29 protein-coding genes and 1 tRNA gene are annotated in these 49,169 nt (G+C 41.5%); 19 read left to right on the top strand and 11 right to left on the bottom strand.

Annotation, left to right across the window (positions count from 1 at the left end; translation table 11 throughout):
• Positions 1 to 249: 249 nt before the first annotated feature.
• The 4 genes from K1X82_03845 to K1X82_03830 form a co-directional block, all read right to left on the bottom strand.
• Positions 250 to 1,014, bottom strand: coding sequence for a uroporphyrinogen-III synthase (locus K1X82_03845; protein ID MBX7181223.1), 765 nt, complete (start codon positions 1,012 to 1,014; stop codon positions 250 to 252).
• Between the two features lie 17 nt (positions 1,015 to 1,031).
• Positions 1,032 to 1,886, bottom strand: coding sequence for a DUF4271 domain-containing protein (locus tag K1X82_03840; protein ID MBX7181222.1), 855 nt, complete (start codon positions 1,884 to 1,886; stop codon positions 1,032 to 1,034).
• Between the two features lie 82 nt (positions 1,887 to 1,968).
• Positions 1,969 to 3,795, bottom strand: a complete 1,827-nt coding sequence (locus K1X82_03835) for a T9SS type A sorting domain-containing protein (GenBank protein ID MBX7181221.1) — start codon at positions 3,793 to 3,795, stop codon at positions 1,969 to 1,971.
• Positions 3,796 to 3,827: 32 nt separating this feature from the next.
• Entirely contained in the window at positions 3,828 to 9,593 is a 5,766-nt protein-coding gene (locus K1X82_03830; GenBank protein ID MBX7181220.1) for a tail fiber domain-containing protein, read from the bottom strand.
• A 295-nt stretch (positions 9,594 to 9,888) separates the two neighbouring features.
• On the opposite strand from K1X82_03830, the gene K1X82_03825 reads away from it, so the two are divergent.
• Positions 9,889 to 10,332, top strand: a complete 444-nt coding sequence (locus tag K1X82_03825; GenBank protein ID MBX7181219.1) for a hypothetical protein — start codon at positions 9,889 to 9,891, stop codon at positions 10,330 to 10,332.
• Positions 10,333 to 10,599: 267 nt separating this feature from the next.
• On the opposite strand, the gene K1X82_03820 is transcribed toward K1X82_03825, so the two are convergent.
• The 3 genes from K1X82_03820 to K1X82_03810 all read right to left on the bottom strand — a co-directional run bounded on the left by K1X82_03820 (position 10,600) and on the right by K1X82_03810 (position 13,336).
• Positions 10,600 to 10,893, bottom strand: a complete 294-nt coding sequence (locus K1X82_03820; protein MBX7181218.1) for a hypothetical protein — start codon at positions 10,891 to 10,893, stop codon at positions 10,600 to 10,602.
• Between the two features lie 2 nt (positions 10,894 to 10,895).
• Entirely contained in the window at positions 10,896 to 12,737 is a 1,842-nt protein-coding gene (locus K1X82_03815; protein ID MBX7181217.1) for a hypothetical protein, read from the bottom strand.
• A gap of 95 nt (positions 12,738 to 12,832) precedes the next feature.
• Entirely contained in the window at positions 12,833 to 13,336 is a 504-nt protein-coding gene (locus K1X82_03810) for a metallophosphatase family protein (protein MBX7181216.1), read from the bottom strand.
• A gap of 3 nt (positions 13,337 to 13,339) precedes the next feature.
• Here K1X82_03810 and pyrF point away from each other — a divergent pair, with 3 nt between their 5' ends.
• Positions 13,340 to 14,161, top strand: coding sequence for an orotidine-5'-phosphate decarboxylase (gene pyrF / locus K1X82_03805; protein ID MBX7181215.1), 822 nt, complete (start codon positions 13,340 to 13,342; stop codon positions 14,159 to 14,161).
• Here the strand turns inward: pyrF and fabD are convergent.
• On the bottom strand, positions 14,158 to 15,054 hold the full coding sequence (gene fabD, locus K1X82_03800) for an ACP S-malonyltransferase (protein MBX7181214.1): 897 nt from the start codon (positions 15,052 to 15,054) through the stop codon (positions 14,158 to 14,160). The two genes, pyrF and fabD, sit on opposite strands and share 4 nt — an antisense overlap.
• Before the next feature lie 172 nt (positions 15,055 to 15,226).
• Positions 15,227 to 16,405 (bottom strand): FAD-dependent oxidoreductase, encoded by a 1,179-nt coding sequence (locus K1X82_03795; GenBank protein ID MBX7181213.1) that lies wholly within the window; start codon positions 16,403 to 16,405, stop codon positions 15,227 to 15,229.
• Between the two features lie 78 nt (positions 16,406 to 16,483).
• On the opposite strand from K1X82_03795, the gene K1X82_03790 reads away from it, so the two are divergent.
• The 10 genes from K1X82_03790 (at position 16,484) to K1X82_03745 (ending at position 30,553) form a co-directional block, all read left to right on the top strand.
• Positions 16,484 to 17,299, top strand: a complete 816-nt coding sequence (locus K1X82_03790; GenBank protein ID MBX7181212.1) for a hypothetical protein — start codon at positions 16,484 to 16,486, stop codon at positions 17,297 to 17,299.
• Positions 17,300 to 17,719: 420 nt separating this feature from the next.
• Complete coding sequence (locus K1X82_03785; protein ID MBX7181211.1) at positions 17,720 to 18,814, top strand: T9SS type A sorting domain-containing protein; 1,095 nt, start codon at positions 17,720 to 17,722, stop codon at positions 18,812 to 18,814.
• Between the two features lie 36 nt (positions 18,815 to 18,850).
• Positions 18,851 to 18,924, top strand: a tRNA-Cys gene (locus tag K1X82_03780).
• 559 nt (positions 18,925 to 19,483) lie between these two features.
• On the top strand, positions 19,484 to 20,386 hold the full coding sequence (locus K1X82_03775) for a lamin tail domain-containing protein (protein MBX7181210.1): 903 nt from the start codon (positions 19,484 to 19,486) through the stop codon (positions 20,384 to 20,386).
• 55 nt (positions 20,387 to 20,441) lie between these two features.
• Complete coding sequence (locus tag K1X82_03770; protein ID MBX7181209.1) at positions 20,442 to 23,249, top strand: TonB-dependent receptor; 2,808 nt, start codon at positions 20,442 to 20,444, stop codon at positions 23,247 to 23,249.
• Between the two features lie 17 nt (positions 23,250 to 23,266).
• The gene (locus K1X82_03765; GenBank protein ID MBX7181208.1) at positions 23,267 to 25,495 is read left to right on the top strand and encodes an endonuclease; all 2,229 of its coding nucleotides are present in this window, start codon (positions 23,267 to 23,269) and stop codon (positions 25,493 to 25,495) included.
• 107 nt (positions 25,496 to 25,602) lie between these two features.
• Positions 25,603 to 26,529: a glycosyltransferase gene (locus K1X82_03760; protein MBX7181207.1), complete on the top strand. Its 927-nt coding sequence runs from the start codon at positions 25,603 to 25,605 to the stop codon at positions 26,527 to 26,529.
• 3 nt (positions 26,530 to 26,532) lie between these two features.
• Complete coding sequence (locus K1X82_03755; GenBank protein MBX7181206.1) at positions 26,533 to 27,057, top strand: hypothetical protein; 525 nt, start codon at positions 26,533 to 26,535, stop codon at positions 27,055 to 27,057.
• On the top strand, positions 27,027 to 27,674 hold the full coding sequence (locus K1X82_03750) for a methyltransferase domain-containing protein (GenBank protein MBX7181205.1): 648 nt from the start codon (positions 27,027 to 27,029) through the stop codon (positions 27,672 to 27,674). The genes K1X82_03755 and K1X82_03750 overlap by 31 nt, the downstream gene beginning before the upstream one ends.
• 455 nt (positions 27,675 to 28,129) lie before the next feature.
• Positions 28,130 to 30,553 (top strand): CotH kinase family protein, encoded by a 2,424-nt coding sequence (locus tag K1X82_03745; GenBank protein ID MBX7181204.1) that lies wholly within the window; start codon positions 28,130 to 28,132, stop codon positions 30,551 to 30,553.
• A gap of 797 nt (positions 30,554 to 31,350) precedes the next feature.
• On the opposite strand, the gene scpA is transcribed toward K1X82_03745, so the two are convergent.
• Both scpA and K1X82_03735 read right to left on the bottom strand, forming a co-directional pair.
• A complete protein-coding gene (gene scpA, locus K1X82_03740) occupies positions 31,351 to 33,327 on the bottom strand; it encodes a methylmalonyl-CoA mutase (protein ID MBX7181203.1) in 1,977 nt (658 codons plus the stop codon).
• A gap of 300 nt (positions 33,328 to 33,627) precedes the next feature.
• Entirely contained in the window at positions 33,628 to 36,855 is a 3,228-nt protein-coding gene (locus tag K1X82_03735) for a PAS domain S-box protein (protein MBX7181202.1), read from the bottom strand.
• A 148-nt stretch (positions 36,856 to 37,003) separates the two neighbouring features.
• Here K1X82_03735 and K1X82_03730 point away from each other — a divergent pair, with 148 nt between their 5' ends.
• From K1X82_03730 to K1X82_03700, 7 genes are all read left to right on the top strand, one after another.
• On the top strand, positions 37,004 to 40,114 hold the full coding sequence (locus K1X82_03730) for a DUF2723 domain-containing protein (protein MBX7181201.1): 3,111 nt from the start codon (positions 37,004 to 37,006) through the stop codon (positions 40,112 to 40,114).
• A gap of 37 nt (positions 40,115 to 40,151) precedes the next feature.
• Positions 40,152 to 41,348, top strand: a complete 1,197-nt coding sequence (locus tag K1X82_03725; protein ID MBX7181200.1) for a cation:dicarboxylase symporter family transporter — start codon at positions 40,152 to 40,154, stop codon at positions 41,346 to 41,348.
• A gap of 702 nt (positions 41,349 to 42,050) precedes the next feature.
• Positions 42,051 to 43,646 carry a malate synthase A gene (gene aceB / locus K1X82_03720; GenBank protein MBX7181199.1) on the top strand — a complete coding sequence of 532 codons (1,596 nt, stop codon included), beginning with the start codon at positions 42,051 to 42,053 and terminating at the stop codon, positions 43,644 to 43,646.
• Between the two features lie 166 nt (positions 43,647 to 43,812).
• Positions 43,813 to 45,090 carry an isocitrate lyase gene (aceA, locus tag K1X82_03715; GenBank protein ID MBX7181198.1) on the top strand — a complete coding sequence of 426 codons (1,278 nt, stop codon included), beginning with the start codon at positions 43,813 to 43,815 and terminating at the stop codon, positions 45,088 to 45,090.
• Positions 45,091 to 45,645: 555 nt separating this feature from the next.
• Positions 45,646 to 46,635 (top strand): class A beta-lactamase-related serine hydrolase, encoded by a 990-nt coding sequence (locus K1X82_03710; protein MBX7181197.1) that lies wholly within the window; start codon positions 45,646 to 45,648, stop codon positions 46,633 to 46,635.
• Between the two features lie 313 nt (positions 46,636 to 46,948).
• Positions 46,949 to 48,097 (top strand): dTDP-4-amino-4,6-dideoxygalactose transaminase, encoded by a 1,149-nt coding sequence (gene rffA, locus K1X82_03705; GenBank protein ID MBX7181196.1) that lies wholly within the window; start codon positions 46,949 to 46,951, stop codon positions 48,095 to 48,097.
• A gap of 723 nt (positions 48,098 to 48,820) precedes the next feature.
• A partial coding sequence (locus K1X82_03700) for a hypothetical protein (protein ID MBX7181195.1) occupies positions 48,821 to 49,169 on the top strand: 349 nt, incomplete at its 3' end.

Here is a 49,169-nt window from a genome sequence, read left to right as displayed (position 1 = left end):
TCAAGAAAATTTAAGTATAAAATTGGACTATACATTTTGTCCATTCGGTATAAATGCCGAGTATACAGAATGTTAGGCCAATTTTCTCAATAAAAATTAATACCTAAAATTGGACTAAACATAATGTACATTCGGTATTAGAAGCCGTATTAGAATTGTATTGCAGATGTTTGGATCAATCAAAAACAGGTAAAAAAAAGCCTTCAGAACGCTAGGTGCTAAAGGCTTTGGAGTTAAAAGTTGGTCGAGTTATTTCTTATTTGACTCTTTTAGGTAGTTCTCTAATGCCATGGTCATGGAAGGTGCTTGTGGACTTGGAGCCATAATGTCTAATCGAAGTCCATGTTCCTGAATAGCTTTAGCGGTGGTATGACCAAAACATCCGATGCGAATATCACCTTGCTTAAAATCGGGGTAATTTTTGAACAAGGAACGAATGCCTGACGGACTAAAAAACAGAATCATGTCGTAATTTAGTTCGGGCAAATCACTAAAATCGCTGGCAACGGTGCGATAAATGATAGCTTGATTATAAGAAATTCCAAATTCTTCCAATGTTTGAGGAGTTTCCTCTTTGTAAATGTCGGTACTTGGAAGTAAGAATTTCTCTTCTTTATGTTTTTTAATAACCTCTGACAAATCTTTTAAGGTGGATTTGCCATAGAATATTTTGCGTTTACGGTAAACTACGTATTTCTGCAAGTAAAAGGCAGTGCTTTCAGAGATGCAAAAGTACTTCATGGATTCCGGAACTGTGATGCGAAGCTCATTGCATACACGAAAAAAATGGTCAACAGCATTGCGGCTGGTGAAAATAATTGCAGTATGATCCAGGATGTTGATCTTGTCTTTTCTGAAATCGGAACCAGGTATTCCCTCTACTTTAATAAAGGGTCGGAAGTCAATTTTTACATTGAACTTTTTTACCATGTCGAAATACGGACTTTTATCCGTTTCAGGTTTTGGCTGAGAAACCAGTATGGTTTTTACTTTTTGTTTGATTTCTTTCTCCATCCTTGTTTAAAATGTACTTAGCCCAATTGATTGCTCAGAAATTTTGCCACTAACACGAGAGGCAGAATTTCGAGGGTGCAAAAGTATAAAACTAAATGAACGATAGAAACACCCTTTTTAGATAATCCGATTAAAAATCCTCTAACAACTCTTGCTAAAAATGAAACACCAAGTATAGCAAGGCCTGTAAGAAAAAAAAACCTGGAAAAATCTTCGGGCATAAAGCGAATTAAAATTACAATGGGTAATAAAAGGAGTCCGGAAAGCTTGTTATAAAGAAAAACATTAAAGATATAGGCTTCAGTTTCTTTCTCTACCTTAAAAATACTACCTAATAAACGAATGGATGATACTTTCATCCCATACATGATTCCAACAAGAATTAACAGTAGTAAAAAAACAATCAGACCGGCATAGGGCCCGGAAAAATAGACCGGTACTCTGAAATATTTGATTATTTGTAACAGATAAATTGGCAACGCAACCCAAAAAATGGCTGTCAGAAAAATGGATACACGTTGTGTAAGTGCCGATTCTTCGCGAACAATTTGATTACTCAATTGAAAATCGAAGGAGGCCGAAATTAATTGGGTAAAGCGGCGGTAGTAACTAACTCGCAAATAGGCAATAATGGACAAAATAAGAACCAATAAGGCAATCAACCATTCTTCACGGGCCGTGTTGCGTATGAGTCCACTTGGGTGCAAGCGCTCTAATGCATGATTTTTAAAAATGGAAGTCGTGTATTCGATTTTTTTGGGAGCAGGAACAGGCTTTGTTACAGGCAAGGCCGGCTTAACTTGAACCAAAGCGGTATCACCTGCCTGATGAAGCGAATCGACCGAAAAAACTTTACCGGTATCTTGAACCACGTAGCAAAGCTAATCGACTACAGCCCTTGCCAAACATTCTGAAAATAATTTCGCTAAATGCCTTTTGTTAAAAAGTTTAGTCCTATTCCAATACCACTTTTCTGATTACCACCTTTTCGCCTTGCTGATACCTGGCCAGATATATTCCCTGGGACAAATTCTCGCATGAAATGGTATAATCAGGTTCGGAACCTACCCGATAGGAAGTCACCACTTGTCCGGATAAATTAACCAAATCTATGGTTGCAGGTTCTAGCCCTTGGCTTCGAATTAGGTGAAGTTGGTTTTGACTTAAGAACATTAACAAATCGGGCTGAGTAGAATTGTTTTCCGGATTTTCGGCATTGGAAAGACGAAGAAAAAAACGTCCGGTTTCTGCCTCATCTTTTCCTATCAAAACCTGGATAGGCTTTCCTGGTTCCAATACCACGGAATTCTTTTGAAGACGATCTTCCCAAATTATTTTCATTCCTCCTGTATTCAACAATTCGGTAGGTAAAAAGTTGTAAGCTCCGCTGGCTGTTACTTTAACACCTATGGGGATTGTTTTTTCCGTTTGAAAATGCTTCAAGGCATTCATGGTTAAAGGTGTTTCTTCTTCGAGTGTATAAATGGAAATTGCCGGAGATTGTTCAGAAAGGAACTTTGGTGCATCACCGTATTCGTCTAATTCGTCGGAGGAATGTAAATCCTGGTAAACCACCGTTTCGTCCCAATCGCCATCTTCATGCGATAGAGCCTGGTTTCTTCCTATGCCCAAACGAAGGAAAGGCCATTCAGGCTGTTCCTGTTTGAAGAAAGGGGCATTGGTACCGGTGATTCGGGTAGAACCGGGAATGGAAAAGCTGCCTGAACTATTGCATCGGATAAAAAAGCCCTGTGAAGATGCAATTTTGTCGCTTCCTCCATTGATGGAAACGCCGGTGAGAGCATTGTAGGAAACATATTGATTTACCTTCCATTGGTAAATAATTGCCGAGACAAGCGACGAGTTTTGGGAGTAAACCAAATCCCAATCCAGCATAGATGGATGAGGGTTGCCAACTAAATTCCATCCGTCAGATAATGGCTGGGTGGAGGTGGTATGTGTGATAGGTCGGGTTGGAGTGGTTTGACTTACCGTGCCTAAAACATCAACGGTTGTACCACTAAACATACAGGCATAACCCCTTACCCGATCGATGGGATTGGAGGCACCGGTGGTGGCTATCCAACCTACCATCATGTTGGCATTCGGATTAGATTCTTCATAGCGCCAAAGGGTTGGCCATGGAATGGTATTGGTAACACCGTCATTTACAAACCCATCTTGTCCCTGTATGGTAAAGTCGTCGGACCAGTCGCTAATAAACGTTCCGCTAACCGGAGTGCTTAAATAATGATAGGTTGTAGAACCGGGTACATAGCGCTGCACGGTAAGCAAGGAGCTGGGGTTATATACTCCGTTCATACCCGATGAAAAGTTGTCGAGGTAAGCAGTGCCATTGCTGTTTGATTGTAGAGTTACGGCTCCGGCTGGCGCAGTAAAGGTGCCAGATTTCAAGTTAAGTGAACCAACAGCGTTTGTGGGTACAATTCCAACGGTGGCTCCTGAATTTACCGAAACTCCATTGGAATTGTCAATTTCCAAAGTATGGAAGTTGGAATTTCCGGTCAAAGTTTGGGAGCCGGAAGTGCCATCAGCAATAACTTTACCTGCAACCAAGGAGGTGCCTGAATTGGAAAAGTTGGCTTTTAAATGCAGGGTTCCGGCATTTTGAATGGTTGCCCCGTTTTGGTTTTGTCCGTTTCCTTCCACATACAAATTCACACCCGATTGAATGGTCAGGGTTGTTTGATTAACCAATTGAGCCTTGCCTGTTAATACCAGGGTAGCAGAGGTTAAAAAGATTAAAATTCCTGCTTTCATGTTTGTTTTACAGTGATGAATGAACAACTGAATTAATTGGTAGTCATGGAAGCAGATTCATTGCCTGATTTCACTCCCTGTTGTAAGCCAATTTGAGCCTTAATTTGTTCTATATCGCTGGAGAATGTTGCCATTTGGTCTTTCAGAAGTTCGTTCTCACTGCTTAAGCGGGTAATCATTTTAAAGAGCTCCTGTGTGGCTGAAATGTTTAAGGTTGAAAGTGCTTCGTAATCAACGGTGTGGAAGTCATTTACTTCAACCCCATAAACAAACACTTTTCCGCATTTAGGACTTTCTACACGGAAAGAACCCGGGGTAGCCTCGGTTACCTGAAGTAGTTCAGTACCGCTTTCGAAGATAAGTTTCACTTTATCACCGGCTTTAAGGGTATTGTTTAAGTTGATTTTACCGTTTTGAATATCAGCCAATTGATAGATGTTGGGAATAACATCGGTCATGGTACTTACCGCCTGTGGGAATACTTGTTCTACTTGTTGGGCGATTACCTTTTTATAGGAGTTGTTTCCTTTTTCAATGGTATCTATTAAGGTATAATCGGTAATTTGGATACCTAATAGTCGTTGAAGATCTTCTTCATTGTTGGATAGCCCTTTTATCTTTTTGATTCGGGCATCGGAATAGGCATTGAATTCGGTTGCAGCAATTCGGGCAGAAGCATAAATGGAATAAAAGGTAGATTGGTTGGAAGCGGTACCTGTATTGGCACTGCTATTGAGGTAGCCATAGCTAAGGGTGGTAGTTTGGGAACCATTAACTTCTAATTTTGCTTTGGTGACATTGGTAGTTCCAATGCCCACATTATTACTGCTGCTAACAAACAAACCGGGCGATTCATCTGTTTCTGCTGCACTGTTACCCCAAAGTGCCAAACCTGCATCTGAACCACCAATACGAAACCAAGCTCCGTTTGATAAGCCTCGGATGGTTGGGTCGTTGTTTCTTCCGGAGAAAATACCAACTTTACCCAGTACATCCAGGGTTTTGGAAGGAGCCGAAGTTCCAATTCCAATATTTCCTGCTGCGGTAATCCGCATTTTTTCTGATGGGTTGCGGTTGGCAGTACCTGATGCACCAGGACTGGCGGTTCCAAATACAATGGAGCTGGCAGCACTGCCATTGCCGGTTGAAATACCACTGTTTAAAATTAAATTACCACCGCTGGCATTGGTAACTCCAACTGCCGCTCCTCCCGACTGAATAGTTAAGTCGTTTCCATCCGCTACTGTTGTATTACGTTCCATGGCAATTTTACGATCCGTTGTTCCATCTCCACCAAAAGAAAAATCGGAACTTGGTGAAGAAGTACCTACTGCCAGTTTTCCGAAAACAGTAATAAAATCACTGCTAAAATCTCCGTAAATTAATGGAGTAGTAGTTTGAGCATTGTCTATATGCAATTTATTGCTTCCATTTTCATAATAACCGGCATTGGTTCCCAGAAAAATGTTTCCGGTTCCTGTAGTGGTTGCATAACCTGCATTTCTACCCAATGCCACATTGTCTGATCCTCCCTGATTATTAAATAATGCATTATGACCAACTGCAGTAGAACCCGATCCTGTAGTTGAACGCATAGCATAAGTGCCTAATGCCGTATTGTAACTTCCGGTATTGTTAAAAGCTAAGGATTGGGCACCCATAGCTACGTTTTCAGCTCCGGTAGTGGCTGTAAATCCGGATTTGAAACCAAAATAGGAGTTGTATGTAGTAGAACCTACACTGAAGTTCTGACCGGATTGCTCTCCAAACCAGGTATTACCTGCTGTGTTGGAAGTATAAAAATGACCTTTGTCCATCACTAAATATTCAATTCCGGCCATTGAAAAACGAATTTTATCTTCATTGGAGTTTTTTTCTACTTCAATTTTGGTATTGGCATCAGCATCTTGTAATTTATTAGGTGCAATGGCCGTATTGGGATTAACCCAGGAAGCATTTCCCGATGCGTCGCTTTGCAGGATATAATTAGCTGCCGCGCCGGAAGTCAATTGCAAGTCAGTTGTTTTTGTCTTACCATTAATTTCTAATTTCTCAGAAGGGGAAACCGAGCCAATCCCAACATTCCCATCTTTATTAATGACCATTTTATCTGAGGCAGTAGTAGAGGAACTTGCAGTTCTGAAACGGATTTCGGTTCCATTTGGACCACCGGGCTGGCTTTCTGCTACGACATATAATTTATCTGAAAAGCCATCCAACCTAAAAGGAGGTGCACTTCCTGTACCACTGTTGTTTTCTAGGTAAATATTCCCGTTTACCTGAACATTATTTCCAAATGTAGCTCCTCCACTGGTTTTTAATGAACCGGCAACTTCCAATTTTTCAGATGGACTTACCGTTCCTATTCCCACATTTCCGTTATCGGTAATGGTTCCATCGGTGAGGGTGGTTCCGTTCCATTTAGGTACTGAATTGGAAGTGGTTGATGAAACCTGTGGATCGCTTTCCGTTACAGTCAATGTAGTTGGTGCAACCCAGGTAGCATTTCCGGACGCATCGGATTGCAATACATAGTTTGCCGCAGCACCGGAGGTTATTTGCAAGGTGGTGGTTTTGGTTTTTCCTGCCACATCCAATTTCTCGGAAGGTGTAGCTGAACCAATTCCCACATTGCCATTGTCGGTTATGGTTCCATCGGTGAGGGTGGTACCATTCCATTTGGGTACAGCATTGGAAGTGGTTGAGGAAACCTGTGGATCGCTTTCGGTAATTGTTAATGCAGTTGGTGCAACCCAGGTCGCATTTCCGGATGCATCGGATTGCAATACATAGTTAGCTGCTGCGCCGGAAGTGATTTGTAAATTGGTGGTTTTTGTTTTGCCTGTTACATCTAGTGTTGCAGTCGGAGCAGTAGTTCCAATTCCAATGTTTCCAGATGGCATTATATTTATAACATCGGTCATATTTGCCGCAGATCCGGAAGTTCCGGAAGTGGTGCTTGAACTGATAAAAATTCGTCCTGTTCCAGTTTCCATCCCTATTAAACCACCAAAATTGGTATTACTGTAGCGCCAGGCCGAATTGTTGTAATACGTATTGAATCCAACAACTGGATAGTTTGACATGATATACAACGGATTATTCCCTCCAAATCGGGCTTGGGTTCCTGAACTGTTACCTAATTGAATCTGAGCATTGGTTGGTGTCGAAGTTCCAACCCCAAGGCTTGATGCAAAATAAGCATTGCCGTCGGTTTGAGAAGTTCCATTCACATGCAATTGGGCTGCAGGTGCCGTAGTGCCAATTCCCACATTACCATTGTCGGTTATAGTTCCATCGGTGAGGGTGGTTCCGTTCCATTTGGGTACGGCATTGGAAGTTACTGAGGAAACCTGTGGATCGGTTTCGGTTACGGTCAATGCGGTTGGTGCAACCCAGGTCGCATTTCCGGATGCATCGGATTGCAATATATAGTTTGCCGCAGCACCGGAGGTCATTTGCAAGGTGGTGGTTTTGGTTTTGCCAGCTACATCCAATTTCTCGGAAGGAGTAGCAGAGCCAATTCCCACATTGCCATTGTCGGTTATAGTTCCATCGGTGAGGGTGGTTCCGTTCCATTTGGGCACAGCATTGGAAGTGGTTGAGGAAACCTGTGGATCGGTTTCGGTAACTGTTAATGCAGTTGGTGCAACCCAGGTAGCATTTCCGGATGCATCGGATTGCAATACATAGTTAGCTGCTGCGCCGGAAGTCATTTGCAAGGTGGTGGTTTTGGTTTTTCCTGAAACATCTAATTTCTCCGTAGGCGACATGTTTCCAACACCCACATTTCCATCTTTGTTAATTACCATCTTATCTGAAGCAGAAGCAGAGGAAGATGCGGTACGGAAACGAATCTCTGTTCCACTTGGTCCACCGGCCTGGCTTTCCGCAATTACATATAATTTATCTGAAAACCCATCCAGTCTAAAAGGAAGAACACTTCCTGTACCGTTGGTGTTTTCTAAATAAAAATTCCCATTAACTTGTATATTATTTCCAAAAGTGGCGCCTCCGGTTGCCTTTATTGCGCCTGCTACCTCTAGTTTTTCAGATGGAGTTACAGTACCTATACCCACATTGCCATTGTCGGTTATGGTTCCATCTGTCAAGGTTGTTCCATTCCATTTAGGAACGGTATTGGAGGTGGAAGAAGATACTTGTGGATCATTTTCGGTAACAGAAAGTGCAGTTGGTGCAACCCAGCTTGCATTTCCGGAGGCATCGCTTTGCAATACATAGTTGGCTGCGGCTCCGGAGGTCATTTGCAAGGTGGTGGTTTTGGTTTTACCTACCACATCCAATTTCTCAGATGGGGTAGTGGAACCTATTCCCACATTGCCATTGTCGGTAATGGTTCCATCTGTCAAGGTTGTTCCATTCCATTTAGGAACGGTATTGGAGGTGGAAGAAGATACTTGTGGATCATTTTCGGTAACTGTTAGTGCAGTTGGAGCAACCCAGCTTGCATTTCCGGAGGCATCACTTTGCAAAACATAGTTTGCGGCTGCTCCATTGGTCATTTGCAAAGTGGTGGTTTTGGTCTTACCAACCACATCCAACTTCTCAGATGGGGTAGTGGAACCTATTCCCACATTGCCATTGTCGGTAATGGTTCCATCTGTCAGGCTAGTTCCGTTCCATTTAGGCACAGCATTGGAAGTGGCTGATGAAACTTGTGGATCATTTTCAGTAACAGTCAGTGCAGTTGGTGCAACCCAGCTTGCATTTCCGGAGGCATCGCTTTGCAATACATAGTTGGCCGCCGCTCCGGAGGTCATTTGCAGAGTCGTTGTTTTAGTTTTACCCGCTACATCCAATTTTGCACCCGGGGTAAAATTTCCAACTCCCACATTTCCTCCATATCCGTTTAAAACCAAATCGGAATTTTGAATCAGACTATTACCGCTTCTTCCTTGAACATCATTACCGGCATAGCCCAACATCACTCCTTTATTGTTGGTTGTTTCTCCAATTAGGACTGGTATATTGCCTGTTGTGTTTACACTTAGTTGAGGGTTAACATTATTGGACATGGCCGCCCCAACTGTTAGCAATGCATTGGGAGAAGTTTCCCCTATTCCTACTTTTCCATTGTTCAAAATATTGATAACATCGGTCATAGTTGCCGTTCCGTCTGCAGCTCCGGAAACTGAACTGGTACTTATAAAAATACGACCATTGTTCGGACTCATACCAATTAATCCTCCATATCCGGTTGTTCCAAAATTCCAGGATGAACCTCCATAATAGGCATTAAACCCCAGAACCGGATAATTAGCCATTAAATAGGTAGGATTGCTTCCTCCAAAGCGAGCTATAGTAGATCGTCCGGGATTTTCCACATGTAATTTAGCATTGGTTGGACTGGTAGTTCCAATTCCAACATTCCCTCCGTTGTTAAAAATATTGCTGGTATTGGTTACCCAGGCCGAGCCGTTCCAATAGGGTGTATTTCCTGCCGCAGACCCATTCGTAAGATATCCGGTAGCCCCTGTAGCTCCGGTTGCTCCGGTTGCTCCTTGTGAACCAGTCGCCCCGGTAGGTCCTGTAGGTCCGGTAGCTCCACCTGAACCTGAGCCCAATGGCAACCAAGCTGTTCCGTTGTGTCCTTCAAAGGCCGAACCGGTCCAGCGAATACTTCCGGCTAAACCCACAGAGGTCATACCAATTCTTAGTCCGCCGGCTACATCAAGTTTTTGCTGTGGATTGGCTACATCAACGCCTACATTTTGAGAGTGCAGGTACGAAATAGAAGAAATGCTTAGAATAAAGAAGGCAAGTGTTTTTCTTATCATAATGGGATTTTTGATGACGCAAAAGTGTAACAACCAAAATCCATGGAGATTAACAAAAGTTAATTTCGAACAGGGGATAATTCCTTGATATCATTTTAATAGGTTTTTTCAAACTTGCCATTCCTCTTTCGTTCCTCCATGAAATCAATCTTAATTTGGAAAGCAATGAAAGAACAACTTTACTCATTCGATTTATCACTCCATCTGCTTATAAGGGTTAAAAGTGGTTAATATTACCTGGTTTTTAAGTTTACCTTGCCTTCCTCGTTTACATTTGGATTCTGATTAACAGTAAATGAAAAAATTTGCCTGTATTTCCTTGGTTGGAGGGTTTATAATTGGCTTTTCAGCTTGTAAAACTCCAAGTAAGACAACCGTCGATACGCCTGCTTCTCCGCCTCCGGTTCAGGAAGGCTCTGTTTCTAATCCCTGGATGGGTAGTGAAACCTCCGTTGAGTTGCCCAAAGGCGTTTATAGCCCGACTATGGCTGAGTTAAGTGCTATTTTGCCTCATTTTCAAGATGCCACCATGGACCAGTTAAATCAGGGTTTTCAGTTATACACTGCTGGCGCCTGCATCAATTGTCATAAAGCAAAAAATATTTCCAGGCATTCGGTTACGGAGTGGAAGCAAATTATGGACGATATGGCCCAAAAGGCCGAGTTTAATCAGGCCCAAAAGGACGCTGTTTACCGGTATGTATTGAGTATTAAGGCTACTGCCAATACCAGAAATTAGGTTTATTTTTACTAGGCGGGCCCCCTTCGCCCTAAACAAATGCAGTTGAACGCCAAAAACCTGCATCGGGCTTCGGGTCACGCTATCGGCTGTAATCCTCGTCACCCTCCGCCAAAAGGCTGCGGTTGCCTGTGGGTTACTTGCCTCTATCGTTGCCCGAGGTGCAAGCCCAAAGTCTATTGCATGTTCCTAACAATTTAATACTATGCCCGGTTTTGAGCACTACCTTAACCTATTTCCTTAAGATTTTTTTACAGAAATAGTTGGTTATCGTCCGTTGCCGGGCTTGGTAGTTCTAATCTTGTCCAAATCAACCCTTCTGGTGTTTTTAAGTTTGGTAACGGAAGGGTCTTGTCTTGGATTCGTTGGTTTAGCAGCCGGAACGGATTCTTCTTTCTTTCCGGAAGTACTATCCGGTTTGGTTGAATTGGTTTTAGGTTTTAACTCCTGCTTGCCTTGTTCTTTACTTGGTTCCTGTTTTTGCCCGGTTACTTTTTTATTCTCCGTTTGCCGGATCAAAAAGGTAGCCCACAAAATCAAGGGTAACCACATTGGTTTCATGTCTATTTTTTGCCTTTGTATTTCTCCATCGCTTCGTTCATTTCGATGAACAAATCGTTGAGGTAAGCGGCAACTTTGGCATCTTTTAAACCTAGCTTAATTACTTCTTCCCTAAGTTTTTCAGCCTCTTCCGGTGTTTTGAAACCACCTATGGTATATTTTTTCAATCCACCTGTTGTAGTATGCATTTCAACCCCGTAAGTTGCAATTAAAGGAGCAATTTTTTCCAAACCAATTCGTAAACGATATTCGGTTAATTCTACCTTAAATAACAATACATCTTCCTTGGGTTTATTACGCTCCCGTTCCAAAGAATCGTTAATTTCTTTGCGGCGGTTCGTAAATTCAGATGGGTCTCCGGCTAACTTATTCAAATCGGTTGACACCTTGGTTAACTTGGTGGAATTAACACTGAAGGCCTGATCGTAACCTGCCTCTAATAATTGATTCTGACGTGCTTCGGCCTGTTTAAAATCACTGTAGGATCCAATAGTGTAAACCGTTAAACTATCATTGATTTTGGTTTCAACCAAACCTTCAATCGAATTTAATTTGATCATTAAACGATTGGTCATGTTTTTGCCATAGGTTCCAACATGTACGGTGAATTTGGAATTGTCAGGGGCTCCAATTGGACGCATAATCAATTCTTCTGTTACATCCCGTCTTAAGTAAGAAGTGGTATCTTTAGCTGATAGGGAAATTTTGGATTGATCTATAGCCTTACCACTTATATCGGTAACCTGATTTTTCCCGGTATTGGTTTCTTTGTCAAGGTAGTTTGGAATTCCATCTTGGTCGTCATCCAACGGACAGCCATAAGCATCTACTGCAATTAGCTTGGGTGTTCCAAGGCATTTGTCGTATAAGTCAATTACCCCATCCTGGTCGGCATCTTCAGAATTCATGAAGCCAAAATCAGCAAAATAAACTGCCGGAGCTTCTCCAATTTTGGGCTTGTCGCGCAATGGAAAGAAATTGTAAGAAATATTGGCATAGGTATAAAGATAACCATCTTTTCCTTTTTTCCTTTCACTAAGTCCGGAATTGGTTACATAGGTTTGATCTACATTCACATTGTCTCCATCCAAATTGTCTGTAAATGTTAAGTAGTACTGAGAGCCTACTTTAAGGGTGATTTTTTTGGAAATATTAAAGCCAATTCCCATTCCTAAAGGAATAGCAAATGTAGCTTGAGTTTTTCCGTAAGCCTTGGTTTCATAAACAAAATCTCTTACATACGGATTACGCGCCGCAGCTTGTCCTTCAGGAGTATTGTAAATTTCACCATTCGACCAGTAATAATACCGAAATCCATCCGCACCTTTTAAATCTTGGTATACATCGTATTGCATAAAGGAACCTCCAACCAACAAGTATGGATAGAATGCAGTAGGCTTTCCAAAAAGTCCACGGAAATTATAAGTAAAAGAAAGTTGTATGTTTTGAAATTTGGATTGAAAATTACGGTGCAAGCCTCCTTTGTTCTCATTACCACTTAATTGACCTCGCATATAACCCAAGTTCAAATCAAAACTATTGGAAAGGTTGAGTGAAATGCCGGCATCGAAAGCATAACGATTTCCTAACCAGTGAACACCGGGTTCTTGTAAATCAACTACTTCACCAAATGATTTCATAAGCCCTCCACCCAAAAATACCCGGGGGCGGAACTCATATTTGGTAACCAGGTTGCCGTTTTTAGTTCTAACCTTTTTCTCTTTAAAAGGTTTATCTTTAACCTTTTGCTCGGTTTTTACCGGCTCAGCAGCAGGGGTGGCTTGCTGGGCAATAGCATAAAAGGTGAATAGTATGAATAGTACAATAGTGGACAGTCGCTTCATTTGCATCAGTCGTCAAAAAAGGGCAACGAAGGTAGGGAAAAAAGCGATTAATCTGTATATTTTCGACTATTAACCGAAAATTTCAGAAATTATTTTCAACTTAACTCCTTTCTTTTCAATTCAATAATTTCTAAATCAGCTATTTTTCCCATCGATATTGAAAACCTTAAAAGGGTTTTTACCTGGTGCCAGCCATGGTTTCCGGCTGCTCCGGGATTTAGATGCAGCATTTGGTTGTCATGGTCGTACATCACCTTTAAAATATGGGAGTGTCCGCAAATAAACAGTTGAGGCTTGTGTTGCCTGATAAAAGCTAATGCCGCTGAATTGTATTTTCCCGGATAACCACCAATATGGGTCATAGCAACTTTTACCCCTTCAACCTCAAAAACAAGATTGGAAGGTACGAAAGATCGAAGCTCCTGTCCATCAATATTTCCGGTAATTATTCGCAAAGGCTTGAAATTCTGTAGCTCTTCTACCACCGAAACCGTACCAATGTCGCCCGCATGCCATAGTTCATCACAGTTTGCAAAATGTTTGTAAACTGCCGGGTCAACAAACCCATGTGTATCTGAAATTAAACCTACCTTCGTCATTCGATGACCCGCCAAGAATTAATTACGCAAATTAAACAAAAACGGTCCTTCCTTTGCATAGGACTTGATACCGATTTAGAGAAAATTCCTGCACACTTTCTCTCTTGCCAAGATCCCATTTTTGAATTCAACAAAGCCATCGTGGATGCAACCCGCGACCTCTGTGTTGCCTATAAACCAAACCTGGCCTTTTTTGAAACCTATGGTGCTAAAGGCTGGGAAAGCTTTGCCAAAACGGTTGATTATATAGGTAAAAGCCATTTCATTATTGCCGATGCCAAACGAGGCGATATCGGTAATACCTCCGAACGTTACGCCAAAGCATTTTTCGAATCCCTTTCCTGCGATGCTATCACCCTCTCTCCCTACATGGGAAGCGATAGCATCAAACCTTTCCTAAACTTTCCGGGTAAATGGGCCATTTTGCTGGCTTTAACTTCAAACCGCGGTGCCGAAGATTTTGAATTGCTCGAAACTTCCCAAGGTAAAAAAATCTATGAGCAGGTTTTAGAAACCAGCCAATCCTGGGGAACATCATCTAATTTGATGTATGTTGTTGGTGCTACCCGTCCGGAACAATTTAAACAGGTTAGGAAAATGGTGCCTGACCATTTTCTTCTCGTACCCGGGGTAGGTGCACAAGGCGGTAGCCTGCAAGAAGTATGTAAGTACGGACTAAGCCCGGAGGTGGGTTTGCTGATTAATGCCTCACGCTCCATTCTTTACGCATCGCCTCACAACGACTTTGCGGAAAAAGCTCGGACCGAAGCCCAACTCCTTCAATCTGAAATGGAAACTTTGCTGATAGAAAATAAGCTGATTTAAAGACTTAAACCCGCTTCTGCCGATAAGGCTTCGGCTGAACGCTCTATTTTCTTTACCATTTTTTGAAGAACAGTTCCCGGACCACATTCTACAAAACTCGTTGCTCCATCCTTTACCATAGCCTGAATGGTTTGGGTCCACCTCACCGGCGCGGTTAGCTGGTCCACCAAATTTTGCTGAATTCTGATCGGGTCAGTCTCTGCACTGGCATTTACATTTTGATAAATCGGACAACTGGGCGACCGGAAACGGGTGGCTTGAATGGCCTTTTCCAACTCCATTCTTGCAGGTTCCATCAATGGTGAATGAAAGGCTCCCCCTACATTTAATACAATGGTTAATTTGGCACCAGCCAGTTTTAACTGCTCTATCGCCAGATCTATACCAGCCTTACTTCCACTAATTACTAATTGTCCGGGTGTGTTGTAATTGGCAGGTACAACTATTTCGGAAGTGATTCCAGCACATATTTTTTCTACCACTTCATCCTCCATTCCAATAATGGCTGCCATAGTGGATGGATTTATTTCACAAGCTTTTTGCATGGCAATTGCCCGCTTGGAAACCAAGGCCAAGGCATCTTCAAATTGCAATACCCCATTTGCTACCAATGCCGAAAACTCTCCCAACGAATGCCCGGCAACCATGTCGGGTTTGAACGAATCGCCCAACAGCTTGGCCACAACCACCGAATGTAAAAAAATGGCCGGTTGGGTTACCTTGGTTTGTTTTAAATCCTCCTCACTGCCTTCAAACATCTGCTCGGTTAGTTTGAAACCAAGAATTTCGTCGGCCTGCAACATCAATTGTTTGGCTAAATCGTATTGTAAATACAGGTTTTTGGCCATTCCCGGAAATTGGGAACCTTGACCTGGAAAAAGATAGGCTTTCATGGGGGACGAAATTAGAAGGATATTTTTAATCTGGTTTTAATTTGGTGAAAATCTAACTTTTATCCTCAAAGCAAAGTAGTTGCTAAGCCTTTGTCAATGAGGTCGTTTCAATATTATTCGCATTTCCTGATATCCGACTTCATCCCGGTCTAACATCAACATGGCAATTGCACTAGGAAGTTTGGGCAGACTTAACAGCCAGGTTGCCGGATTGTTCTCCTGTTTGTAAACAAGTGCCCATTACCCTTGCACTGGCAATGGCCTTAGTGTCGGCCGAAATAGATCGTCCGGCAAAAAATAGATTGTCCAAACTTTCGGCCTCAAGCACTTTATCCTCAATGGTATAATAATCGCCCCATTCCGGATATTCCAATTGTACCCTTTTTCCGCTTTCCCAAATTTCAACCGGCCAGGTCCCTCTGGAATAAGGCCCTTCTTTCTTTATCCCACCTGTTACGTCTTCCGCGGTCAGTACCTTCTTTCCTTTATTTCTAGCCTCCGTTCTTATTCCAACCTTACTCGCAATTTCTGCTACCCGGGTGTTTTTAAATACCGGAGCATATTTTCGCATCACTTCGGCTAAAAGCATGGCATTGCGAACGCCTTCCTCTTTTAATGAAGTTTCTGAACTTCCTGGCATCATTACCTTACTTAGCACCGGCACCTTTACCCAAAATCTATTCGTTTCTACTACCCCTGGTATAATCGATGCCAAAGCAATTGCAGGTGAAAGTAAGCCCTCCATTTCAGCTTTTCGCAAGGCATATATCCATTCTAAATGTGGATTGCTGTCTCCCGTTTCCATCGAAAATGCAACCGATAAATGGGCCTGCTGAGGATTAGGTTCTTCAAGGATAGGTAAATGCTGTGTGAAGGAAGTTTGGGCATTTCCTCCCGCATCTACCACGGCTTTGGTTTCAATTTTTCTGCTATTTCCCAACTCTATTTGGGTAATTCTTGAACCACTTATTCCATATCGAACAACTGTGCTGTTCAAGGCAATTTCTAACCGGCACTCGCTTAAGTAGTTTTGCATTACTTGTCTCATAGCATCCAATCGGTAAGGTAAATAGGCCAATCCATCGGGTTGGCTAACCGCTTCATACCCTGAAAGACCTTGTACCCGTTTGGCAAATTCAGCCATAAATCCTTCCGAACAGAAATTAAAGTCCTGATCTCTTCTACGGTAATACAAACCACACAAGGTTCCAACATACGATTGGGTCGCTTTCCCGCCAATAGCTTCTGTTTTTTCTACCACTAAAACCCTGGCTCCCTGGCGCACTGCAGTAGTGGCTGCTGCTAAACCTGCTACCCCACATCCTAAGACAACCACATCAAAATGTTCCACCTTTTAATTTTTTTTTCAAACCGATTAAACCTTTTTATTCACCTTTGCTCAAAGCACAAATTTGCAAAACTTTATTCAATGAAAACCACGATTAAAAACACCTTGATAGTTGCGGCAATTCTTTCAGTTACGGCTGTTGCCTGTAAAAGAGATCGCGATAACGACACTACCTCTTCTCAAGATAATACACTAGCCGAGTCTAGTTATGATGAAGCCAACGACCTGGCCGATCAAGTTGCAAAAACCGGTAATGTGGAACTAAAGTTGGAAGAAGAGGCTTCCATTCTTTCTGCCTGTGCTACCGTAACCCGTGATACTACTACTGAACCTAAAACCATGACAATCGACTTCGGCTCTAGCAATTGCTTGTGCAGCGATGGCAAAACCCGTCGTGGCAAAATTTTGGTTTCCTATACCGGAAAATACAGAGAACCGGGCGCTCACATTGAAATAGGTTTCGAAGATTATTATATAAACGATAACCATATTGAAGGTAGCCGAGTAGTTGATAACGAGGGTTTTAATGCCGATAGCAACATCGTTTTTCACGTGGTTGTTGATGGAACGGTAACCAAAGCCGATGGAAGTGTAATTACCTGGACTTGTGATAAAACCCGTGAATGGGTTGCCGGATATGAAACCAATACCAGAACCGACGATGTGTATGAAGTTTCCGGAACGGCATCAGGGGTTCGAGCTAATGGCACAGCCTTTACTGCTACAACAGTTACTCCTCTAACCCGTAAAGTTTCCTGCCAGGAGTTTGTAAGTGGCGAATTAAGCCTGGTTCCTTCAGGAAAGCCCGAGCGTTTGATTAATTTCGGAAGCGGCGATTGCGACGGTGAAGCCACAGTAACCATCAACGGAAACGATTATACCATTCAGTTACACTAAAGATTTTCTTTCCACCATAACCTCGCCGGGGGCTGCGTAAGTAGTTCCCGGTTTTTTTGTGCCTATTCGAAACTGGTTTCCAAATGGTACAAGGGGAAAACCACCGACTTGGAAGGTGGGATAGAATTTGTTTGAATCAATTTTAGTTTTGTTTTTTGGCGGGTCCCATTCGCCATCCAACTTTTGTTGGAATCCTGACTTTTTGCTAGGCTCATGGTCGGGCTTTCGGCTGTAATCCTCGTAGCCCTCCGCCAAAGGCTGCGGGCTCCTGTGGGTTACTTGCCTCAATCCCTACCCGACGGAACCCCACCAATCCTGCAAGGAATAAGATCCTGCGCCGAATAGGTATGAAAAATATCCCAAGCTCCAACTTGTAAATTGGTTGAAAATCCTTAGCTTCGCCCCAAATTTAACCAATACATGAAAAAACTATTACCCTCATTATTAGCTTTGTGTGTACCGGCATTGGTTTCGGCACAAATTACCATCGATCAAACGGATTTTCCTGCCGTTGGTGATTTGTATTTCGAAGCTACCGACACTATGCCCTCTGCTTCCATTGATTTGGGTTCCGGCAGCAGCAGCAGTCAATCCTGGAACTTCACCTCCCTATCTCAACATCGTTTAGATACCTTGGCTTTTTTAAGTCCTTCGGCAGTTCCCAATGGCGACCAATTCCCAACAGCCGATATGGCCATGACCCAAATGGGTGGTTATGCTTTCGCAACCATTAGCTCATCCGAAGTAGAAATTATGGGCTTTTCGGGCGATTTCCAAGGCTTGGGTTTCGTTTTGCAAATTCCTTTCGACGATCCTCAAACTCTGGTAAAACTTCCAACTACCTTGGGAACCAACTTTATGGATACTTACCATTTTCGCAAAGCATTTAAATTAACAGGTACTTATGCCAGCTTTGTCGACTCAGCCATGATAGTTCATACCGGACACTCCAGCTCTGTTGTTGATGCCTTTGGTACCCTAACCGGTCCATTGGGCCAATTCGAAGTGTTGAGAAATCAAACAACCGATTGGACAACCGACAGTGTTTTCATTAAAGGTGGTTTATTTGGTCCACAAACCTGGGGATTGGCTAATTTTCAACAATTTGGTCAAAACATCCCCAACCCGATTGTAGATTCTACCATTACCTATGATTTTCTTGAAAAATCATTTGGTTACACCATGGTTAGAATGATTACAGATAAAGGTACCGGTGAGCGCACTTCGGCCCGTTTTTTAGTAAATCCTGAAAGTGTTTCTGATTTAAATTCCTATGTTTCTGTGTTAGTTTATCCTAACCCTGCCACCGATTTTATGTATGTTGAACTTGGTCAAACCAATCGCGCAATTGCTAAAATATCTAACCTAAATGGTCAGTTGTTAAGTGAAATTACCTTGACTGAAGGTAAGAATGAAATTGCTACAAGTGGCTTAAACAGTGGACTTTACCTCCTTCAAGTACAAACAGAAGATGGTAAGAATTTACTAAACAGTAAAATTTCTGTTTCAAGATAAGAAAAAGCGTTTACTTTTGCCGCCTCTAATAAGCAAGGTCGCGTGGCCGAGCGGCTAGGCAGAAGTCTGCAAAACTTCGTACAGCGGTTCAAATCCGCTCGCGACCTCCAAAAAACCCTGAAGTAATTCGGGGTTTTTTGTTTTTTGCTTTTCCATCATTTTTTTGACCAAATCAACAGTGGTTCGGTTATCACGAGTTCGGTAGGCAAACCTGAACCAATGGAAACCCTCTTGTACCTCCCGAGCCCAAGTTCAAATTGTAAACAGTTTGGGTTTGCACCCCGGGCAACGATAGAGCCAGGTAGCCCACAGGAGCCCGACGGCGTTAGCCTAGGGTGACGAGGACTACAGGCGATAGCGTGACCCGAACGCCATTGCAGAAAGGAAGAGGTGATGCAGGCAATTAATAGGCGGAGGGGGCCCGCCAAATAAAAACCTGGTTTATCAAAATGGAAATTCTAAAAACAGAATGGTTATCAACTATTTTAGAATGAATCCGGATGGGGATAAAACATGGGAAATCCTTATTTTTAGGACAATTCAAATTTTTCTAAAGTAAAAAGAACCTTAGCAAAATGACAACTTTGAGTTAAATTCTGCCGTCGGTGGATAAATTCCTAAATTCCGTTAAAATCTATACCTTATTTTTGTCGGCTCAACACATCTGTAATGAAGAAAATTTTTACTACCTTATTCGCTGTATCTTTGGCTTCCTTAGCTTCAGCACAATGCACCCAATTGTTCATTTCTGAATACATTGATGGTGATGGAAATGACAAGGCTTTGGAGATTTATAATCCAACTAATCAACCAATTAGCCTTACCGGATACTTTATTAGACGTTATAGCAATGGTAGCACGGCTTATACTGCCGGTGGCGAACTTGCACTATCAGGAACAATTGCTCCAAATGATGTTTGGGTTATTGTAAACGGACAAACCACCGGAACAGCAAGCTCTCCTGCTTGTAGTCCGGCGTTACAAGCTTTGGCAGACCAGTTGGATGGAGCTTATCCTGCACCAACTTATATGAATGGTGACGATGCCGTGGTTTTGGAATTTGGTACTGAAAAAGTGGATATCTTCGGTAAAATTGGTGAAGATCCCGGTACTGCTTGGACCAATGAATACCCATATACCGATGCTCAAGGTGCTTGGATTACCAAGGATCATACCATGCGTCGTAAGGCCGGTGTTGATCGTGGTGTTGCCACCAACCCTGATTTTTTTGATCCATTGGCTGAATATGATACCTTGGTAGTAAACACCTGGGATGGTTTAGGAACTCATGACTGTGTTTGTGCTACCGGAATTAAAGAAAGTAGCAAACATTTTGTTTCTGTGTTCCCAAATCCGTCTAATAACACAGAAGTTACCCTTTCCACTAAAAATAAAGTTACCCGTGTTGAGCTTGTTGATCGCTCAGGTAAAGTAGTTGCTAGTTTCATGAACAACGAAGCCTACCTAAGCGGAATGCAATTTTCTACCGTAGGAATTGACAAAGGTTTATACATTGTAAAAGCCTATTTCGACCAAAATACGATTGGATACAGCAAGTTATCCATTAACTAATCTAGCCCCATTTGAAGGCACTGGAACCTAAATCCGGTGCCTTTTTTGTTTTTCTATGTCTCATCTTATGGATTTCAAAAAGTTTGTTTTAGCAACCATTTTATTCCTGGCTTCAGGAGTTTATGTTTTTGCACAAGGAGTATTAAAAGGGACGGTAAAAAACCTCACCACCGGGGAAACTCTCATTGGTGCAACCGTATCTTATGGTCCAGGCAAAGGAACTACCACGGATTTGGATGGGAATTATTCCATCGATTTGCCCGATGGCGAATACGAAATTAGTATTTCCTATGTAGGATTTACGCCCAAAGTTCAAAAGGTTAAAATAAGCGGAAAACCTTATTTGTTAGATGCCTCCTTAGAGCCTACCCAACTGCAAGAGGTGGAGGTAGTGGCAGATGTTGCTCGCAGCCGTGAAACCCCTATTGCTTTTACAAACTTAAGCGGAGCCCGAATTCAGGAAGAATCAGCCTCCAGGGATTTGCCTATGGTGTTGAATTCCACCCCGGGTGTTTATGCTACAGAACAAGGTGGTGGTATGGGTGACAGCCGCATCAATATTCGCGGATTTGACCAACGAAACGTGGCTGTTATGGTAGACGGTGTTCCGGTAAACGATATGGAAAACGGACAAGTTTTTTGGAGCAATTGGGATAACCTGGGGGATATTACCCGTACCATGCAGGTACAGCGTGGTTTAGGAGCCTCCAAATTGGCTATTCCCAGCGTTGGTGGAACTATCAATATTATGACCAAAGGTATTGATAGCAAAAAAGGCGGATACGTTAAACAGGAAGTGGGAAACAATGCCATGTTTCGTACTAGCTTTGGTTTTAACTCCGGTCGTTTGAAAGGCGGTTGGGGAATTACCTTGGCAGGTAGTTACAAGCAAGGACAAGGCTGGACGGACAAAACCGATTTTCAGGCATGGGGGTATTTTCTAAAGATTCAAAAGGAATTCAAAAATCAAATGTTGACCTTTTCGGTAAGTGGAGCCCCACAAACCCATGGTCAACGTTCGTTCCGGTTGCCGGTTGCCGTTTATAGCACCCAACTAGCCGAAAAACTTGGAATAAGTAGTCATCAGATAGATAGCACACTGAACAGTTCTGATAATTATAGCAGTTCATTTATTGGCGATCGTGGACTTCGGTACAATGCAGGATGGGGAATTTATACCGATGAAAATGGTGTTCGACATGAATTAAATCCCAGTCAGAATATTTACCATAAACCTCAATTTAACCTGAGTCATTTTTGGACACCCAATGAGAAATTCACCTGGAGCAATGTGGCTTATTTATCCATTGGTCGTGGAGGAGGAGAAGCTTTTGTAAGTACCAGCGGTTATCCAAGGGATTCTGCTACCGGAGCATTTAACTTAACTCCGATGTATGAACAAAATTCAACTTACATCAATACCGGTTATGATACCACCTTGACCATGAGTAATAAGAATGGTATTATACGCCGCTCTGTAAACAACCATTTTTGGTATGGTTTGCTATCAACTTTGAATTATAATCCTATCAAGCGTTTAAGTATTATGGGAGGATTAGACATACGAAGCTATAAAGGAACCCATTATCAGGAGATTGCCAATTTGTTTGGCGGGGATTATTATATTGGAGATAAAAACAATCTGGAGCCAAGACCTTTGGGGCCCGGAGACCCCAACATCTCCTACCGCAAAAAAACAGTTGGTGACAAAATCAATTATTACAATGATGGAATTATACGTTGGTTTGGTGCTTTTGCACAAGGAGAATATAAAGGAAGCAATTTTACGGTATTTCTTAATGGTTCTTTTTCTATGACCGGCTATAAACGGGTAGATTACTTCCGTAAAAAGGATCTGGTTTTATCCGATACTACCTTGGAGGAGGCGGTAGGTTGGGGCGATACCCTAGCCTATAATGGCAATAATTACACCATTGAATCGAAAGAAGCCAGATACAACACTCAGGATTGGCGCTGGTTTCCGGGCTTTACCGTAAAAATGGGAGCTAACTATAACCTGGATGAGAATAACAGCATTTTTATGAATGCCGGACTATTGAGCATTGCTCCTAGATACTCTCAGTTTTATTCGAACACTTCCAATTTGTCATTCCCGGATGTTAAGCAACAAATGATCAAAGCAGTGGAATTGGGGTACGGGCTTAAATTAAAGAAACATGCCTTAAATGCCAACCTATACTATACTTACTGGACCAATAAACCACCTGCCAGCATTCCAACCATCAACATAGCTGGAGACAGCTATTCTTATGTGTTGCAAGGTATAAATACTCAAAGTATTGGATTGGAAATAGATGCCACCGGTTACATTGTAAAGAAATTGCAATATGAAGTTATGGCTTCTATTGCAGACTGGACTTACCGGGGAAATGGCTTAGCTTATTTGTATAGTTCAGGTACTGAAGTTATTGTTGACACCCTGCGTCCCGTTACCAATGGAATACATACCGGGGATGCCGCTCAATTACAAGCCGCATTTTCATTGAGGTATGAACCAATTAAAGGGGGATATTTAAAATTCCGATTTAATTACTTTGGAAACAATTACTCAACCTTTGACCCGCTTACTTTAATCAAGTATGATGATGGTACGGGTAATATCATCAACAATGAAGGCCGAGATTCCTGGAAAATTCCGGATTATTACTATTTGGAATTGCATGCAGGATATAAATTCAAACTCTGGAAACTAGTCTTAAATGCCAATGCAAGCGTTATCAACCTATTAAACCAAAGTTATATAACTGATGCGGTAAATGGCGGTAATTTTGACGCTGCTTCTGCTACAGTTTTTGTTGCTCAAGGACGCAGATATACCATTGGACTCAAAATCGAATTCTAACTTTTTAATCAATACATATGCTAAAACGTTTATTTACTGCGGCAATCCTAAGTTTTTCCGCAGGTGCTTTTGCCCAGGCTCCTCTGCCAACTTCGTATAATTTCGAAGGCTTTGCAGGGCAATCCAGCCTTTCTGCCGGTTGGACTACCAACATAACCGGTACTTATACCTATACCACTGGTCAGTCGGGGGTTTCCGGTAAAATTGACCTTCAAGGCGAATACATTGGGGTTCAAACAAACGACCCAATGGGCGTAGTTACTTACTACCTGAAAGGATCTACCTCCAATGGTGCAGCCTGGCAAGGAACTTTTACTTTGGAAGAGTCTACAAATGGTAGCAACTGGACAGCACTTACCACATTTTCCAACAACCTGAATGCGAACAACTTTGTTCAATACACCGCTAATCCTAATGCCGCCAGTCGTTACATCCGTTGGTTCTTTACCGCAAAATCATCCGGAAGCAATGTGGCCATTGATGAAATTAGCATCGCTCAGGCAGTTGTTACTTCACAAGAGATTAACGTGAAACAAAACGGATCTACTATCTTCTCCGGTGGAACTTCTGCTCCTTTCTCTTCCAATGTTTCAACGCCTCTAACAGTGAATTTTACTGTTGAAAACCAAGGAACTCAACAAAGTTTATCTCTTAGCGGAGTTAACTTTTCAGGTCCGGCAGCTTCTGATTTTTCTGTTAGCTCACCAAGTTTTCCTGCTACGGTTTCTCCTTCCGGCAATACTACTTTAGCCGTAACCTTTACTCCATCTGCTGCCGGAACTCGTTCGGCTGTGATGACCATTGCAAATAACGATGCCGATGAAGGTTCTTATGTGATTAACCTTTTTGGGGTGGGTGGAGAATATGCTACCGAACCAGCGGCTCAAGCTACCGGTTTAAGTTTTTCAAATGTGAAAGCGTATCGTTACACAGCCAACTTTACTGCAGCCTCTTCTGCTCCAACCGGTTATTTGGTGTTGCGTAAAATTGGTTCTGCAGTAACTGAAACCCCTGTGGATGGTACTTTTTATACACGTGGTGATGCCATTGGTGGTGCTAAAGTTGTAAGTGTTGGTTCGGCAACTTCCGTTGTTCCTACCTACAACGTTGCCAATACCGATTATTACTTTGCTGTTTATGCCTACAACGGCACCGGAGCGGTTGTAAATTACCTGCAATCCAACCCTTTAACCGGTTCTGTAACCACAACAGGTGCTAACCCGGGCAGCTATTACAATGGTGTTGATCCTTCTGCCTCCACCTTCGTGAATGACCTGCAAGCTGTAATTAACCCACATACTTCTATTTTCTATGGAAATTACGACGAAACCATGGTTCGTTTGTTTTCCTCCCGCGATACTACCAACGGACAAAAAGTGGTAACCTGTGTATATTCCGGTTTAAACCAAGTTTATTCTGAACCATTTGATTGGACAACAGCAGACTTCAGTCGGGAGCATACCTATTGCCATGATTGGATGCCAACTAACCCGGCCGACAATCCTGAACTACCGGAATACAATGATCAACACCACATCTTTCCGGCTAAGTTCACTGATGTAAACGAAACCAGAAGCAATTTGCCATTGGATAATGTAGCTACCGTGGTAAGTACCTTCCAAGATGCCACCTATGGTAAAAATTCTTCCGGGAAAAATGTTTTTGAACCTCGCGATAGCCATAAAGGTGATGCTGCTAGAGCCTTGTTTTATATGTGTGCCGCTTACAATGGCGAAAGTGGAAACTCCTGGACTTTGCCTCATGCCGCTATATATGAAAACCAAAATGTATTGCGTCAATGGCATTTCCAAGATCCACCGGATGCCTGGGAAATTGCCCGCAATGAATTCCTTGATTCTTTACAAGGAAACCGGAATCCTTTTATTGATAATCCTGATTGGGTTTGTCACATCGACTTCTTTACCATGAATTATATCGCAAACCCAGGTACCGCACCTTGCGAATTTACCGATGTAGAAACCCCAAGTTTATTGGATAATCAATTGGCAGTTTTCCCTAACCCAAGTAAAGCCTTTTTAAACATTTCCCTAAATGTAGATCAATACCAACCTGTTCAAATTCAGTTGTGCGACTTGCTTGGTAAAGTAGTTCTGCAAGGAAATTACAAAGCCTCTAAAGGAAATAACCAATACTCCTTTAATACCGAAAACCTAACTCCTGGACAATACTTGGTAAAAATCACTTCGGGTGATTCAGCTATTGTGAAAAACTGGATTAAGGAATAATTTTTACAAGACTTTTGGAACACTAATGGGTGTTCCTTTTTCGCGAATCCGAAAATGGATGGAATCAAAACCAACCATTTTCGGATTCTTTTTTCCACCTTTGCATCATGAAGCAATTATCGATTATTATGCCTTGCTACCAAAGTGCAGGCTATTTCGATACCCTCATTCAGGAAATGACGGACTTGCTTCCTGCCCTTGAAAAGCTCATTCAGGTGGAGTTTGTTTTGGTAGATGATGGCTCTACCGACCATACTTTTCAGGAAATATTGCGCTTTAAGTCCATCTTTCCCAAAACAAAAGCCATTCAGTTGCGTGCAAATTATGGAGCACACAATGCTTTTTTAGCCGGACTTACCCATGCAGAAGGTGATTGCTTTGCCATTTTGCATCCGGATCTTCAGGATCCCCCGCAACACTTATTAAAAATGATTCCCTTGTGGCAGCAAGGAAATGCCTGGGTCATTGGTCAACGAGCCCAACGCAAGGATAAGGTATTGGACCGCTTTTTCGCTTCAGTTTACCACAGCCTGATTCATACCATTGCACTTCCTCAAAGTCCTCCGGGTAGTTACGACCTGATTTTATTCGATAAGCAGATTCGAGATAAATTGGTTGAATTGCAAGAAACCAATGTTAGTCAGGTATACCTGATTGCTTCATTCAAATTTCCTTACCAAATAATTCCCATTTCTCGACTTGAAAACAAATTGGGAAAATCAACCTGGACCTTTCAGAAAAAGGCTAAACTGTTTATGGATTCTTTGGTGGGCTTCTCCTATTTTCCAATCCAACTCCTTAGTTTCTTGGCTATGTTGTTGGGTTTGGTATTTTTTGTTCTAACTATTAGTAATTTCATTTATTGGTTCCAATCAGGAAGTTTGTCTATCAGCCGGGTTATAATTTGGATAGTTTCTACCTTTGCCTTTGTTCTGGGTGCAATGTTGGCTATTGTAGGCGAATACCTCTGGCGAGCCATCGAATTGAACCGGAAGAGACCAGCTTATTTTGTTCAATCATTCATTGATTATTAAAACATGAAAAACACGGGATTTGTTGAAATGCAAGGATTTCGCCAACCATTGTTGTGGCTTGCATTAATTGGTTTAGAAGGGCTTCTGTTGTACGCCAATTATTCCCAGTTGGTGTTGAATCAACCCATTGGTGACCATCCGGTTTCTAATGGAACCTTACTTGGTTTTTTATTCCTTTTTACTTTTCTACTTTTCCTTTTGTGGTCCGTTAAGCTCATGACTAAAATCGATGAAACCGGTATTTATTACAGGTTTAGCATTTTTCAAAGGAAATTTAAGTTTCAAAGTTGGAGTGAAGTGAAATTTTGTTCTGTTCGTACCTTCAGTCCACTTCGTGAATATGGTGGTTGGGGTATTCGCTGGGGCGGTAAAAGTGGAATGGCATACACCGTTTCCGGTAATCAGGGTTTGCAACTGGTATTGAAAGACCAAACACAACTCTTAATTGGTACCAAGGAAAGTGACCAATTGAAAAACTACCTTGAATCCATTCACCAATGGAAGGAAGCCGGTCAAAACCCATCTTAGATCCTATAATCCTATTTAATCGCCATGCCAACCGGTATGCCGATTTGTACATGGATGTATCGGCCTATGAAGCTAGCCTTCATTTTCTGCTTCAATTGCTACATCCTAACCAAATACATGTTTTGGACTTGGGCTGCGGTCCGGCTAATCTTTCCGGATACCTCTACCGGGCTAATCCCAAGTTCCATATTGTTGGAATAGACGCAGCCCCATCTATGGTGGACTTAGCTAAAATGCAATTACCCAATGGTTCATTTTGGGTAGGCGATATCCGTTCCCTGCCACCTTTTACAACCTCCTTTGATTTGGTTTTGTTAGGTTTTATAGCACCCTATTTATCGCCTTCCGAACTTCGTGCCCTGCTAGTTGAACTTGCCGGAATTCTAAAAGACGGATCCTTGATTTACCTCAGCACTATGGAAGCCAAACAGGAGAAATCTGCTGTAGTTAGCAATAGTATGGGTGAACAAACGATTCAGTATTTTTATTCCGAACAGGAACTCCTGAATCTTTTTAGGGAATTAAGTTTTGAAACCAGACATACCTTGCGCATTCCAATTGTGCATCCGGAAGGTAAGTCGGATAATGATTTGGTTTTGATTTTACAAAAGGGATAAACTGCATTCCTGTAAGTGTTGTAGTGTAGGTGTCAGCATCCTTTTTCTTGGAATTAACTTGCAGTGAAAGCATTTTCTTAAGCTAATTGATAGAATTATTGGATTAATCCCAAAATTGTCAATAAAAATTTTAAACTACGTTTCGAGACAAGTGTTAGTAAGGCTTTCAAGTAATTTTTACCGAGAGAACATTATGTAATATCAATTTATATATTAGTTTTCTTATGTAAAATTGTTATAACATAATGTATCCTCGGCATATTCCTAAGTTTGAAAGAAAACCTAACTAACACTAGCTCGGGATTAACCCAAATCATCCCACATCCCATCGCGCTTGTCATTTGTTCACTTCGTTTCAAATGACAATTTTGGGTTAATATAGATTTTTTATTTGCATGTTATTTTGAATTATCTTTCGCATGTAAATGTGTCGTTTCGTCTTTTTTTGTTGCATATTGGTATTGTTTTGTGCTAAGAGTTATTCTCAGCTTAGAATTAATGAATATTGTCCCATCAATTCCGAACTTGAAGACGAATCGGGTGATAATGAACCTTGGCTTGAACTCGTTAATTCTGCTGAAACAGCGATAAGTACTTCGGGTTATTTTCTTTCCAATCATCCGGATTTTCAATCTGCCTGGGAGTTGCCTTCTTTTCAGGTTCCTGCTCATGCGGTCTTTTTAGTGTTTTTGTCGGGTAAAACCAATTCACCCAATGAGCTGCATTCCGCTTTTGAAGTTGAATCGAGGGATGAAACAATTTATCTTTTTCACGCCGGTGAGGGCATACTGGATCAGGTTAGCGGTAAGAGTTTACAACCAAACCACAGCATAGCCAGAATACCTGGTGAATTTGGACCATTTCGAATAGTTGAAACACCAAGTCCTAACCAAGCTAACCATAATACCCGCTATTTTAAGGCTTATTGTGAAGCAGTAAGAACCAGTCGCATGGGTGGGTTTTATCCAAATGGGGTCAAGCTTCATCTTTTGCCTACTTCCCGCCCATACCGCAGTGTTTATACCAGAAATGGCTCGAAGCCCTTGCTAAACGGTACCATTTTCCCGGATGAATTGGAAGTTAATACCAATACCAGTTTTAGAATTCGTAATTTTCCCATGTCTGAGACTGATAGTTTGCTGCCTTCTGAAGAATGGGTTGAAACCTATTGGGTTGAAACTCACCCTCCTTTGACAGTCATTTCTCTTACTACCGATTCAGCCTATTTTTTTAGCCCTGATTCGGGCATTTTTATTACAGGTCCCAACGCTTCACCGGATTATCCATACTACGGTGCTAATTTTTGGCAAGATTGGAAAGTGCCATTGCATTTGGAGTTTTTTGAAAGCAATGGAAGAAAAAGGTTGGATCAATGGGTAGATGCCGAAATTCATGGAGGTTCACAAAACCGAACCAAACCAATGAAAAGCCTTCACCTGGAGGCTAAAACAGCTTATGGAAACAACCGCATGGTTTGTCGTTTCTTTCCTGATTTATCTGCAGTTCGTTTTAAAAGCCTGGTGCTTCGAAATGGAAGTGGAGACTTCAATAAACTGCATTGCCGGGATGAAGCAGTACATTCCCTGCTTATCAAGGCTAAAATGGATTTGGATCTTAACCCCTATCGGGCAACTAAAGTATATTTCAATGGACAATTTTTGGGTTTGTACAATTTACGAGAGAAAATTGACAAACATTTCTTAAACGAACACTATCCGGAAATTGATAAAGAAAACCTGGATCTACTGGAAGAAGACCAATTAGCCTGGGAAGGTGATTTTGAAAATTGGAATCAATTGTTTGCCTTTATTCAAAACCAAGATCTTGCTCAATCATGGGTGTTCGATTCGGTAAGTAAACAGTTAGATATTAGTAATTTTATTGATTACTTCATTGCCGAGACTTTTTTTTCAAATATTGATTGGCCTAACAACAACATGAAGTATTGGCGGGAGCGAAAGCCCGGTGCAAAATGGCGTTATCTTCCCATCGATTTTGACATATCCCTTGGTAATATTGGCTGGGCCCCGGCTAACTACAATATGTTTAAGCGAATGTTTGAATATATAGGCTTATCTAACAAGCAAATTTTTATTTTAAATGAATTGCTCAAAAATCAGGGCTTTCGTAACCGTTTTATAAACCGGTATGCCGATGCCATGAACGCATGGTTTAAGGTGGAGAATTTGCTAAGTCATACCCAAGCCTGTTTGAATACTATTCGAACCGAAATGCCTCTGCAGTTTCAAACCTGGGGAGGCTCTATGCAAAGCTGGCAAGCTGAGTTTGATACGATGGCTTTTCCTTATATTCAGCAAAGAACCGATTTTGCCCGCGAGCATCTTCGGGATTATTTTCAGCTTCAACAGCCCTATCCTTTGCAATTGGATTGTGTGCCCGAACTAGGGGGAACTTTCGATCTGAACAGTCTTCAAGGTCTTGAACATGGTTGGAATGGATTGTACTTTCAGGAAGTCCCAATTACAATTAAAGCAGTTGCAAAACCAGGCTTTCAATTTCTTTCTTTTCGTGTACAAAATGATAGTTCCGGCACTTTTTATACAGATAGCATTCAACTTCAATCCAATACCCAACTTAAGGTTCAGGCCATTTTTAGGCCTTTGGATGAAAAGGTGAAGCTTTTTATCTATCCCAATCCGATAGCAAATGGTTACATTCATGCGGTTTGGGAGCATGAGCCGGAAGATTCGGAATGGGTGGAAGTTTATAACAGCGTTGGACAAAGGCAGTCAGCTCATATTTACCAAGCGGAAATTGGTTTTAACGAGGTTTCTTTTAATGTATCCAATTGGCCGTCAGGAATTTATACAATACGATGCGGCGGTGTTTCGGGTAAATTTTGTAAAGTTTCGCCCTAGTTCCCAAGTAGGGATTGGTGTTTTCAATTGGGAAATTAGGTTTTACAGGTATAGCTGATCGATTATAATTTTTTATTTTACTAGGCGGGCCCCCTCCGCCTAACAACCTTTTTGCAAAACCCAAAAAGCTTGCAAAGGCGTTCGGGTCACGCTATCGGCTGTAGTCCAAGCCAACTCCGCTAAATCGCTGTGTTGGCTTGGAGCTACTTGCCTCTATCGTTGCCCGAGGTGCCACCTCGAATAGTAATGCCAATTTTAATTTATAAATAGTCCGAAGGCTTTTATAAATTTAGATTGGTAAGTACCGAGGATACAAAATGTTAGTCCGATTTTTTCAAGAAAATTTAAGCATAAAATTGGACTATACATTTTGTCCATTCGGTATAAATGCCGAGTATACAGAATGTTAGGCCAATTTTCTCAATAAAAATTAATACCTAAAATTGGACTAAACATAATGTACATTCGGTATAATTTTTGATCCAACTTGCTATGGTATCTAATCCTTTTCTGCAATTGGGAGTATTTTCCAACCTCGGCTTAACTGCCACGGTAATTTACCAAGGTTTATTCTTATTGAGTCAGTATGGGTTTGCACCCTCGGGCAACGATAGAGGCAAGTAGCCCACAGGACCCCTACGGCTTTAGCCTAGGGGGACGAGGACTACAGCCGAAAGCGTGACCCGAAACCCGGTGCAGAAAATAGAAGATAGGGCAGTTGCCAGAGTAGGGTTGAGGGGGCCCGCCAAACCTTAATGAAATTCCTAAAAGCCTAAAAAAACAGTTGAAAGAGAAGTTTAGGCTTGCATTAATTTTTGCAGAATTTCAATTGCTGCTAAGGGGATATTGGTTCCCGGACCGAAAATTCCGGCAACACCACGTTGTTCCAAATAGGTATAGTCTTGCTTAGGAATTACGCCTCCTGCCACCACCAGAATATCGGGGCGGCCCAACTTTTTTAATTCTTCAATAACTTCGGGAACAAGGGTTTTATGGCCACCTGCCAAGCTGGATACACCTAGCACGTGCACATCGTTTTCGGCTGCTTGCAACGCCACTTCTTCCGGGGTTTGAAACAAGGGTCCGATGTCCACATCAAATCCAATATCAGCAAAGGAAGTAGAGATAACTTTTGCACCGCGGTCGTGGCCGTCTTGTCCCATTTTTGCCACCAAAATACGGGGGCGGCGACCTTCTTTTTCTGCAAAAGTATTGGCAAGGGTGCGGGCGTTTTGGAAGTCGGTATTTTGAGGCATTTCCATGGAATATACACCTGAAATGGAGCGGATTGTAGCGGAATAACGGGTAAAGACCTTTTCGCAGGCCATGCTAATTTCGCCGAGTGTGGCGCGTTTGCGTGCAGCGTCAACGGCCAATTCCAGCAGGTTACCTTGACCTGACCGGCAAGCTTGAGTAATTGCTTCCAGGGCTTTTTCAACTTCGGCCGTGTTTCGTTTGGATTTGGTTTGTTGAAGACGTGCAAGTTGGTTTTCGCGGACGGCTTGGTTATCCACTTCTAACACATCGAGTTGGGTTTGTTCTTCGACCTTGTATCGATTAACTCCAACAATAATGTCTTTACCGCTATCGATTCGGGCTTGACGTTTAGCAGCGGCTTCTTCAATTCTCATTTTAGGCACTCCGGCTTCAATCGCTTTAGCCATCCCACCGAGGGTTTCAACTTCTTCCATGAGCAATCGGGCTTTGTTCATCAGTTCGTTGGTAAGGTTTTCCACATAGAGCGAACCGCCCCAGGGGTCGATAGCCTTGGTGATATAAGTTTCTTCTTGAAGGTATAATTGGGTATTTCGGGCAATTCGGGCAGAGTAATCGGTTGGTAGAGCGATGGCTTCATCGAGGGCGTTGGTGTGCAAGGATTGGGTTCCACCTAATGCGGCAGCCATAGCTTCAATGCAGGTGCGAGCTACGTTGTTGTAGGGGTCTTGTTCGGTAAGGCTCCATCCGGATGTTTGGCAATGGGTTCGGAGGGGTAATGATTTTTCGCTTTGTGGATTAAACTGTTGAACCAATTCAGCCCATAAAACACGTCCGGCTCGTAGTTTGGCAATTTCGAGGAAATGATCCATTCCGATTGCCCAAAAGAAGGAAAGTCGGGGTGCAAATTCATCGATTTTTAATCCGGCTGCCAAACCTGTACGGATGTATTCTAATCCATCGGCCAGGGTATAGGCTAATTCAATTTCTGCTGTTCCGCCGGCTTCATGGATGTGATAACCGGAAATACTGATGCTGTTAAACTTGGGCATGTGTTTGGAGGTGTACTCAAAAATATCACCAATAATTTTCATGCTGGGTTTAGGCGGGTAGATATAGGTATTCCGAACCATGAATTCTTTCAGAATATCGTTTTGAATGGTTCCTGAAAGTAGGTTAGGGCTAATGCCTTGTTCTTCTGCCGCCACAATATAAAAAGCCATGATGGGCAAAACGGCTCCATTCATGGTCATGGAAACTGACATTTTATCGAGCGGGATTTGGTCGAAGAGTATTTTCATATCTTCTACTGAATCAATGGCTACACCTGCTTTACCAACATCGCCGGTTACTCTGGGATGGTCGCTATCGTATCCGCGGTGAGTAGCCAAATCGAATGCAACGGAAAGTCCCATTTGTCCGGCAGCCAAATTACGGCGGTAAAAGGCGTTGCTTTCTTCGGCAGTACTAAAACCGGCATATTGACGAACAGTCCAGGGCTTTACCAAATACATGGAAGCATAAGGTCCACGGAGGTAAGGCGGTAGTCCGGCAGGCATACTGTTAGGTTTTGCCGTAGTGTTCTGACCGGGGTTTTTCGGAAAGGAGGTTTGTAGTTTCAGTTCGCTTAACTTCACGATGGGGTAATTTCAAGCAAAATAAAGGATTTCAAGCATTGGAAGCTTGAAAAATTATCCTTTTCCTTTCAATTGAAACCAAGGTTTCTCCGGAAAGATCAGGGGAAAGTTGGAAGATAATTGTAAGTATTAAACCGGGATTTGATTCGCCAGGGGGTTTAAAATTGACAAGGCCTGTTTAGGGTTTAATAGAAAAAGTGGTTGAAATGGAAAGGGAGGGGCTTATAAGGCGGAGGGGTTATAGAATTTGGAAAGCAATTCGAACAGACGGTCTGAATGAAAGGGTTTGCTCATGTAATCGGTAAATTCTTGGGCTATTTCGGCTTCCAATTCACTTTCTGCATTGGCTGAAAGGGCAATGATAGGGATGTTCTTTTTGATGGGGTCGTTGAGTTGTCGAATGGCTTTTAAGGCTTCGTAACCATCCATCACAGGCATGTGCAAATCCATGAGTACAATATCGTAATTACCAGATCCTACTTTTTCAAAAGCTTCTCGACCATTTTTGGCAACCTGAACTTTGCATTTCCAACCTTCCAATACCCGTTTAGCCAGGATAACATTGATGGTATTGTCTTCGGCCAACAAAACCCTCATACCGATTAAATCTTTGATGTTGGGTGCAAATTCTGTTTTATCTACTTCGGTCTGGGGTTGTTCAACCTTTTGGAAGGAAATGGTAAAATAGAAGGTACTTCCTTCGCCCGGAATACTTTCCAGCCAAATTTTGCCGCCTTGCAATTCGACTAATTTTTTCGAAATGGAGAGCCCTAGTCCGGTTCCACCATATTTACGGCTAGTACCTTCATCGGCCTGACTAAAAGATTCGAAAATACCGGCTTGTTTATTTGGAGGAATTCCAATACCGGAATCTTGTACATAAAACTCTACTTCCAATTCTTTAGCATCCTCACGAATTTGCTTGTAGCCAATATCTATTTGACCTTTGTGAGTAAATTTAACGGCATTGCCTAACAGGTTGCTGATAATTTGGTTGAATCGTATTTCATCACCTGATATAAAGCGAATAGGAGTTTCAGGTTCATGTAAGCGAGTAACTATTCCTTTTTCAGATGCTTTGGATGAAAATAGGTTAACCATATTGGAAACCTGTTTTTGAAGGTTAAATGGTCTAAGTTCGAAGGTGATTTTTCCGGATTCGATTTTGGAGTAGTCCAAAACATCGTTTATCAAACCAAGTAGGTGTCGGGTTGAAAATTGGATAATATCGAGGTATTCTTTTTGGTCGGGCCTTGGATGTTCTTTGGCCAATAAATCAGTGAAGCCAATAACGGCGTTCATAGGGGTTCTGATTTCATGGCTCATCACCGATAGGAATTCTGATTTTGCCCTGGCAAGTTTTTCAGCACTTTCCTTTTCCTGTTTCAGTTTGATTTCGGCTTGAATTCTACCGGTAATATCTAGTCCGATACCTATGGTTTCGCTAATTTTTTCACCGGGTTTTTCTAATCCCACCTCATGCAGATTAATCCAATGATAAGAGCCGCTTCGGCCCTTCAAGCGCATTTCGGTTACTATTTTAGATGCATTTCCTATGGTACGTTGAACATCCAGGTAATCAATTAAATGGAGATCTTCGGGGTGAATGAGGGTGAATATTTGCTTAGGAAATTGATTGATTTCTTCCTTTTTGTAACCGATTAACTCCTCGAAGAAGGAATTCATATAGGTTAGTTTACCTGTATTCCGGTTGAATTGGTAAATAAGACATGGAATAGCCTCTTTTAAGGTTTCGATAAAATTCGCTGATTCTTGCAATTCCTTTTCATAATTGAGTTGCAAGGTGATGTCTTGTCCTCGAATGGTAACCCCTGTTATTTCTGATTTGGCATTTATAATCGGGTTAAAGGTGTATTGAATATGGGAATTTGTGTAGGAGTTATAAAAGGTTTCTTGAAAGGTTTCTCCTCTCAGGGCTCTTTCGTATAGCTTTCTCCATTTTTGATTTTCCTCATTGGTATAATACAAATTGAAAATCATATCGCCACGTTCGGGTGCTTTTCCTGTTATACGTTCAATGGTTTCGGAAAATGCTTTATTAGCGGTGATATAACAGAAGTTTAAATCCAATGACCAAATAATATCGGATGTAGAATCAACAATGGCTCTCAGGTTGTCTTTCCCTGTAGAAATAATTTCTTCTTTATGTTTTGCATCGGTTATGTCTAAATAAACGCCAAAAATTCGGATGGGTTTTCCGTTTTCGTTTAGTGCGCTGGTTCCTTTTATTTTTAAGAATTTGGTTTCACCTTGAACAGTCACAATGCGGTGGTCTAAATCTACCCCTTGAATCAATTGCTCGTAATTACTCAGTTTGCTAAGAACAGTTTCTAAGTCTTCGGGATGAATAAAGGATTTTAATCGTTCGGAAGAAATGGGTAAATCGCTTGGTTTTAAACCTAGAATTTCAGCAAAAACCCGATTGCCTTTCACTTCTCTTTTTTCTAAATCTATGGTCCACACCCCAACGTTGGCACCATTGGTGGCAATTTCGAGGGTTTCGCTTAATTCCTGTAATTCAGCAGTTCGTTCTTTAACTAGTTTTTCTAGGTTCTGATTAATTTTTTCAAGGGAACTTTCGGCCACAATTCGCTGCGAGTCTATTCGATTGGTTTGGTAGGTGACATAAGCAATGAAAAGGAAATTTGTTAGGATGATGGAAATAGTAAAGAGTTCAATAGCAAAGCTTGCCGAAATGATGTTTAATCTGAAAAAGCCTAACCAAATGAAACCTAATACCAGTGAGCAGATAAAACTTAAAACAAATAGGCGGATAGCCATCTGGTTTCCAAGCCCTTCTCCTTCAAAAATGGAATTGATACCCAAGTTTGGAAAAGCCAAAGAGCCGGCCCCGGAGAATAGGAAAACCACAGCAGCCGTATGAAAGGCCATGGAATTATAGGCCGAAATGCCATAAAGCCAAGGAACTTTAAAAAAATGCCCCAACAAGGCAACTAGTGAAATTAGGGTTGCCAAATGCAAACCCCATTGCAATCCTATTCGAATAAATTTATTCTGACATGGCAGGCCATAAATGAAAGCGCCCATCAATAGCATGCAAAAAGAAGTTGTAGTGGCCATACGGCCTGGAGTATTACTGCCTAGCAGTCTGGAATTGTTGTCTGGAATCAGAAATTCATCAATCCCAAAATTGAAACCATAATAATCCTCAATCAACGATAAAATTCCAATGGCTATTGGAACGATTGAACAAGCTACTACCCAATGGTTTTTGTAAGGGAATCGGGCCAGGTATAGCATCAAGCCTATTCCACAAAACAGAAAGCCAAAGGCGGAATTGACTTTCATGGTGCTTATTCCAAGTATTCCGCATTTAAGTAAATTAATATCCCAAACCCAACCGGCTAATACTAGCAGGCTTGCTATTACCGTTGCCATTCCGGTATAAAACAAGACTTTGGTATACATGGTTATAGTGGTGGGATAAAGGGAATTATTCCGGCCTCAAAGTTCAAAAAATATCTTTATTATTTATAAAAATTAAGACGAAAACAGAAGAAAGCAGCACGAAGTCCATTCTGGCTTATCTTCGCAGGCTTAATTTGTAGACCAATACATGTCCTATTCTCGTATTAACACCCTCTTGGGTTGGATTGTTTTTGCCATTGCAACTGCTGTTTATGGCCTCACTGTTGAACCTTCCGTTAGCTTTTGGGATTGTGGAGAGTTTATCGCCTCTTCCTATAAACTTCAGGTGGGTCACCCTCCCGGAGCCCCCTTATTTATGATGATAGGAAGGGTGTTTTCTCTCTTTGCATCAGGCCCGGATAAGGTGGCATTGTGGATTAACTTTTGCTCAGCTTTGTGTAGTTCTTTCACCATACTATTCCTTTTTTGGACTATCACAGCTTTTGCAAAAAAAATTGCCCAACGCGAAATGGAAGATGGTCAGGAATTTTCCTTGGCTCAAAAAGTTGCCATTTTCGGTAGCGGCTTAGTAGGCTCCCTCGCCTATACTTTTTCGGATAGTTTTTGGTTTTCAGCAGTGGAAGGGGAAGTTTATGCCATGTCTTCTTTCTTTACCGCAGTAGTATTTTGGGCTATTATGAAATGGGAAAGTGTGGCCGATGAGCCTCACTCCAACCGTTGGTTAATTCTGATAGCCTATTTAATGGGATTATCTGTTGGTGTTCACCTTTTAAATTTGCTTTGTATTCCGGCTATTACCTTTGTTTTTTACTACAAAAAATTCCAACCTACCCGCACCGGATTTATTTACGCTACCCTGGCAGCCCTCGGATTGTTGGTGTTTATACAATATGGGGTTATTCCGGGTACTGTAGTGCTGGCATCGAAGTTTGAGTTGTTTTTTGCTAATACCTTGGGTATGGGCTTTAATAGTGGTTTATGGGCCTTTATTTTGGTAGTTATTGCTTCTTTGTCCTATGGCTTATATTATACCCAAACGAAAGAACTGCAATTGGCTAATACCGCTATTCTTTGCTTAACTGTTATTTTAATTGGTTATTCAAGTTATGCCTTGATTGTGGTTCGTTCCAATGCCAATCCTCCAATGAATGAGAATGCACCGAACAATGCCTTTGCTTTGTTAAGTTACCTCAATCGGGAACAATATGGCGACCGCCCTTTGCTTTACGGACAGTATTACAATACTCCGTTGGATATCGATTATGAAGCCCAAGAATACCGCTATGAAGACGGTACTCCAACCTATGTTCAAGTGGTAGAAAATGGAAAGGAAAAGTATGTAATTGGTGATGATAGAAAAGGAACTATTCCGGTTTATGACCCTAAATATTGTACCTTCTTTCCCAGGATGTACTCTAACCAGAAAAGCCATATTTCCGCCTATAAAAGTTATGGTCATATTAAAGGACGTAAAGTATTTACCAATCGCCCCGATGTGGAAGACCCTCTGGTTTTGCCAACCTTTGGTGAAAATCTGACTTTCTTTTTTTCCTACCAAATAACTCATATGTATTTGCGATATTTTATGTGGAATTTTGCCGGACGCCAAAATGATATTCAAGGAAATGGATCTATTTTGGAAGGTGGATGGATTTCAGGTATTGATTTTATTGATAATATCAGCGCAGGACCTCAGAATAATTTATCTCCCAATTTGAAAAATTCCAGAGCCCGTAATACCTTGTTTATGCTTCCGCTGATTATTGGTTTATTGGGTTTGTATTTCCAATTTACTAAAGATGCCCGTGATGGTTGGGTGGTTTTGCTTCTTTTCTTATTTACCGGTTTGGCTATTGTTGTTTATTTGAACCAATATCCGTATCAACCACGTGAAAGGGATTATGCCTATGCCGCTTCGTTTTATGCCTTTTGCATTTGGGTAGGTTTGGGTATGTATGCACTATACGAAATGTTGGGTTCAACAATTTCTAAAAATACGGCTGCTTTGGCGGCATTCGCTATTACCTTCCTGGGTGGACCCGTGTTGATGGCAAAAGAAGAATGGAATGATCACGATCGTTCCGGAAAATATACGGCCAGAGATTTTGCTGCCAATTACCTCAATAGTTGTGCTCCTAATTCCATTTTGTTTACCAACGGAGACAATGATACCTTCCCACTCTGGTATGCACAGGAAGTGGAAGGAGTCCGCACCGATATCCGGGTGGTTAACTTGAGCCTCCTGGGTACCGAATGGTATATTGACCAAATGAAGCGTAAGGTTTATGAGTCAGAGCCTTTACCCTTAACTATGAAGGAGGAAGATTACCACAACGGTAACAGGGATTTTGTACAAATAAACCCACAGGATTCAAGTTGGTATAAAATTACCGATGTAATGGAATTTATACTTAGCAATGCCCCCGAATCCAAAGTGACCATGGGTAAAAAGCAATTGCCATATTGTCCAACCCGCTACATTTCTGTTCCGGTTGATACAGCGTTGGTTAGAAAAAATGGAACTATTACTGAACTCAATGGAGATAGCCTGGTTACTGAATTGAAGTGGGTTTTAAAAGGAAATTACCTGCTCAAGAATGATCTGGCAGTTATGGATATCATTGCCCATAATAATTGGAAAAGACCAATCTACTTTGCTATCACAGTTGGAGGCGACGGCTTTATGAACCTGGAGGATTATTTTCAATTGGAAGGTTTGGCTTATCGCTTGGTTCCTGCAGTCGCAAAACGCAAAGATGGTATGCCGGGCAGAGTAGCTGCTTCCATTATGTACGAAAACGTGATGAATAAATTCAAATGGGGAGATATGAAAAATCCTAATTTGAACATCGACCCGGAAACCATGCGTATGACTACCGGCTTGCGCCTCAATTTAAACAGATTGGCCGAACAATTAATGGCAATTGGTGAAAAGGATAAAGCCTTGAAAGTGTTGGATAAATCTATGGAGGAAATGCCCGATGAAACCATTCCTTACAATTTTATTTCCATTGGGGTAGCTGAAAATTACTATAAATTGGGTCAGCCGGAAAAAGCAAATGCCATTTTGAAACGCTTAGCCACTATCAATGAACAGGATTTGAAGTACTACCTCAGCCTAAGTAACAAATACTTTGTAAACCTGGAAACAGATGCCCAACAAAGTATGTCTATCTTGGCTCGTACCGTTTCTCTTGCCCAAGAAAATAATCAGGAAAAACTGGCTAAAGAGTTGAACCAAAGTTTTAACGCAGTTGAAGGATTGTATCGTTCTAAATTTGGAAACGGTATGCAATAATTCATGTAGACTAATTTAAAATTAAGATTTCAGTCTCTTGAAACGTTTATCCTTTACCACCTACATTCTCATTGGACTGGCTTTGGGAATTGGTATTGGTTGGATGTCGCCTAGCGTTGGATTGGAATTGAAGATTTTGTCAGACATTTTTCTGAAACTGATAAAAACCATTATTTCCCCATTGCTATTTGGCACCTTGGTGGTGGGCATAGCCGGACATTCCGACATTAAACAAGTAGGAAGGATGGGGCTGAAAGCATTGGTGTATTTTGAAGTAGTTACTACCCTGGCCTTATTTATCGGTTTGGCCGCTATCAATATTACTCGCGCCGGTGATGGTGCCATAGTGCCCCAAGGTGCTGAAGCACTGCCCGAAGTGAAAAGTCAAACCTGGCAAGAAATCCTACTCCATACCTTCCCTGATAATATTGCTAAAGCCATTGCCGAAGGACAAGTATTGCAGGTGGTGGTTTTTTCCATTTTATTTGGAATAGCATTAGCCATGGTGAAGAAGGAATTGGCGGCACCCATGTTGCATTTTGCCGAAAGCCTCACCGAAGTAATGTTTCGGTTTACTGAGCTGGTCATGTATTTGGCTCCTCTAGCCGTAATGGGCGCCATTTCGTATACGGTTTCTAAGTTTGGTTTTGATATTTTTGGTAACCTGATTAAGTTGTTGCTAACCTTGTATGGGGCCTTGGTAGCCTTTGTAATATTGGTTTTATTGCCAATTGCTTTGTATTTTAAAATTCCAATTAAAAAGTTTGCAAAAGCAGTTGCCGAACCGGTTTCATTGGCTTTTGCCACCGCCAGCAGCGAAAGTGCTTTGCCTAAGGCTATGCACGCTATGGAAAAAATCGGTGTTCCTCGAAAAGTAGTTGCCTTTGTGCTGCCTACCGGTTATAGCTTTAATTTAGATGGTACTACCTTGTACCTTTCTCTGGCATCGGTTTTTGTGGCACAAGCCGCCGGCGTTGAGCTAAGTTTTAGCCAGCAAATGGTAATGGTTTTTACCTTAATGCTAACTAGTAAAGGAGTAGCCGGAGTACCCCGGGCTTCCCTGGTAATCTTATCCGGTACTGTTGCTTCCTTTAACCTTCCACCTGAACCCATTCTTATCATTTTAGGTATCGATACCTTTATGGATATGGCCCGAACTGCGGTAAATGTTTTGGGTAATTGTCTTGCTTCGGCTGTTGTAGCTCGTTTGGAAGGTGAATTTGAAAAGGAATAATTCCGGGTAATCTCCGGTTTTCACCTATTTTCTGTTTCTTAAATTACATTAGTAATTGCCGATGCAAAAGCTGTTTAGGCAAATTAGTATGATGCAAATTTGGACTATAACAGATTTGAAATCGGCTTAAGGAATAAATACAGCTACAGGTGGGGTGATAACCGTTGGTTGAGGTTGCGTCTCGGGCAACGATAGAGGCAAGTAGCTCCAAGCCAACGCAGCGTTTAGCGGAGTGGGCTTGGACTACAGCCGAAAGCGTGACCCGAACGCCCCTGCAAGGTTTTTGGATTTGCAGGATTTTAGTTTGGCGGAGGGGGCCCGCATACTAGAAATAAAAACATAAATTCCAGTCATCTAATTTGACTTTTTCTAACACACTGGACGGGCGAATCGAATGATTGATTTCTCCTTATTTATCTGCCAAGTAATTCCAAGCAGCAAAACATGGTTTTTGAAATTCACTCGAACTGCTTCCAATTTTGCTCTTTCTCCTCCGGCTTCCGGTGCTGGTTTTGCTTGGAATAATTTGAATCTCAATCCGCTACTTATACTCTGCCCGGGTTGGTTTTCCAATTCAATTTGAAACTTTTCTTTTCAACTTGTGGTTAAGATAGAAAATTGATGCAAAAGAAAATTACAAATCTAGCGAAAATTCGCTGAACAAATAAAATTCTCTATATATTTGTACACCCAAATTTAACCATGTCCACATCTACCACCGTTCAAGGAGTCGACATCAAAGCGGCTCTTTCCCCTGATTACCTTGAAATTTTAACTCCGGAAGCCCTTCAATTTGTGGCCGAACTTCACCGTAAGTTTAATGGCCGTAGAAAAGAGTTACTCCATTCCAGAGAACTCAGACAAGCCAAATTAAATGCCGGTGAATTGCCTAATTTCCTCGAAGAAACCGCAGCAATTCGAAATTCAGAATGGACAGTGGCTCCAACACCGGCCGATCTCCTCGACCGCAGAGTGGAAATTACCGGACCGGTGGATCGTAAAATGATTATCAATGCCTTAAACAGCGGTGCTAAAGTGTTTATGGCCGATTTTGAAGATAGCAATTCTCCAACATTTTCAAATAACATCGACGGACAAATCAACCTCCGCGATGCCGTTCGTAAAACCATTTCCTTCTCAAACCCTGATGGAAAGAAATACCAACTCCAGGATTCCATTGCCACCCTCGTGGTTCGTCCACGGGGATGGCACTTGGTTGAAAAACATGTGCTAATTGATGGCGAAGTTTGTTCAGGTTCGCTTTTCGACTTCGGTTTGTACTTCTTCCACAATGCTAAAGAGTTACTTTCAAGAGGCAGCGGACCTTATTTCTACTTGCCTAAAATGGAAAGTCATCTCGAGGCTCGCCTGTGGAACGATGTGTTTGTTTTCTCCCAGGATTATTGCCAGGTTCCGCAAGGTTCCATCCGTGCTACCGTGCTTATCGAAACCATCCTGGCAGCCTTCGAAATGGATGAAATTCTCTATGAATTGCGCAACCACATGGCCGGACTAAACTGCGGTCGCTGGGATTACATCTTTTCCTTCATTAAAAAGTTTAGCCGTCGCCCCGATTTTATCCTGCCCGATCGAATTCAAGTTACCATGGCTACCCACTTTATGAATAGTTATTCCCTGTTGGCCATTAAAACCTGTCATAAACGAAATGCGCATGCCATTGGTGGTATGTCGGCCTTTATTCCGGTAAAAAATGATGAAGTTGCCAATGCCAATGCTTTTGCCAAGGTTCGCCAGGATAAAGAAAGAGAAGCCAACAATGGACATGATGGAACCTGGGTAGCTCACCCCGGATTGGTGCCTGTAGCCATGGAAATCTTTAACCGTATAATGCCTCAGGCCAATCAAAAGGATAAAAAACTCGAAAACATTTCCATTACTCAAGCCGATTTGCTTCAAATTCCCGATGGAACCATCACCGAAGAAGGTTTCCGCGCTAATATCGATGTGGCTATTCAATACCTCGAAGCTTGGCTGCGTGGCAGTGGCTGCGTGCCATTGTATAACCTCATGGAAGATGCCGCAACCGCCGAAATTAGTCGTGCCCAAGTGTGGCAATGGGTTCGCCACCAAGCTAAACTAGCCGATGGCAGAACCATAACCAAAGAGCTTTACCAAGCTATTCTTCCTAATCAAATAGAGAAAATCAAAGCCCTTGTCGGTGAAGAAAAATTCAACCAGGGAAAATTCAAACAAGCCATTCAACTGTTCGATCAACTGGTGGTTTCCGATGATTTTTCCGAATTCCTAACCCTGGGCGCTTACGATTTAATAGATTAAGTTTTTACACTGATGAAATGCCCGTGTTCTCCTTTACTTTTCTTTAATCCGGCTTAAGCCTCCTTGGCATGCAGCATCAGTAACCCCACTCAAACCGTATCATTTAAACCAATCCTCAACAATAATCAACTCCAAATCATCCATTAATTCCTTAACAACAATTCAAATGACTAAACAAGAAAAAATCGAAGCCCTTATTAAAGATTGGGCAACCAACCCTCGCTGGAAAGGTATCGAACGCCCTTACACTGCCGAAGAGGTAATTACCCTTCGCGGAAGCTACGATATCGAGTATACCATCGCGCGTCAAGGTGCAGATCGTTTGTGGAATAAACTAAATTCTCAACCCTTCGTAGCCGGGTTAGGTGCTCTTACAGGTAACCAAGCCGTGCAAGAAGTTGCTGCCGGACTGGAAGCAATTTACTTGAGCGGATGGCAAGTAGCTGCCGATGCCAACCTTGCCGGTGAAATGTATCCCGACCAAAGTTTGTATCCTGCCGACAGCGTTCCTGCCGTGGTTCGTCGAATTAATAAATCCTTGTTAAGAGCCGATCAAATTCAATCCGTTTCCGGCGATGGCGATAAACATTGGTTAGTGCCTATCGTTGCCGATGCGGAAGCCGGTTTTGGTGGAAATCTGAACGCTTTCGAATTGATGAAACAAATGATCGAAGCAGGTGCCGCAGGTGTTCATTTCGAAGACCAATTGTCATCCGCTAAAAAATGTGGACACTTGGGTGGAAAAGTGTTGGTTCCTACTCAAGAAGCCATCAACAAATTAATCGCTGCTCGTTTGGCTGCCGATGTAATGGGTGTTCCTACCTTGTTGGTTGCCCGTACCGATGCCGATGCCGCTAATTTAATTACTTCCGATATCGATGACCGCGATAAACGCTTCATCACCGGCGAACGTAGCTCCGAAGGTTTCTTCTATGTAAATTGCGGTTTGGAGCAATCCATCGATCGTGGTTTAAGTTATGCACCTTATGCAGACCTTATCTGGATGGAAACCGGTAAACCTGATATCGAAGAGGCAAAAGCATTTGCACAAGGTATCCATGCTCGTTACCCTGGCAAAATGTTGGCCTACAACTGCTCGCCTTCATTTAACTGGGCTTCTAAATTAAGCGTGGCTGAAATGGAAACTTTCCGCGAGCGTTTGGCCGAACTTGGTTTCAAATTCCAGTTTATTACCTTGGCCGGTTTCCATGCGCTAAATACCAGTATGTTCGAATTGGCGAGCGCTTACCGTAAGCGTGGTATGGCCGGATATAGCGAGCTTCAACAAAAAGAATTCGCACTTCAGGCCGAAGGTTTTAAAGCAGTTAAACACCAATCATTCGTTGGAACAGGTTATTTCGATGCCGTTCAAAACGTGGTTAGCCGCGGTCTCGCTTCTACAGGTGCTCTTAAAGGAAGTACCGAAGAGGAACAATTCCACTAATTCTTTAACTAAATTTTCAAACGCCTTATCGACTTAGGTTGGTAGGGCGTTTTTTTTATGCGGGCCCCCTTCCGCCCAATACAGGAAGTGCAAATTTTTATATTAAAACTCTTGGGCGTTCGGGTCACGCTTTCGGCTGTAGTCCTCGTCCCCCTAGGCTAACGCCATAGTGGTCCTGTGGGCTACTTGCCTCAATCGTTGCCCGGGGTGCAAGTCCAATTGGCCTCTCCTTGATCCTGAGAATTACATAGGCCTGTAAGAATGCAAAAGCTGATTTGTCAAAATAAGGCCAAGTTTAATTAAAATAAACAGCTTTAGCTATCGGTATTGTTCTTTAGTTTGGGATGAATTAAAGGGGTGATTTTCACTGCCAACAAACCTCATTATTCTTGTTTAATCCGGAAATTATCGCCTAATTATTTTAGTTCATGCCTCTGTTTAAACTATTGACAGTAAATTAATGTCTATTGTGCTGATTGTTAAGTGATAAGTATACTTTTGCAATCGTTTCCCCAAACAAAATGAATTGTATTAAATTTGGTAATAAGGTAAAGAATGTCGAAGCGTTATCTGGTATTAGCCTTGGTTGCTCTGGTTTCCTTTGGTTTGGGGTTTGGGTTAAATGAATTAGTTAGAACTAAAAGGTCTAATCATAATGCAGTTGGCCCCGTTAAAGTTGAAAAACGTCAATCGGGTTTTAAGTTTATTAATCCTATTTTGGAATGTCAGTCTCTTCAAAATGTGGAGCCTCCTACCATTATTAAATTAAAAGCCGATTTAAATGCCCTTGTTGATCAAGTGAAGAAAGATGGAAAAGCAACTCAAATCTCGGTTTATTTCCGCGATCTAAACAACGGACCAATTATCGGAATTGATCAAGAGGCAGCATATGCTCCGGCAAGTCTGTTGAAAGTGCCAATTTTGATTGCTGTTTTTAAGGAGGATGAAACTAACCCGGGGTTTCTGCAAAAGAAATTCAAGTACGATCATGTTACCGATCCCACCATGCAAGCGAATATCGTAGATTCGGTTTCAATGAAGTTGGGAAATAGTTATTCCATGTTGGATTTGGTTGAAAGAATGATTATTCATTCCGACAACGAGGCAAAAGGACTTATTGTTGAAAATATCCCGGAAGCCAATTTGGTTCAGGTTCATAAAGAGTTAGGTATCGTTGTACCGGGTGTCCGGGGAGTTTCTGATTTTATGACAGTTCGGGATTATTCCACCTTTTTCCGGATTTTATACAATGGTACCTACCTCACCCATGAGCATTCTGAACTGGCTCTCGAAATATTGTCTAAGACTACCTTCAATAAAGGGATTAAAGCCGGAATTGACGATCCATTGGCTTTGGTTGCTCATAAATTTGGCGAACGCGGCTTGCCCGAAATAAACCAAATGCAACTTCATGATTGTGGTATTGTTTATTGCAACGGACATACCTATTTGCTTTCCGTAATGACCAAGGGAAAAGATTTTGACCAATTGGCTAAAGTAATCGCCCAAATTTCTAAGTTGGTTTTTGATAGGGTAGGAAGATAATGGGTGACTAAGAACCAATTTCTTTTTTCTAAAATTAACTAACAAAACAGATACAAGTGCCCTTTCAGGCTTTGTTTTAGTTTTTTTATAACGGCTAATGTTATTTTTATACCCGAAATTAAGCAATAGGAGGATTCCCAATCCGAACTACTTGATTTAGTTGGGGTTACCCCTCCAGAAGCATTTCGGGAAGAGGTTGTTTTCAGTTTTCATAAGAAATTGAAATACAAATTCTTAATTCGTTTGTGCCTTGTTAATGCGCAATCTGGGATTATTCTAGTCTGGGCTTGATTTATGATTATTTTAGCATCCAATGTTAACTAAATCCATACCATTCAATAAACCATATTTTACAGGTAAGGAGCATGGCTTTATTTCTGAGGTTCTGGCTTCGGGACAAATAGGCTCAAAAGGCAAATTTACCGACCGTTGTCAAAGCTTCTTTGAAGAAAGGTATGGTTTCAGGAAATGTTATTTAACTAATTCTTGTACCAATGCCTTGGAAATGGCTGCCATGGTATTGGAATTAGAACCTGGAGATGAAATTTTAGTTCCTGCTTTTACCTATGTTTCAACGGCTAATGTATTTGAAAGCAAAGGATTAAAAGTGGTTTTAATAGATTCAGGTTCTTCCCCTAACATGGATTTGTCCCTTTTGGAAGCCGCAATTACCCCTCGAACAAAGGCTATTGTAGTAATGCATTATTCTGGTATTGCATGTGACATGTTTAATTTGCTTGAATTATGTCAAAGCAGAAAGCTTTGGTTGATTGAAGATGCTGCAACTTGTGTGGATGCATTTTACATTGGAGTGAATAATTTAAAAAGGGCTCTTGGTTCCTTCGGACATGTTTCAACGTTTTCATTTCATCACACAAAGAATATTACTTCAGGTGAAGGTGGAATGCTGGTTGTAAATGACCCTGACTTAATATCCAGTGCTGATTTGATTTGGGACAGAGGTACCAATAGGAATGCCTTTTTGAAAGGTGATGTATCTTCTTATAATTGGATTGGATCTGGAGGTTCTTTTGCTCCTTCCGAATTAATTTCAGCCTTTTTATGGGCTCAATGTCTTGAATTAGATTTTATTCAAACCAAAAGAAAATTGATCTGGGAATACTATTGGAATGCATTTAACAATTTGGCAAATCTTCGCGATTTTATTTTGCCTTGTATTCCATCTTTTGCCTCCATTAATTGGCATTCTTTTTATTTAATTGGCGCGGATAAAGCGATTTCAGATTATTTGATTCAAGAAATGAAACGCAACGGAATTCAGTTAGCCCGACATTACCAAAACCTCGGAGATAGTCCTTACATTAAATCTAAAAAGCAGGATTTCAAATATCCCAATGCCCAACATTTTTCGGAGAATCTAATCCGTTTGCCACTTTTTGTTGGATTAAGTGAGCCGGAATTGGAAGATATGATTATTTTGATAAAAAAGGTACTTAAATGAAATTATAATCAAAATCTAATTTGATTGTATTTGTTTTAAAGTATCTAAAATTCATAACTAATTGATTGAAATATTAAATCTTTGCTACTAGTTAAATACCAAAAACCGGGGATTTCAGTTATTGTCATAAAAAGGTAAATTTTTGCGAGTCCTTTTTGATTTTATCCATTTAAAGACATATTCAGTCGGACTGAACTGCATTTTTTGACTTGGTTGTCACTTTCTGTATTTTTTGAATTAATTCTAATTTTTTGATTTAATTCATTGATAATTAATGTTTTACTTTGAATGCAGCCCGAGTGTGGTAATTTTTTATTAATTTCTTCTTTTAGGATTATAGATAAGACTTTTTTGTGAAAATTTTTTAAAGTAAGTTTCTGGCTATGGATTAGTAAGTAGTTGATATAAAAATATTTAAAATGAAATTTTCATAACGAAGTATTTCTTTAAGAATTTGTCTTACAAGTTGAAAAGTTGAATGTTTCTAACGCAATTCAATTTTTTTTTGGAATTGTCAGATTACTTTCATAACATTGGCTAGCATAAATCCAAAGGCAATTTCTTAAATTATTTTTTGTATTGGTATGATTTTGGTCAGCTTTACTTAATGCTTTTTGGATTTGTTTATTTGGTTTAATGGTTCTTTAAAATTAGCGTTTACCCTAACAAATCATTGTTGCACTATTTAACGATGTATTAATTAACAAACTTATCTTTATGTATATGAGAAAAAGTTCTACAAATTTACTTCCGGCAAAGGCATTCCTTGTGTTTACGCTGATTTTGGCTTCCCTATTTCCGAAATTAACTTGGGCTCAGTGTAATGTGGTAAACTCCGGAACTGCTGCGGCCCCCACCTGTAGTTCACAATCATTGAGTCTTGCAGCCGGACAATCCTATAACGTTGCTTACACCAGTGGTGTTTTTTATCAATTTTCATTCACAAACAATGCCCAATCAAATGGATTTTGCGTAAATGGAACTCATTATACAGGTAACCCTACTTACCTTAATACACTAAACGGGGCCCTCGCAACAGGTATTTACCGTAGTACTGGAACCTGGTCTGGGA

The organism is Bacteroidia bacterium (assembly GCA_019695265.1).
Classification (GTDB): Bacteria; Bacteroidota; Bacteroidia; order JAIBAJ01; family JAIBAJ01; genus JAIBAJ01.
The sequence above is the reverse complement of the archived record's forward strand: the minus strand, read 5'-3'. Positions and strand labels throughout refer to the sequence as shown.

Excerpts from the sequence above, each read along its gene's own strand:
- K1X82_03845 (MBX7181223.1), bottom strand. The coding sequence starts at position 1,014 with ATGGAGAAAGAAATCAAACAAAAAGTAAAAACCATACTGGTTTCTCAG.
- K1X82_03835 (MBX7181221.1), bottom strand. The coding sequence starts at position 3,795 with ATGAAAGCAGGAATTTTAATCTTTTTAACCTCTGCTACCCTGGTATTA.
- K1X82_03830 (MBX7181220.1), bottom strand. The coding sequence starts at position 9,593 with ATGATAAGAAAAACACTTGCCTTCTTTATTCTAAGCATTTCTTCTATT.
- K1X82_03825 (MBX7181219.1), top strand. The coding sequence starts at position 9,889 with ATGAAAAAATTTGCCTGTATTTCCTTGGTTGGAGGGTTTATAATTGGC.
- K1X82_03820 (MBX7181218.1), bottom strand. The coding sequence starts at position 10,893 with ATGAAACCAATGTGGTTACCCTTGATTTTGTGGGCTACCTTTTTGATC.
- K1X82_03815 (MBX7181217.1), bottom strand. The coding sequence starts at position 12,737 with ATGAAGCGACTGTCCACTATTGTACTATTCATACTATTCACCTTTTAT.
- K1X82_03810 (MBX7181216.1), bottom strand. The coding sequence starts at position 13,336 with ATGACGAAGGTAGGTTTAATTTCAGATACACATGGGTTTGTTGACCCG.
- pyrF (MBX7181215.1), top strand. The coding sequence starts at position 13,340 with ATGACCCGCCAAGAATTAATTACGCAAATTAAACAAAAACGGTCCTTC.
- fabD (MBX7181214.1), bottom strand. The coding sequence starts at position 15,054 with ATGAAAGCCTATCTTTTTCCAGGTCAAGGTTCCCAATTTCCGGGAATG.
- K1X82_03790 (MBX7181212.1), top strand. The coding sequence starts at position 16,484 with ATGAAAACCACGATTAAAAACACCTTGATAGTTGCGGCAATTCTTTCA.
- K1X82_03785 (MBX7181211.1), top strand. The coding sequence starts at position 17,720 with ATGAAAAAACTATTACCCTCATTATTAGCTTTGTGTGTACCGGCATTG.
- K1X82_03775 (MBX7181210.1), top strand. The coding sequence starts at position 19,484 with ATGAAGAAAATTTTTACTACCTTATTCGCTGTATCTTTGGCTTCCTTA.
- K1X82_03770 (MBX7181209.1), top strand. The coding sequence starts at position 20,442 with ATGTCTCATCTTATGGATTTCAAAAAGTTTGTTTTAGCAACCATTTTA.
- K1X82_03765 (MBX7181208.1), top strand. The coding sequence starts at position 23,267 with ATGCTAAAACGTTTATTTACTGCGGCAATCCTAAGTTTTTCCGCAGGT.
- K1X82_03760 (MBX7181207.1), top strand. The coding sequence starts at position 25,603 with ATGAAGCAATTATCGATTATTATGCCTTGCTACCAAAGTGCAGGCTAT.
- K1X82_03755 (MBX7181206.1), top strand. The coding sequence starts at position 26,533 with ATGAAAAACACGGGATTTGTTGAAATGCAAGGATTTCGCCAACCATTG.
- K1X82_03750 (MBX7181205.1), top strand. The coding sequence starts at position 27,027 with ATGGAAGGAAGCCGGTCAAAACCCATCTTAGATCCTATAATCCTATTT.
- scpA (MBX7181203.1), bottom strand. The coding sequence starts at position 33,327 with ATGCCTGCCGGACTACCGCCTTACCTCCGTGGACCTTATGCTTCCATG.
- K1X82_03735 (MBX7181202.1), bottom strand. The coding sequence starts at position 36,855 with ATGTATACCAAAGTCTTGTTTTATACCGGAATGGCAACGGTAATAGCA.
- K1X82_03730 (MBX7181201.1), top strand. The coding sequence starts at position 37,004 with ATGTCCTATTCTCGTATTAACACCCTCTTGGGTTGGATTGTTTTTGCC.
- aceB (MBX7181199.1), top strand. The coding sequence starts at position 42,051 with ATGTCCACATCTACCACCGTTCAAGGAGTCGACATCAAAGCGGCTCTT.
- aceA (MBX7181198.1), top strand. The coding sequence starts at position 43,813 with ATGACTAAACAAGAAAAAATCGAAGCCCTTATTAAAGATTGGGCAACC.
- K1X82_03710 (MBX7181197.1), top strand. The coding sequence starts at position 45,646 with ATGTCGAAGCGTTATCTGGTATTAGCCTTGGTTGCTCTGGTTTCCTTT.
- rffA (MBX7181196.1), top strand. The coding sequence starts at position 46,949 with ATGTTAACTAAATCCATACCATTCAATAAACCATATTTTACAGGTAAG.